At 72.9% G+C, this 41174-nt stretch carries 30 protein-coding genes; 17 read left to right on the forward strand and 13 right to left on the reverse strand.

Annotation, left to right across the window (positions count from 1 at the left end; genetic code table 11):
- Positions 1 to 100: 100 nt before the first annotated feature.
- On the reverse strand, positions 101 to 1687 hold the full coding sequence (locus tag ACWF9Z_RS31650; protein WP_453607902.1) for a PucR family transcriptional regulator: 1587 nt from the start codon (positions 1685 to 1687) through the stop codon (positions 101 to 103).
- Positions 1688 to 1819: 132 nt separating this feature from the next.
- Here ACWF9Z_RS31650 and speB point away from each other — a divergent pair, with 132 nt between their 5' ends.
- From speB to ACWF9Z_RS31680, 6 genes are all read left to right on the forward strand, one after another.
- Positions 1820 to 2788, forward strand: coding sequence for an agmatinase (speB, locus tag ACWF9Z_RS31655; protein ID WP_453607903.1), 969 nt, complete (start codon positions 1820 to 1822; stop codon positions 2786 to 2788).
- Positions 2789 to 2835: 47 nt separating this feature from the next.
- Positions 2836 to 4503 carry a thiamine pyrophosphate-binding protein gene (locus tag ACWF9Z_RS31660; protein ID WP_453607905.1) on the forward strand — a complete coding sequence of 556 codons (1668 nt, stop codon included), beginning with the start codon at positions 2836 to 2838 and terminating at the stop codon, positions 4501 to 4503.
- 62 nt (positions 4504 to 4565) lie between these two features.
- Positions 4566 to 5009, forward strand: a complete 444-nt coding sequence (locus ACWF9Z_RS31665) for a hypothetical protein (RefSeq protein ID WP_453607907.1) — start codon at positions 4566 to 4568, stop codon at positions 5007 to 5009.
- 8 nt (positions 5010 to 5017) lie between these two features.
- The gene (locus tag ACWF9Z_RS31670) at positions 5018 to 7168 is read left to right on the forward strand and encodes a hypothetical protein (RefSeq protein ID WP_453607909.1); all 2151 of its coding nucleotides are present in this window, start codon (positions 5018 to 5020) and stop codon (positions 7166 to 7168) included.
- Positions 7149 to 7835, forward strand: a complete 687-nt coding sequence (locus ACWF9Z_RS31675) for a hypothetical protein (RefSeq protein WP_453607912.1) — start codon at positions 7149 to 7151, stop codon at positions 7833 to 7835. The genes ACWF9Z_RS31670 and ACWF9Z_RS31675 overlap by 20 nt, the downstream gene beginning before the upstream one ends.
- Before the next feature lie 550 nt (positions 7836 to 8385).
- A complete protein-coding gene (locus ACWF9Z_RS31680; protein ID WP_453607914.1) occupies positions 8386 to 12195 on the forward strand; it encodes an ABC transporter ATP-binding protein in 3810 nt (1269 codons plus the stop codon).
- Positions 12196 to 12266: 71 nt separating this feature from the next.
- Here the strand turns inward: ACWF9Z_RS31680 and ACWF9Z_RS31685 are convergent, their stop codons facing one another.
- Positions 12267 to 12821, reverse strand: coding sequence for an EF-hand domain-containing protein (locus ACWF9Z_RS31685; protein WP_453607916.1), 555 nt, complete (start codon positions 12819 to 12821; stop codon positions 12267 to 12269).
- Positions 12822 to 12920: 99 nt separating this feature from the next.
- On the opposite strand from ACWF9Z_RS31685, the gene ACWF9Z_RS31690 reads away from it, so the two are divergent.
- The 3 genes from ACWF9Z_RS31690 to ACWF9Z_RS31700 all read left to right on the forward strand — a co-directional run bounded on the left by ACWF9Z_RS31690 (position 12921) and on the right by ACWF9Z_RS31700 (position 16551).
- Positions 12921 to 14510, forward strand: a complete 1590-nt coding sequence (locus ACWF9Z_RS31690) for an aldehyde dehydrogenase family protein (RefSeq protein WP_453607919.1) — start codon at positions 12921 to 12923, stop codon at positions 14508 to 14510.
- Between the two features lie 121 nt (positions 14511 to 14631).
- A complete protein-coding gene (locus tag ACWF9Z_RS31695) occupies positions 14632 to 15000 on the forward strand; it encodes a hypothetical protein (protein WP_453607922.1) in 369 nt (122 codons plus the stop codon).
- An 84-nt stretch (positions 15001 to 15084) separates the two neighbouring features.
- Entirely contained in the window at positions 15085 to 16551 is a 1467-nt protein-coding gene (locus tag ACWF9Z_RS31700) for an aminopeptidase (protein ID WP_453607925.1), read from the forward strand.
- 91 nt (positions 16552 to 16642) lie between these two features.
- Here the strand turns inward: ACWF9Z_RS31700 and ACWF9Z_RS31705 are convergent, their stop codons facing one another.
- The gene (locus tag ACWF9Z_RS31705) at positions 16643 to 18553 is read right to left on the reverse strand and encodes a glycoside hydrolase family 3 protein (protein ID WP_453607927.1); all 1911 of its coding nucleotides are present in this window, start codon (positions 18551 to 18553) and stop codon (positions 16643 to 16645) included.
- A 48-nt stretch (positions 18554 to 18601) separates the two neighbouring features.
- The gene (locus tag ACWF9Z_RS31710; RefSeq protein WP_453607930.1) at positions 18602 to 19525 is read right to left on the reverse strand and encodes a LysR family transcriptional regulator; all 924 of its coding nucleotides are present in this window, start codon (positions 19523 to 19525) and stop codon (positions 18602 to 18604) included.
- 82 nt (positions 19526 to 19607) lie between these two features.
- Here ACWF9Z_RS31710 and ACWF9Z_RS31715 point away from each other — a divergent pair, with 82 nt between their 5' ends.
- Positions 19608 to 20582 (forward strand): EamA family transporter, encoded by a 975-nt coding sequence (locus ACWF9Z_RS31715; RefSeq protein ID WP_453607932.1) that lies wholly within the window; start codon positions 19608 to 19610, stop codon positions 20580 to 20582.
- On the opposite strand, the gene ACWF9Z_RS31720 is transcribed toward ACWF9Z_RS31715, so the two are convergent.
- Both ACWF9Z_RS31720 and ACWF9Z_RS31725 read right to left on the reverse strand, forming a co-directional pair.
- Positions 20539 to 21243, reverse strand: a complete 705-nt coding sequence (locus ACWF9Z_RS31720; RefSeq protein WP_453607995.1) for a GNAT family N-acetyltransferase — start codon at positions 21241 to 21243, stop codon at positions 20539 to 20541. The genes ACWF9Z_RS31715 and ACWF9Z_RS31720 overlap by 44 nt on opposite strands.
- A complete protein-coding gene (locus tag ACWF9Z_RS31725; protein WP_453607935.1) occupies positions 21183 to 21785 on the reverse strand; it encodes a DUF937 domain-containing protein in 603 nt (200 codons plus the stop codon). The genes ACWF9Z_RS31720 and ACWF9Z_RS31725 overlap by 61 nt, the downstream gene beginning before the upstream one ends.
- Before the next feature lie 308 nt (positions 21786 to 22093).
- Here ACWF9Z_RS31725 and recD2 point away from each other — a divergent pair, with 308 nt between their 5' ends.
- Together recD2 and ACWF9Z_RS31735 are read left to right on the forward strand one after the other, a co-directional pair.
- Complete coding sequence (gene recD2 / locus ACWF9Z_RS31730; RefSeq protein WP_453607938.1) at positions 22094 to 24340, forward strand: SF1B family DNA helicase RecD2; 2247 nt, start codon at positions 22094 to 22096, stop codon at positions 24338 to 24340.
- 182 nt (positions 24341 to 24522) lie between these two features.
- Positions 24523 to 25812: a citrate synthase gene (locus tag ACWF9Z_RS31735; RefSeq protein ID WP_215034358.1), complete on the forward strand. Its 1290-nt coding sequence runs from the start codon at positions 24523 to 24525 to the stop codon at positions 25810 to 25812.
- Between the two features lie 475 nt (positions 25813 to 26287).
- On the opposite strand, the gene ACWF9Z_RS31740 is transcribed toward ACWF9Z_RS31735, so the two are convergent.
- Complete coding sequence (locus ACWF9Z_RS31740) at positions 26288 to 28579, reverse strand: heavy metal translocating P-type ATPase (RefSeq protein WP_453607941.1); 2292 nt, start codon at positions 28577 to 28579, stop codon at positions 26288 to 26290.
- An 89-nt stretch (positions 28580 to 28668) separates the two neighbouring features.
- Complete coding sequence (locus tag ACWF9Z_RS31745) at positions 28669 to 28902, reverse strand: heavy-metal-associated domain-containing protein (protein WP_453607944.1); 234 nt, start codon at positions 28900 to 28902, stop codon at positions 28669 to 28671.
- A 196-nt stretch (positions 28903 to 29098) separates the two neighbouring features.
- Between ACWF9Z_RS31745 and ACWF9Z_RS31750 the strand changes: the two genes are divergently transcribed.
- Positions 29099 to 30319 (forward strand): cation:proton antiporter, encoded by a 1221-nt coding sequence (locus ACWF9Z_RS31750; RefSeq protein ID WP_453607998.1) that lies wholly within the window; start codon positions 29099 to 29101, stop codon positions 30317 to 30319.
- A gap of 79 nt (positions 30320 to 30398) precedes the next feature.
- Here ACWF9Z_RS31750 and ACWF9Z_RS31755 read toward each other — a convergent pair whose 3' ends face one another.
- From ACWF9Z_RS31755 to ACWF9Z_RS31765, 3 genes are all read right to left on the reverse strand, one after another.
- On the reverse strand, positions 30399 to 30599 hold the full coding sequence (locus tag ACWF9Z_RS31755; protein ID WP_453607947.1) for a helix-turn-helix transcriptional regulator: 201 nt from the start codon (positions 30597 to 30599) through the stop codon (positions 30399 to 30401).
- A gap of 420 nt (positions 30600 to 31019) precedes the next feature.
- The gene (locus ACWF9Z_RS31760) at positions 31020 to 32036 is read right to left on the reverse strand and encodes a Gfo/Idh/MocA family protein (RefSeq protein WP_453607950.1); all 1017 of its coding nucleotides are present in this window, start codon (positions 32034 to 32036) and stop codon (positions 31020 to 31022) included.
- Positions 32037 to 32060: 24 nt separating this feature from the next.
- Positions 32061 to 32975: a sugar phosphate isomerase/epimerase family protein gene (locus ACWF9Z_RS31765; protein ID WP_453607953.1), complete on the reverse strand. Its 915-nt coding sequence runs from the start codon at positions 32973 to 32975 to the stop codon at positions 32061 to 32063.
- A gap of 65 nt (positions 32976 to 33040) precedes the next feature.
- On the opposite strand from ACWF9Z_RS31765, the gene iolC reads away from it, so the two are divergent.
- The 4 genes from iolC to ACWF9Z_RS31785 are packed head-to-tail and all read left to right on the forward strand — an operon-like array spanning position 33041 to position 38460.
- Positions 33041 to 34096 (forward strand): 5-dehydro-2-deoxygluconokinase, encoded by a 1056-nt coding sequence (iolC, locus tag ACWF9Z_RS31770; RefSeq protein ID WP_453607955.1) that lies wholly within the window; start codon positions 33041 to 33043, stop codon positions 34094 to 34096.
- A gap of 7 nt (positions 34097 to 34103) precedes the next feature.
- Positions 34104 to 35054, forward strand: a complete 951-nt coding sequence (gene iolB / locus ACWF9Z_RS31775) for a 5-deoxy-glucuronate isomerase (protein WP_453607999.1) — start codon at positions 34104 to 34106, stop codon at positions 35052 to 35054.
- Positions 35051 to 36949 (forward strand): 3D-(3,5/4)-trihydroxycyclohexane-1,2-dione acylhydrolase (decyclizing), encoded by a 1899-nt coding sequence (iolD, locus tag ACWF9Z_RS31780; protein WP_453607957.1) that lies wholly within the window; start codon positions 35051 to 35053, stop codon positions 36947 to 36949. The genes iolB and iolD overlap by 4 nt, the downstream gene beginning before the upstream one ends.
- 11 nt (positions 36950 to 36960) lie before the next feature.
- Positions 36961 to 38460, forward strand: a complete 1500-nt coding sequence (locus tag ACWF9Z_RS31785) for a CoA-acylating methylmalonate-semialdehyde dehydrogenase (RefSeq protein ID WP_453607959.1) — start codon at positions 36961 to 36963, stop codon at positions 38458 to 38460.
- A gap of 75 nt (positions 38461 to 38535) precedes the next feature.
- On the opposite strand, the gene ACWF9Z_RS31790 is transcribed toward ACWF9Z_RS31785, so the two are convergent.
- Positions 38536 to 39861, reverse strand: coding sequence for a hypothetical protein (locus tag ACWF9Z_RS31790; RefSeq protein ID WP_453607962.1), 1326 nt, complete (start codon positions 39859 to 39861; stop codon positions 38536 to 38538).
- 62 nt (positions 39862 to 39923) lie between these two features.
- Positions 39924 to 40958, reverse strand: coding sequence for a WxL protein peptidoglycan domain-containing protein (locus ACWF9Z_RS31795; protein WP_453607964.1), 1035 nt, complete (start codon positions 40956 to 40958; stop codon positions 39924 to 39926).
- Positions 40959 to 41174: the final 216 nt, after the last annotated feature.

The following is a 41174-nucleotide window of genomic DNA, read 5'->3' on the forward strand; positions in this document are numbered from 1 at the left end:
GTACGTCCCGTACGAGCGCTTGCGGCCGGCACGCCGAGAGCACGCACCGGACGCCGCTCCTCAAGGGGCAAACCTTGCCCGACGCGGCACTAGTAACCGCCTACGGCAGCCGGCGCAGCGCGAACCACAGGTCCATCCGGACGTCCGGGTCGTCCAGGTCGGCGCCCAGCAGCTCGGCGGCCCGGGCGACGCGCTGGCGGACGGTGTTGCGGTGGACGCCGAGCGTGGCGGCGGCGCGGTCCCAGCTGCCGTGGTGGGCCAGCCAGCCGCGCAGGGTGTCCCGGAGGGCGGGGGAGAGGGGCCCGAGCAGGGCCTCGGCATGGGCGCGGGCCTCGGCCTCGCCGACCAGGCCCGCGAGCCCGGGGTCCGTGTGCCGGGCCAGCGGGGTACGGGCCGACTCGGCGCGCTCCAGGGCCCGCGCGGCCTGCGCGTCGGCGACGGCCAGGCCCTCGGGCCCGGCCGCGGCGCTCACCCCCAGCCGCCAGCCGGGCCGCGCGCCCGGCTCCCGGTCGGTGAGCAGCCGTACGACCGGCCCGCGCGGATCCAGCAGTACGGTGCCCAGCGCGGCCGCCAGGGCCGGCGGGTCCCCGTCGCCGCGGGCGTGGACGGCGTACCAGGGCCCCGGACCCACCGCCTCGCCCGGCTCCCCGTCGAGCAGCAGCCGGGTCAGCGCGGCCGCCTGCGTACCGCCGGCCGGGCGGTCCGCGGTGAGCAGCGTCAGCAGGACCGCCGCCACCGAGGCGACGGTGTGGTCCCCGGGGGCCCGCGCGGGCGTGGCGAGGGCGAGGGCCCGGCCGTCGCCGAGGGCGTGGGCGGCGAGGAGGATCCCGCCGTGTGCGGCGGTGGCGGTGGCCGCCGCGCCGGGCGCCACGCGGCGGGCGAGCGCGGCCAGCGCGGCCAGCGCCTCGGGCGCGGGCGGCGGCCCTGCCTCCCGTGCGGGGGCGGGGGCGCGCGCGGATCCTGCCGTGGCCGTGGCCGTGGTTTCGGGTGCGGGGCCGGTTGTGGCCGTGGCCGTGGAGCTCCCCGTGTCCGGTGCCGGGCCGGTCGGGAGCAGCCCCGCCCAGCCGCCCAGGGTCGCCGCCAGCCGGCGCAGCACCGCCGCGACCGGGTCCGGGCGGGCGGCGGCGGCCGCCAGGGACTGCTGTGCCTCGGTGACCCGGCGCAGCTCGGCGGTCCGGGCCCGCGCCATCAGCCGCCAGACGCTCCGGCCGACCGCCGTGAACGGGGTTCCGGGCGGCACTTCGAGCAGGGGCAGCCCGTACCGGTCGCAGGCGTCGACGAGGGAGCGCGGCACGGTCGCGTGCACCGGGGTCACCCCGAAGCCGACGGCGGCGGTCCCGGCCCGGACGAGCCGGGCCACGTACGGCCCGGCGTCGGTCAGGCCGCCGCCCGGACCGTCGCCGAGGCCGCCGTCCGGACCGCTGCCCGGGCCGTCGCCGGAGCCGTCGTCCGGGCCGTCGGCAGCCGCCGTAGCGGCCGGGCCGCCCTGCTGCTCCGCGCCCGCGAGGCCCGCACCGGCGGTCAGCAGCAGCTCGCCGCCCAGTAGGTACGGCGACGGGTCCGCCATCTCGGAGGCGTGGACGCCGTGCACCTCGCCCACGGCGGGCCCGGCCAGCTGCCGCAGCCCCAGCTCGTGGTCGGCGAGCAGCAGGCCGAGTGCCACCGGCGGGGTGGGAGGGGCCTCCATGGATACTCCGTACACATCGAGGGGTCCGAGTAGATAAAACGTACACTTCGCGCCCCCTGGCTGTCGGCTTACGCTCGAAGCACCGCTTCGCACCGAACCGCAGGACCCAGGACCACAGAAGGGCACCCCCTCATGAGCACGCAGCCGCGCGGACCCGTCGACTCCTCCCGCATCCCGCGCTACGCGGGCCCCGCGACCTTCGCCCGGCTGCCCCGCCTGGACGAGGTCGGCGGCAAGACCGACGTCGCCGTCGTCGGCGTGCCCTTCGACTCCGGAGTCTCCTACCGCCCCGGCGCCCGCTTCGGCGGCAACGCCATCCGCGAGGCCTCGCGCCTGCTGCGCCCGTACAACCCGGCGCAGGACGCATCCCCCTTCGCGCTCGCGCAGGTGGCGGACGCCGGCGACATCGCCGTGAACCCCTTCAACATCAACGAGGCCGTCGACCAGGTCGAGGCCGCCGCCGACGACCTGCTCTCCTCCGGTTCCCGCCTGATGACCCTGGGCGGCGACCACACCATCGCGCTTCCGCTGCTCCGCTCCGTCGCCAAGAAGCACGGCCCGGTGGCCCTGCTGCACTTCGACGCGCACCTGGACACCTGGGACACGTACTTCGGCGCCGAGTACACGCACGGCACCCCGTTCCGCCGCGCCGTCGAGGAGGGCATCCTCGACACCGAGGCCCTGTCCCACGTCGGCACGCGCGGCCCGCTGTACGGCAAGCAGGACCTGGACGACGACGCCAAGATGGGCTTCGGCATCGTCACCTCCGCCGACGTCTACCGCCGGGGCGCCGACGAGGTAGCGGACCAGCTGCGCCAGCGCATCGGCGACCGTCCGCTGTACATCTCCATCGACATCGACGTGCTGGACCCGGCGCACGCTCCCGGCACGGGCACGCCGGAGGCCGGCGGCATGACCTCCCGCGAGCTGCTGGAGATCATCCGCGGGCTGTCCTCCTGCAACCTGGTTTCCGCCGACGTCGTCGAGGTCGCCCCGGCGTACGATCACGCCGAGATCACCTCGGTCGCGGCCTCGCACACCGCGTACGAGCTCACCACGATCATGAGCCGCCAGATCTCTGCCGCCCGGCAGGGTCAGTAAGCACCAGTCCTGCGGCGAGGGCGAACCCGAAGGGCGAGTAAGCGCACGTGACGCACGACCACGACCTGGTACTCCGTCCCACCGAGGCCCAGAAGGCGGCGGCGCTCGCGCCGCCGCCGGGGCGGACCGGCGGGGACCTGGTCGTGGAGACGCTGCGCTCGCTCGGCGCGACGACCCTCTTCGGGCTGCCGGGACAGCACGCGCTGGGCCTCTTCGACGCGGTCGGCCGCTCCGACCTGCGGCTGATCGGGCTGCGTACGGAGAACAACGCGGGCTTCGCGGCCGACGCCTACGGCCGGATGACGGGCGAGGCGGTGCCGCTGCTGCTCTCCACCGGGCCGGGGGCGCTGATGGCGCTCCCGGCGCTGGCCGAGGCCGCCGCGGCCTCCGCCCCCGTCCTGGCGATCTCCTCGCAGGTCCCGACGCCGGGGCTGGGCGGCGGCCGGCGCGGCCACCTGCACGAACTGCGGGACCAGGCGGCCTCCTTCCGTGACGTCGTCAAGTCGGTGCACGTCGCGCGCAGCCCGTCCCAGATCCCCTCCGTGATCGCCGGGGCCTGGGAATCGGCGCTGACGGCCCCGCACGGGCCGGTGTGGGTCGAGATCCCGGAGGACGTCCTGCGCGCGGAGACCGTCGTACCGCAGGTCACGGGCGTGGACGCGACCCCGCACGAGCTGGCCCCGCGCCCGGAGCTGACGGCGCTGGCCGCGCACTGGCTGGAGAACGCCGAGCGCCCGGTGATCATCGCGGGCGGCGGGGTCGTCCGCTCGGACGCGGCGGGCAAGCTGAAGCAGCTGGCGGAACGCCTGAACGCCCCCGTGGTCACCACCTTCGGCGGCAAGGGCGCCTTCCCCTGGACCCACCCGCTCTCGCTCCAGTCCTGGCTGGAGGACCGCCACATGACGGACTTCCTGGAGGACGCGGACGTCCTGCTGGTCGTCGGCTCGGGCCTGGGGGAACTCTCCTCGAACTACCACACGTTCTTCCCCGGGGGCCGGGTCGTCCAGATCGAGGCGGACCTCGGCAAGCTGGAGTCCAACCACCCGGGCCTCGGCATCCACGCGGACGCCCGCCTCGCCCTCCAGGCCCTGCTGGAGACGGTCGCCGAGCGCGAGGACCCGTCGGCGCCCGAGCGGGTCCGGCTGCTCCTCGCGGACATCGCGACGCGCCTGTCGTCCCAGGACTTGGCGCTGGAGCAGCAGCTCCTGACCTCGATCAGGTCGGCCCTGCCCGCGCGCTCCCCGTCCTTCTGGGACATGACGATCCTGTCCTACTGGGCCTGGTCCGCCTTCGACGCCGAGCACCCCAACACCATGCACTCGGCGCAGGGCGCCGGCGGCCTCGGCTACGCCTTCCCCGCGGCCCTCGGGGCCTGCCTCGCCGAACCGGGCACGCCGGTGCTGGCCGTCTCGGGCGACGGCGGCGCGATGTACTCGATCGCGGAGCTGGCCACCGCCCGCCAGCACGACCTGGACGTCACCTGGCTGATCGTCGACGACGGCGGCTACGGCATCCTGCGCGCGTACGGCAGCGAGACCGGCACGTCCCTGCCCGGCCCCGACTTCGTGTCCCTGGCCGCCGCCTTCGGCGTCCCGGCGACCGCCACCACCCCGGAATCCCTCCGCGAGGACCTCGCCGAGGCCCTCAAGGCCCCGGGCCCGTCGGTGGTGGTACTTCCGGCCACGCTGAAGATGTTCGCCCCGACGCACGTCTGAACGGCGTCCGGCGGCTGGCTAGGGTGGTGGTGATCAGCGGGGACGACGTGTGAGGGGGAACGGTGTCGTTCGAGGACGAGTGGAGCCGGCACAAGCAGGAGACGGGGGCCGGTGACCCGTCGCCCCAGATGCGCCTGAACCATGTTCCCGCCGAGGGCGGCGGCCCCGCCGCACCCGGCGGCGGGTACGGCCTTCTGGCCACCGCTCCGCCCGAGAAGACGAAGGCCGCCAACACCATCGAGAACGTCCTGCAGCCCGGCACGACCAAGGCCGCGGACGCGGCCGACGAGCCGACCCGCGGCGCCGTCAAGGCCTTCACCGGCTGGGAGACGGCGACCGGCCTGACCAAGGCCCACGCGCAATGGGACGACCAGGTGAAGCGCCTGATGGGACGCCTGAACTCGGAGAAGACCTCGCTGCGCGGCGCCTCGAACCTGTTCACCGGGAACGACCAGCTGACCGGCCAGGGCTTCCTGCCGGTGCAGTCCAAGGTCGCGGGACTGTAGGGGGAGACGTGCCGGACTACTCCGAGATCCTGCAGACGGACCTCTCCGCGCTCACCACGGCCGCCGATGGCTGGAAGGCCATGGCGACGCAGTTCAAGACCCTGGAGGGGGTCTACAGGGACGAGGTCCAGAGCGTCTCCGCGGGCGACGTCTGGCTGGGCACCAGCCAGCAGACCGCCGCCTCCAACTCCGCCATGACACGGCGCGAGTTCGCGTCCGCGCAGACGGAGGCCCTGGCCATGGAGTCCCTGCTCCGTGACGCGCACGCCCGATTCACGGACCTCAAGGGACGGGTGGTTTCGGCCGTATCGGACGCCCGGGCCGCCGGCATGAAGGTCTCGGACAGCGGCGTCGCGAGCTACGACTACTCCAAGGCCGACGCCGCCACCGCCAACGCGGTGCGGCACGACCCCGACCTCCCGGAGGTCGAGCGGTCCTGGACGAGCCGGATCGCGGACGCGGTCAAGGCGGTCACGGAGTTCGACGAGGACGTCAAGATCGCCCTGATGAACGCGTCGGGCGCCGACGGGACCTCGATGTTCGGCTTCAACTCCCGGCCCGTCAACGACGTCGAGGCGGTGGAGGCGCTCGCCCTCACCCAGAAGATCCGTGACGGCAAGGCCTCCCCGGAGGAGCTGGCGCACTACGACGAGCTGCTGCGGCAGAACTCCAAGGACAAGCACTTCAGCGAGGCGTACCTGAACTCGCTGGGGGCCAAGGACACCCTGCTCCTCGCGGACCAGATGAACCTGGCGTCCAACGAGCGCGGCGCGTCGGCGGCCGACAAGAAGCTCTACGAGTCGATCAACTCCAACCTCGCGGGCACGATCGCGTCGGGCACCAAGGATCCGGACAGCTACGCCTACAAGCCCTTCGTGAACGGGCTCAAGGAGCAGGGTCCCGAGCTGGTCGCCAAGGGCCTGCGGCCCACGTACGGCTACCAGACCCTGGTGACCCTCATGGGCCAGGGCGACGGCTACGGCAAGCAGTTCCTCAACGACCTCGGTGACGGCATGATCGAAGCCGAGAAGTCGAAGCCGCACATGTACGACCACGCCTACGACTCCCAGCGCCCGAACCTGGTCTCCGACCCGCTCGACGGGCTGCTGGGCATCATGGCCAAGGACCCGGACGCGGCGACGTACTTCCTGGACCCCGAGGCGCCCGGCAACAAGAACCAGCACCTGAAGTACATGCTCGACGACCGGGAGATGCCCGACCCCTGGATCTCGACCGGCGTCGGCCAGCCGATCGAGATGCACGGCGACAAGACGGCCGGCCTGGGCGCCGCCCTCCAGGCGGCGGCCACCGGCCACGTGGACGGCGAGAAGCTGGGCCCGCCCGGCACGCACACGGAAGGCCAGGCGCGGGTGATGCACGAGGCGATCCAGCTGCTCGACGGCGACATGAACGGCGACGAGTTCAAGGACGACCTCGAGGGCCTGCGCCAGCCGATGGCGAAGGCCCTGGTGGACTACGTGGCCGACACCCACGAGATCCTCGGCGGCCAGAACTCCGACCTGGGCGGCATCGGCGGCAACGACTCGATCCACGGTTCGGGTGACAAGTCCCAGATCGCGGTGGGCCAGGGCAGCCTGATCCGCGTGATGCGCGGCATCGCGGACGACGGCCCGGCGTTCGCCCTCATGGTCGAGGCCGAACGGGTCTACTCGGCGGATCAGCTCGCGACCACCGACACGTTCAAGGCCGGCTCGCCGCACGAGTCCAGCGCCCAGTGGGACAACCGCGCGCACGACGTCGGTACGGCGGCCGGAGCTCTCAACGGCATCGGCGCCGACGTCTACAAGGACAAGGAAGACGACGCGGTCGAGTGGGCGGAAGGCACGTCCGAACACACGGCTGCCGCCGTGAACGGGCTCATCGGCGAGATCCCGGTCGTGGGCACGGTCGGTGGCTCTCTGATCGACTCGCTCAAGTACGAGTGGGTCAAGGGCATGACCGACGACGCCGAGGCGGCGAGCAAGCAGGATTCCAGCAACAACTACGGAGCGGGCGTCGATGCGACCAACAACATGTTGGATGCGTGGGGACGTGATCGGAAGATCAGCGGCGATCCTGCGTTCGATCACGCCAAGAACGAGGCGGGCGAGGGCTACACCTCGGGACGGGAAGCTGCTCGTGCGCACCTCCGGCCGTGATGTGGTCAAGGCTCTCGGCCGCGCGACGGCCGTGCTCGTCTGCGGACTGACGCTTGTGTCCTGCACCTCGGACAAGCCCGAGGGCGAGGCCAGGAACGAGAAGCCGCCGTGTGGGGTCAGCCCCTCCTCACAGGAGGGTGTCCTCCTGAGGGACGTCATCGCCGCGGACGACTTCGAGGCCCTCGTCCACAACAGCACGAGCGAGGTGGTGGCGACGCTGCGAAGCGCGCTGCCGCAGACGAGACCGGAGAACCAGATCCCTCCGACGACCAGGTGCGCCCTGTGGGCGGCCGGCGAGAAGGGCGCCGCTGTGACCTTCCGGTTCGGGTGGGTCTCCCGCGCCTCGAAGGAGATGCAGTTTCCCCTGCCCGACAGCGTCCCGTTCGAGATGGACGGCGGCGCCTTTGGCCAGGCCAACGACACCAAGACGAGCCTGTACGTCGGTTGCGACATGCCCGGAGCACTCGGCGTGCCTTCGAAGTCGGTTTGGTTCCACGCGAAGGCCGAGCACAGCGTCAGCTCGACCGCGGCGGCCGTCGATCAAGCGGCCCGTGACCGGCAGACCGCCCTCACCTACCTCATGGCCCGCCGCGTCACCGATGCCCTGGGCTGTGAGAACAAGCCGCTGGAGAAGCCCCCCGTGGTGAAGGCTCTCCCGACCCCCTGACGGTCGGAGGCATGGAAGGACACGGTCAACGCCGTCCTGCAGGACTACGTGCGGCGTCACAGCCGGTTGCGGGCGTTGGACCGGCCTGGAGATGGGCGGGCGCGGAGACTTCGACGACCTCCTGGACGAGGCCGACTACCGCCGATGAGTCCTGTGACCCACCTCGCCGACACGTCTGCGGTCGTGCGGATCCTGACGCATGAGGACGTGCGCAAGGAATGGCTGGAGCACCTGGCCATGGGCGTGATCGGCCTCTGCGCGATCACGGAGCTGGAGCTCCTCTTCTCGGCCCGCTCGATGGCCGACCGCCTCGAAAAGGCGCAGGACGACGATGCTGCGGACCGGGTCGGCCTCCGGGGCCGCCCCGCCGCACCGCCCCGCCCCGGGGCCGTGCGGCGCCTGCGTCGCAGGCCGGCGGTGGTCCTCCACGGATGGTCCAGGCCGCCTCGCCCGGTTCCGGGTAAACCCGTTCGATTGTTGCGGTGGGATGAAATCCGCCGGTCGGAGCGTTGGCGCTTCCGGCAGGGCATGACGAACGGGGAGGCACCACGTGGTGGCGGCAGAGACGGGAACAGGCGAGAAACAGGGCTGGGGCAGGCGGCTGGCCGCCTACACCTGGCGGTACAAGGCGAACGTGCTGCTCGCGCTCGGTTCCTCGCTCGGCGGCATGGCCGTCATGGCGCTCGTCCCCCTCGTCACCAGGGTGATCCTCGACGACGTCATCGGGGACAAGAGCAAGCCCATGGGCCCCTGGGCCGGCCTGCTCATCGGCGCCGCGGTCCTCGTCTACGTGATGACCTACGTCCGCAGGTACTACGGCGGCCGTCTCGCCCTCGACGTGCAGCACGACCTGCGCACCGACATGTACGACTCCATAGCCCGCCTCGACGGCCGCCGCCAGGACGAGCTGTCCACCGGCCAGGTCGTCGGCCGTGCCACCAGCGACCTCCAGCTGATCCAGGGCCTGCTCTTCATGCTCCCGATGACCATCGGGAACTTCCTGCTCTTCGGGATATCCCTCGGGATCATGCTGTGGCTCTCGCCGCTGCTGACCGTCGTCGCGCTGCTCATGGCCCCCGCCCTCTGGTCCATCGCCAAACGCAGCCGCAAGAAGCTCTTCCCCGCCACCTGGTACGCCCAGAGCCAGGCCGCGGCCGTCGCCACCGTCGTCGACGGGGCCGTCACCGGCGTCCGCGTCGTCAAGGGCTTCGGGCAGGAGGACCAGGAGACCGGCAAGCTCCGCGAGGCCGGCCGCCGGCTCTTCGCCGGGCGGATGCGCAGCATCCGGCTGAACTCGCGCTACACCCCCGCCCTGCAGGCCGTACCCGCCCTCGGGCAGGTCGCCATGCTGGCCCTCGGCGGGTGGATGGCCACCAAGGGCCAGGTCACCCTCGGTACCTTCGTCGCGTTCTCCACCTACCTGGCCCAGCTCGTCGGCCCCGTCCGCATGCTCGCCATGGTCCTCACCGTCGGCCAGCAGGCCCGCGCCGGTGTCGAGCGGGTCTTCGAGCTCATCGACACCGAGCCGGTGATCCGGGAGGGCACGGAGCGGCTCCCCGACGACGCGCCCGCCACCGTGGCGTTCGAGGACGTCCGCTTCGGGTACGACCCCGAGCGCCCCGTCCTCGACGGTTTCTCGCTCGAGGTCCGGGAAGGCGAGACCGTCGCCCTCGTCGGCTCCTCCGGCAGCGGCAAGTCCACCGTCGCCCTCCTCCTGCCCCGCTTCTACGACGCCGACCACGGCGCCGTCCGTGTCGGCGGCCACGACGTGCGCGGGCTGACCTATGACTCGCTGCGCGGCGCGATCGGGCTGGTCCCCGAGGACTCCTTCCTCTTCTCCGACACCATCCGCTCCAACATCGCCTACGGGTATCCGGACGCCACCGACGAACAGGTCCTGGCCGCCGCCCGCGCCGCCCAGGCCGAAGGCTTCGTCAAGGCCCTCCCCGCCGGGTTCGACACCAAGGTCGGCGAGCAGGGCCTGACCCTCTCCGGCGGCCAGCGCCAGCGCATCGCGCTCGCCCGCGCCATCCTCACCGACCCCCGCCTGCTCCTCCTGGACGACGCCACCTCCGCCGTCGACGCCCGCGTGGAGCACGAGATCCACGAGGCGCTGCGGGCCGTCATGGCCGGCCGCACCACCCTGCTCATCGCCCACCGCCGCTCCACGCTCGCGCTCGCCGACCGGATCGCCGTACTGGAGCACGGGCGGCTCGCCGACATCGGCACGCACGAGGAGCTGGAGCTCCGGTCCGCCCTGTACCGGCGGCTGCTGACCGACCCGGACGCCCTCGGCTCCGCGTCCCCGCAGACCCCGGACGCGCCGGCCATGGCCGCGTTCGAGCGCGATCTCGAGCGCGAGCGCGACCGGGACATCGAGCGGGACATCGAGCTCGAAGCCGAGATCGACTCCGAACCCGTCAACGCCAAGCGCCGCGTGGCCGGCGGGATCACGCCCGAGCTGTGGCAGCGGCAGGAGGAGGCGGACGAGAAGACCACCGCCCCGCCCGGCATGTCCGCCACCCCGGAACTGCTCGCGCAGGTGGCCGCGCTGCCGCCGGCCGACGACACCCCCGAGGTGGACGAGTCCCGGGCCGCGTCGGCCGAGGACAGCTACAACCTGGGCCGCCTGCTCCGCGGCTTCTGGGCACCGCTCGCGATCTCCCTGGCCCTCGTGGCCGTGGACGCCGGATCCGGGCTGCTCCTGCCCATCCTGATCCGGCACGGGATCGACCAGGGCGTCGAACAGGCGGCCCTCGCCGCCGTCTGGGTGGCGGCGGCCCTCGCGCTGGCCGTGGTCGTCGCCCAGTGGGCCGCGCAGTTCGCCGAGACCCGGATGACGGGCCGCACCGGCGAGCGCGTCCTCTACTCCCTGCGCGTCAAGATCTTCGCCCAGCTCCAGCGCCTCGGCCTCGACTACTACGAGCGCGAGCTGACCGGCAAGATCATGACCCGGATGACGACCGACGTGGACGCCCTCTCCAGCTTCCTGCAGACCGGGCTCGTCACCGCCGTCGTCTCCGTCTTCACCTTCTTCGGCATCCTGATCGCCCTGCTCGTCCTCGACGTCGAGCTGGCCCTGATCGTCTTCGCCACGCTCCCCCTGCTGGTCCTCGGCACGATCGTCTTCCGCCGCAAGTCGGTCGCCGCGTACGAGCTCGCCCGCGACCGGGTCGGCGTGGTCAACGCCGACCTCCAGGAGTCCGTGGCCGGGCTGCGCATCGTCCAGGCCTTCCGCCGCCAGCGCTCGGGCGCCGTCCGCTTCGCCGAGCGTAGCGACTCCTACCGCCAGGCGCGGGTCCGCGGCCAGTGGCTGATATCCGTCTACTTCCCCTTCGTCCAGCTGCTGTCCTCCGGGGCCGCGGCCGCCGTGCTGATCGTCGGCGCGGGCCGGGTGGAGGCCCAGACGCTCACCACCGGCGCGCTGGTCGCGTACCTGCTCTACATCGACCTGTTCTTCGCGCCCGTCCAGCAGCTCTCCCAGGTGTTCGACGGCTACCAGCAGGCCACCGTCTCCCTCGGCCGGATCCAGGACCTGCTGCGCGAGCGGACCAGCACCCCCCGCCCGGCCGGGCCCCGCCCGGTCCCGGAGCTGCGCGGCGAGATCGCCTTCGAAGGGGTCCACTTCGCGTACGGCACGGCCGAGGAGCGCGGGGAGAAGGAGGAGGCGCTGGCCGGAATCAGCCTGCGGATACCCGCCGGACAGACCGTCGCCTTCGTCGGCGAGACCGGGGCCGGCAAGTCCACCCTGGTCAAGATGGTGGCCCGGTTCTACGATCCGACCTCCGGCCGGGTCACCGCCGACGGGGTGGACCTGCGCGAGCTGGACCTGACCGGGTACCGCCACCGGCTGGGGGTCGTCCCGCAGGAGCCGTACCTCTTCCCGGGGACGGTCCGCGACGCCATCGCCTACGGCCGGCCCGAGGCGAGCGACGCCGAGGTGGAGGCCGCCGCGCACGCGGTCGGCGCCCACGGCATGATCGCCACCCTCGACGGCGGCTACCTGCACGCGGTCACCGAACGCGGCCGCAACCTCTCCGCCGGCCAGCGCCAGCTGATCGCGCTGGCCCGCGCCGAGCTCGTCGACCCCGACGTGCTGCTGCTCGACGAGGCCACCGCCGCCCTCGACCTCGCGACCGAGGCCCTGGTCAACCAGGCCACCGACCGGCTCGCGGGCAGGCGCACCACCCTGGTGGTGGCGCACCGGCTGACCACCGCCGCGCGCGCCGACCGGGTCGTGGTCATGGACCGGGGCCGGGTGGCGGAGGACGGCACCCACGCCGAACTGCTGGCCCGCGGCGGCCGGTACGCGGACCTGTGGCGGGCCTTCGTGGGAGAGGACGAGCACGCGGCGGCCTGAGGGCCGGTCCTGCGTCGGGCCGGGCCCTCGGGCCCGGCCCTCCGGCCCGGCACCGGGTCCGCGGCCCGGGCTCAGAGCTCGCCGAACAGCAGGTTCCCCGGAGCGTCCTCGTCGGTGCCGGTGTAGTACGCGCGCACCGCGTCGAGGAGTTCGTCCACCGTCAGGGTGCCGTCCCCGTCCGCGTCGATCCGCCGGAACAGGGCCTCGGTGTCCGCGGTGGTCAGCCCGGTGTCGAAGGCCCCCTGCGCCTTGTGGAACTCCTCCGGGCTGATGCGCCCGTCGCCGTCGGTGTCGACGATCGTGAGGATCGCCCGCACCATCGGCCGGAACGAACGGTCGTAGGCGGGCCCGCCCTGCGCGTACAGCCGGGTCATGCCCGTCTTGTACTCCTCCGGCGTGACCTTGCCGTCCCGGTCCACGTCCAGCTCGGTGAACAGGTCCTGCCAGAAGTCGGTCAGCCCGCCCATCACCAGCGTCGCCTTCGGCGAGGTGGCCGGCTCCGCGAGGGCCGAGAGCAGGCGGGACCCCAGCGCGATGATGTCGTGCGCGTCGATCACGCCGCTCCGGTCGGCGTCCAGGTGGGCGAAGGCGCGCTCCAGCTTGCGGTCGAGCAGGTCGTTCGTCATTTCCGTTGCCTTTCGTGACTACGGTGAGCGGTCGGGAGATCACCTACCGTAGTGTCGTTCTTGATCGTGAATTCCCGTTGTCCCGCTAGGAAGTTGTGGATGCACTCTTACGAGGTATGGGTGGCCGGCGAGGCCGAGCCCGGCACCCGTTGGGTCTACTGGCCGCGGGTGGGTCAACTGCTGCGCGAGCCGTTCGAGGTGCTCGGTCTCAAGGCCCGGCTGGAGCGCGGCGAGGACCTCCCGCACGACGACCGTCTGTTCGCCGGCCGCGTCGCCCTGTCCAGCCCCGAGCAGGGCCTGCGCGCCCTGGCCGCCGCCCGCGCCGCCCAGCCCGCCTGGGCGAGGGTCCCGTTGGCCGACCGGCTGGAGCTGCTGCACGCGGTCCACCGCGCCGTCGTCGAGCGGCGCGACGAGCTGACCGCGCTCCTGGTCGCCGAGGGCCACCCCGTGCGGCTGGCCGGCTGGGAGCTGGACTCGGTGGCCTGCGCGTTCCACCCCGACTCCGTCGCCGACTTCGCGGCGCGGCTGCGGGAGCCCGAGCGGACCTCGGTGGGCCGCCGGGTCCGCATGGTGCGCAAGCCCGACGGGGTGGTGTGCCTGAGCCCGCCGCGCAACGCCCCCACCTCCAACTCCTTCTACGGGGCGCTGGCCCTGGCCGCGGGCAACAGCCTGGTCGTCAACGCGCCGCCGACCGCCCCGCTGGGCGTCGGCTTCGTCTACCGGGAGATCGTGGCCCCGGTCCTGGAGCGCCTCGGCGCCCCGCCCGGCACCCTGAGCGTGCTCTCGACGCACGCCCGCGCCGTACTGCGCCAGTGGATGGACAGCCCCGACTGCGACGACCTCGTCTTCTTCGGGGGCTCCGAGCAGGGCCTCAAGCTGGAGCGGGAGTGCGTGGCCGCGGGGAAGAAGCCCGTACTCGAACTGTCCGGCAACGACGGCGTGCTGGTGTGGCACGACGCCGAGACCGATCTCGCCGCCCGGGCCCTGTGCGAGCGGTACTACGGCTCCGGGCAGATCTGCATGACCCCGAAGTTCGCCATCGTCCACCCGCAGGCCGCGGACCGGCTGCTGAAGGAGCTGGTGGAGCGGGTGCGGGAGATCCGCCCCGGTCCGCCGGAGGATCCCCGGACGGTGCTGAGCCCGGTGGTCAAGCGGGCGGAGTTCACCGCGTTCCTCGACGAGGTGCTGGCGGCCGGCGGGGAACTGCTGTGCGGCGGCGAGTTCGTGGACGTGGACGACGTACCGGCGACGGCCGGTCCGTTCATCCGCCCGGCGGTGGTCCGGGTGGACGGTCTGGCCACGGCGGGCCGGCTGCGCGCCTTCCGCGAGGAGACCTTCTTCCCGCTGCTCTGCGTGGTCGTGCCCGAGGCTCCGGCCGGTCTCGACGAGTCCATCGCCTTCCTCAACGCCAACCGCTACGGCCTGCGCAACTCCCTGTGGACGCGCGACGAGCGGGTCGTCGAGCGGTTCTGCGACGACGTGGTCAACGGCGGCATGCTGAAGGTCAACGACTCCCACATCGGCTGCCTGCCGGTGCTCCCGTACAACGGCGGCACGGGCGCCACGGGCGGGGTCTTCGGCGAGGCGAACCAGCCGGCCGTGCGGACCACCCACCTCCAGTCGATCGCCGTCGCCACCCTGGTCCGGCCCCGGGAGTCGGTCTTCGACCACGCGGCGGGCGCGAGATGAGCCCGGCGGTGAGCCCGGCGGTGAGCCCGGCGGGCTGAATCCTTGTCCGCCGCAACCTTTCGGAGGAATCGGGCGTCGTACGTGCGTACGTACGGGGGCACGTACGACCGATGGAGGCAGGGTGTTCGAGTCGTGGAGCCGGCGCGGCCGGTGGGCCGTCCGTCCGGGTGCGCTGCTCGCGGCGGCGCCGGCGCAGGCGGCGACCGGCGGGTGCGCGGGGGACCTGGTGCGGACGCTGCCGTTCCCGACGGGCGAGGTACGCGTGTACAAGACCCGTGACCGGGCCTGCGCGCTGGCGGTCGCCCGCGCACCGGGCGCGCGCCGCCCGATGTCGGTGAGCATCCAGCCGCGCGGTGGCCACCCGGTCCGCACCGCGGGCCGATTCACCCGGTACGCCGGGCCCGTCAGCGTCCACACGATCCACCGCTGCGTGTACGTGAAGGGGAGCGTGGGGGCCGGATCTGTCGATTCCGGCTGGATCCTGTGCTGACGGTGCGTCCCAACAGGGTCTGGTCAGCCGTGCGTTGACCCGGCTAGGTTCACGGCGACCGAAGTGAACTCAAGGGGAGGGTGAATGCGCAAGACGCTCGGATGGCTGCTGTCGCTCGTGGTGCTCATCGGCACCATGGGCGCGGCCGGCTTCACGGCACAAGCGGCCACCGCCGCGGAGCCGGCCGCCGCCACGGATGCCACCGCCGCCACCGCTGCCACGGCCGCGGACATCAAGGACCAGATCCTCGCCATCCCGGGGATGACCCTGATCGAGGAGAAGCCGTACCCCGGCTACCGCTTCTTCGTACTGAACTACGAGCAGCCGGTCGACCACCGCGCGCCGTGGAAGGGCACCTTCAAGCAGCGCCTGACCCTGCTGCACAAGGACGTCTCGCGGCCCACGGTGTTCTTCACCTCCGGCTACAACGTCAACACCGCCCCGCGCCGCAGTGAGCCGACGACCATCGTCGACGGCAACCAGGTGTCGCTGGAGTATCGATTCTTCACCCCCTCCCGGCCCGATCCGGCCAACTGGGCGAACCTCGACATCTGGCAGGCCGCCAGCGACCAGCACCGGATCTTCACCGCCCTGAAGAAGGTCTACACGAAGAACTGGCTGGCCACGGGCGGCAGCAAGGGCGGCATGACCGCCACGTACTACGAGCGCTTCTACCCGCGTGACATGGACGGTGTCGTCGCCTACGTCGCGCCCAACGACGTGGTCAACAAGGAGGACTCGGCCTACGACCGGTTCTTCGCCAAGGTCGGCACCAAGGAGTGCCGCGACAAGCTGAACGCGGTGCAGCGCGAGGCGCTCGTACGCCGCGTCCCGCTCGAGGCCAAGTACGCGACGGCCGCCGCCGAGGCCGGCTGGACCTTCACCACCGTCGGCGACCTCGACAAGGCCTACGAGGCCGTCGTGCTCGACTACGTGTGGGCCTTCTGGCAGTACAGCCTGCTCGCCGACTGCGCCTCCATCCCGGTCGCCGCGACCGCGACCGACCAGGAGATCTGGGACACGGTCGACGCGATCTCCGGCTTCTCGGCCTACGCCGACCAGGGGCTGGAGACGTACACGCCGTACTACTACCAGGCGGGCACGCAGCTCGGTTCGCCCGACATCAAGCAGGCCCACCTGGGCGGCCTGAGCCGCTACGGCTACCAGCCGCCGCGCAATTTCGTGCCCCGCGACATCCCGATGACCTTCCAGCCGGCGGCGATGCGGGACGTGGACGACTGGGTCAAGAAGAACGCGAACCAGATGCTCTTCGTCTACGGACAGAACGACCCGTGGGGTGCGGAACCGTTCCACCTCGGGTACGGGGTCCACGACAGCTACGTGATGATCGCGCCGGGCGCCAACCACGGCGCCAGCGTCTCCAAGCTCATGGAGAGCGAGAAGACCCTGGCCACCGCGAAGATCCTGCAGTGGGCAGGGGTGGCCCCGGCCGCCGCGCTCACCGGTCCGGCGGCGGCCGCGCCGCTGGCCGCGCCGGACGCGCAGCTCGACCAGCGGGACCTGGAGCGCGAGCCGATGCTGCGGCCGTAGGGGCGCGGAGCGCCCAGGCAGCTCTCTGGTAGCGGCTCTCCGGTAGCTCCTGAGGAGGCCCGGGGCCACGGGAGGCGTACGCCGTGCGGTACTACGGCGCGTACGCCAGCCCGTGGCCCAGCGGGTAGCGGCCCGGCACCGGGACCGGGAGCCGCCCGGTGGGCCGTACGGCCCCGGTGACCACCCGGGCCGCCGCCCGCATCTCCACGTCCGTCCAGGTGTACGTCGCCAGTTCGGCCGCGCACCGCGGCAGCCGGGCCGGGTCGTACGGGTTGCGGATCGCCACCAGGACCACCGGCACCCCGGTGGCCAGCAGTTCCTCGACCAGGTCGCGCTGCGGGCTCTCGCCCTCCGGGACGTTGTACGTGCACACGAGCACGGCGGCGTGGCCGGGGGCGGCCGCCGCCGCGCGGGCCGGCGGCAGCGCCGTGGCCCGGCAGCCCAGCGCCGACAGCTCCCGCGCCAGTACCGCCGTGGGGGGTCCCGTCGTACCGGTGGGGGAGACCGGGTCGGTCCCGGTGACCAGGAGCAGCGGCCGGGACGACGGGTCCACCGGCAGCAGATTCACCGGATTGGCCAGCAGGGTCGTCGTACGGGCCGCGATCTCGTCGGCGGCGGCGAGGTGGGCCGGGATCCCGACGGCCGCGTCCACCGCCCCGGCGACCGTGCTGGGGGTGCCGGCCGGGGTGCCCGCCGTGCCCGCCGTGCCCGCCGCGTCGAACAGGCCCCTGCGGGCCTTCAGTTCCAGGATCCGCAGCACCGACTCCTCGATCCGGGCGCGCGTCAGCTCGCCCGAGTCCACGGCCGCCAGCACGCTGCGGTGCGCGAGCCCCAGGTCCGGCGGGTTCAGCAGCTGGTCGCAGCCGGCCTTCAGGGCCAGGACCGGGATCCGGTCGTCCCCGTACTTCTGGCGCACCCCGGCCATGTCGAGGGCGTCGGTGACGACCACCCCCCGGAAGCCCAGCCGTTCGCGCAGGATGCCCGTGACGATGGGCCGGGAGAGGGTCGCCGGATCCCCCGAGGGGTCGAGCGCCGGGAAGACGATGTGCGCCGTCATCACGACGTCCACGCCCGCCCGCACGGCCGCCCGGAACGGAGGCTCGTCCAGCTCCTCCCACTGCGCGCGGGTGTGCCGCATCAGCGGCAGCCCGACGTGGCTGTCCGTCCCGGTGTCCCCGTGTCCCGGGAAGTGCTTCGCGGTGGCGGCCACCCCCGCGCCCTGGTACCCGCGGACCTGGGCGGCGACCAGGGCCGCCACGGCGTGCGGGTCGGCGCCGAAGGACCGTACGCCGATGACCGGGTTGGCGGGGTCCACGTTCACGTCGGCCACCGGCGCGTAGTCGTGGCGGATGCCCATCGCCGCCAGCTCGGTGCCCGCGATCCGCGCGGCCCGGCGGGCCTCCGCGGTGGACCCGCCGGCCCCCAGCGCCGCGGCCCCCAGGGCCATCGCCCCCGGGAGGAGCGTCGCGGGCTTCCCGACGCGGGCGACGGCGCCGTGCTCCTGGTCGATGGACAGGAGCAGGGGGACGCCCGCGCCGGAGGCCGCGGCCGCCCGCTGGAGGCCCGCCGACAGCTCGGCGATCTGGTGCGGGGTACGGGTGTTGTGCGCCCAGCCGAAGTAGACGATCCCGCCGAGGTGGTAGCGGGAGACCAGCTCGGCGGCGGTGCGCACGCCGAACAGCGCCAGGTTCCGCTCGGCGTCGGCAGCGTCGGGATCCGTCGCCGAATGCCCGTACGCCCGCGAGACGAAGAGCTGTCCGACCAGTTCGGCCAGGCTCATCCGGGCCGCGACGTCGCGCAGCCCGGCCCGGTCCGCAGGGGCCGCGCCCCCGTCGCCGGGCCGCGGGCCGCCCGGCCGGTGGTCGTCGGGCGCAGGGCCTCGCGGGGCCGGTCCGCCGGGGGAGCGGGAGGCCACCAGGGCGGCGGAGGTGGCCCCCGCGGCGGCGACGGCGGCCATGGCGGCCGCGGCGAGCAGGGACCGGCGGGAGGCGTGGTACGGCACGCGCCGGACGCTACTGCCGGGCTACGCCTTCAGGGCGACGGACACTCGTCAGGTCCCCCGGACGGGGGCCGCCCGGGGCGCGGCCCAGTGCTCCTGCACGGTCCGCACGGCCTCGGTGATCGCGGGGCGGCGGGCCGCCCCGGTCCGCCACAGGGCGTACAGCCGCCGTACGGGGGCCGGTTCGAGCGGCACGGCCACCGCTCCCGGCGGCAGGGTCCCCGTGCCCAGACGCGGTACGACGGCCACCCCGAGACCGGCCGCGACCAGCGCGACGATCGTGTGGTTCTCCTCGGCGACGTGCACGATGTCGGGCTCGGAGCCGACCGCGCGCAGGGTGCGCACCAGCCAGTCGTGGCAGACCCGGCCGGGCGGCTGGCACACCCACCGCAGGCCGCCCAGATCGGCCCGGCGGATGACGGCGCGGGTCGTGAACGGATGCCCGGCGGGGACCACGAGATCGCAGGGGTCGTCCCCGATCACCGCCTGCTCCACCCCCTCGGGGGTGGGCAGCGGGGCGATGTCCCAGTCGTGCGCGACCGCCAGATCGGTGACGCCCCGGGCCACCAGGTCCACCGAGAGGTGGGGATCCACCTCCGTCAGCCGTACCTCCAGGGCGGGGTGCCGGGCGGCCAGGTCGGCCAGTACCCCCGGCAGGAGCCCGCGCGCGGCCGAGGCGAAGGCGGAGACGGTCAGCAGCCCGCTCGGCTGTCCGCGCCGCTCCTCCAGGGTGGTCTCGGCGCGCTCCACGATGGCCAGCAGCTGCTGCGCGGTCTCCGCCAGATGGCGGGCCTCCTCGGTGAGCGCGACGCCGCGCCCGCGCCGTTCCAGCAGCGTGGTGCGGGTCTCCCGCTCCAGCTTGGCGATCTGCTGCGAGACGGCGGAGGGGGTGTATCCGAGGGCGGCCGCCGCGCCCGCGACCGAACCGTGGACGGAGACGGCGTGCAGGGCGCGGAGCCGGGCGAGGTCGAGCATGCCCCAAGCGTAAGCGCTGCTTCATCCAACCCGGAAGGGATCCGCGCTGGTGCTAAATGGTCCTCCGGTCGATGCTCGAGGCATGCGTCCCGTACACACCGCACTCGCCGTATTCGTCGCCGCCGTCTGGGGATTCAACTTCGTCGTCATCGAGATCGGCCTCGGCCACTTCCCGCCGCTGCTCCTGTCCGCCCTGCGCTTCCTCGTCGCCGCCGTGCCGGCGATCTTCTTCGTGGGGCCGCCCAAGGTCGCCTGGAAGTGGATCGCCGGCGTCGGGATCGCCCTCGGCGTCGCCAAGTTCGGGCTGCTCTTCACGGGAATGGCGCACGGGATGCCGGCCGGGCTCTCCTCGCTCGTCCTGCAGATCCAGGCCGTCTTCACCGCCGTGATCGCCGCCGTCGTGCTGCGCGAACGCCCCGGCCGGGTACGGATCGCGGGCATGGGCGTCGCGCTCGCCGGGATCGCCGTGGCCGCGGTGGACGGGGGCACCTCCGGACCGGTGCTCGGCTTCGTCCTGGTCGTCGCGGCCGCCGCCTGCTGGGGCGTCTCCAACGTCCTGACCCGCAAGGCCGCGCCGCCCGACGCGCTCAACTTCATGGTCTGGGTGTGCGCGGTCCCGGTGCTGCCGCTGTTCGCGCTCTCGCTGCTGATCGAGGGCCCCGAGCGGGACCTCGCCGCGCTGGGCGCCCTCGACTGGTCGGGGGCCGCGGTGATCGGGTACGTCGCCTGGGTGTCCACCGTCTTCGGCTTCGGGGCCTGGGGATACCTGCTGCGCCGCTACCCGGCCTCCTCCGTCGCGCCGTTCTCCCTGCTCGTGCCGGTCTTCGGGATGTCCTCGGCCGCGCTGGTCCTCGGGGAGGGCGTCTCGGGGCTGCGCTGGGTGGCCGCGGCCCTGCTCGTCGGCGGGGTATCGCTGACCTCGCTGGCCCCGGGGCGCGCGGCGTCCCGTACGGCGGGTCCGGACCCGGACCCGGACCCGGTCCCGGTCCCGGTCCCGGTCGCCGTCCCGCTCGCTACAGGTTCTCCCGTAGGGGCAGCCGCCAGTCCTGCCCCGTGAGGGTGACCCCGTACGACCGGTGCGGGTGCTCGGAGACCAGGGTGAAGCCGGCGTGCTGGTACAGGGAACGGGCCGAGGTCAGCACGTCGTTGGTCCACAGGACCAGCTCGCGGTAGCCGGCCGAGCGGGCGAAGGCGATGACCGCGGCGACGAGCCGCGCGCCGATTCCGTGGCCGCGGCCCGCCGGGTCCACCAGGAGCAGCCGCAGCCGGGCCGTGCCGGGGGCGCCGTCCTCGCGCACGCACATCACCGAGCCGACCGGGAGGCCGTCCAGCTCCGCGATCCAGACCCGCTCCAGGTGGGGGTCGTGGTCCAGGGCGAAGTCGGCGACGATCCGGGCCACCAGGCCCTCGAACTCGGCGTTCCAGCCGTATTCGGCGCTGTAGAGGGCGCCGTGCCGCTGCACGATCCAGCCCAGCTCGCCGGGCTCCGGTTCCCGCAGCCTCACGCGTCCGGGGGCGGTGTCACCTCGGGGCTCCATGGCGACCGAGGATAGCGGGGCGGCGGGGCGGGGGGACCGCCGGTCCTCCCGGCCCCGCGTTCCGCCGCACGGGTGAATCGCGCCGCGCGAGGGACGCGCCGGAGCGCTGCCGCCTCGCGCTACTTCTTGGCGCCGCCGAGGATCTGGCCCAGCAGGTCGCCGAGGCCGCCGCCGGCCGATGGACCGCCCGGGGCCGCGCCGGCCGCGCCCGCACCGCCCGCCGCGCCCGGTACGGCGCCGGGGGAGGGGATCGGGGAGTCCGCGCCGGCGGCCGGCCCCGCGGTGCCCGCGCCCCCGGCCTTCCCGGCCGCGCGCTTGGCGAAGACGGCCAGCACCACGGGGATCAGCATGTCGATCACACGGCTGATGGTGGGCGCCGGGATGCCGGTCTTCTTCGAGACGGCGTTGGCCACGGGCCTGCTCACCTTGGCCAGCACCCCGGCCATCATTCCGCCGCTGAGCATGCCGCCCAGGCCGCCGCCGAGGGTGGCCACGCCCTGTGGCGGGGCCTCGGTCACCTCGGCGAGCGCCTGGCGGACCTCGTGGCCGTCGTCGTCATCGGTCGCGGCCTTCGCCTGGAGGTCGCCGGTCATCGCGCCGACGGTGGTCGCGACGGTCTCGCGGGCTCCGTTCGCGTCGGTGCCGAGGAGACCGGCGATCTCGGTCAGCCGTTCGTCGCCGAGCTCGTGGATCACGTCGTCCTGGAAGGAAGGTTCGCTCATGCCCGAAACGCTACTTCTGCGGTGATTCACCGGCACGTCGGGTCGCGCCCGGATCACCCTTCGGTAATGGAGAAGCAAAGGTGTGAATCGCCGTGCAACCACGGGAGGGGGTGGCGGGTCATAGGGTGCGTCGGCGCTTCCGGGGAGGGATCTGGGGGGATCGGGAAGTCCGACGGGGGAGGGGTAACCGTGAGGGGGTCCGGCCGGAAGGCCGGACCCCCTTTCGTTCTTCCGGAACGTCGCACAGGGCACGGCGGGGTTGTCCACAGGACCGGCGGGCTGTCGGCGCCGGGCGGTAGTTTCGTGGCATGACTACCAACGTGACGGTGCAACTGGCAGTGGTCGAGGGGGTGCTCGAGCGCATCACCTACGCCAATGAGGAAAGCGGATACACGGTCGCCCGGGTGGATACCGGCCGCGGCGCCGGCGACCTGCTCACGGTGGTCGGATCGCTCCTCGGGGCCCAGCCGGGTGAATCGCTGCGCATGGAGGGCCGTTGGGGCTCCCACCCCCAGTACGGCAAGCAGTTCACCGTCGAGAACTACTCCACGCTCCTGCCCGCGACCATCCAGGGCATCCGGCGCTACCTCGGCTCCGGCCTGATCAAGGGCATCGGCCCCAAGATCGCCGACCGGATCGTGGAGCACTTCGGGACCGACACCCTCGACGTCATCGAGGAGCAGCCGAAGAGGCTGATCGAGGTGCCCGGCCTCGGCCCCAAGCGGACCAAGATGATCGGCGCCGCCTGGGAGGAGCAGAAGGCCATCAAGGAGGTCATGGTCTTCCTCCAGGGAGTCGGCGTCTCCACCTCCATCGCGGTGCGCATCTACAAGAAGTACGCCGACGCCTCCATCTCCGTGGTGAAGAACCAGCCCTACCGGCTCGCCGCCGACGTCTGGGGCATCGGCTTCCTCACCGCCGACCGCATCGCGCAGTCCGTCGGTATCCCGCACGACAGCCCCGAACGGGTCAAGGCCGGCCTGCAGTACGCGCTGTCCCAGTCCACCGACCAGGGGCACTGCTTCCTGCCCGAGGACCGGCTCATCGCCGACGGGGTCAAGCTGCTCCAGGTGGACACCGGGCTGGTCATCGACTGCCTGGGCGAGCTCGCCGCCGATCCGGAGGGGGTCGTACGGGAGTCCGTGCCGGATCCCCAGGGCGGGCCGGATCCGCTGACCGCCGTGTACCTGGTGCCCTTCCACCGCGCCGAGCTGTCCCTGGTCGGGCAGGTGCGCCGGCTCCTGAACGCCGAGGAAGACCGGATGCCGGCCTTCCGGGACGTGGACTGGGAGAAGGCCCTGGGCTGGCTCGCGGGCCGGACCGGAGCCAAGCTGGCCCCCGGGCAGCGGGACGCGGTCCGCCTCGCCCTCACCCGCCGGGTCGCGGTCCTCACCGGCGGTCCGGGCTGCGGCAAGTCCTTCACCGTCCGCTCGATCGTGGAACTGGCCCGCGCCAAGAAGGCCAAGGTCGTGCTCGCCGCCCCCACCGGCCGGGCGGCGAAGCGGCTGGCCGAGCTCACCGGGGCCGAGGCCTCCACGGTCCACCGGCTGCTGGAGCTGAAACCGGGCGGGGACGCCGCGTACGACCGGGAGCGGCCGCTCGACGCCGACCTGGTCGTCGTGGACGAGGCCTCGATGCTCGACCTGCTGCTGGCGAACAAGCTGGTCAAGGCCGTGGCGCCGGGTGCCCACCTGCTGCTCGTCGGGGACGTGGACCAGCTGCCCTCGGTCGGGGCCGGCGAGGTGCTGCGCGACCTGCTCGCCGAGGGCGGTCCGGTCCCCGCCGTCCGGCTGACCACGATCTTCCGGCAGGCCCAGCAGTCCGGCGTGGTCACCAACGCCCACCGGATCAACACCGGCCTGCCACCGGTCACGGACGGTCTGCCCGACTTCTTCCTCTTTCCCGAGGAGGACACCGAGGAGGCGGGGAAGCTCGCCGTCGACGTCGCCGCACGGCGCATTCCAGCCAGATTCGGGCTCGACCCGCGCCGTGACGTCCAGGTCCTCGCGCCCATGCACCGGGGCCCGGCCGGCGCCGGACATCTCAACGGACTGCTCCAGCAGGCCGTCACCCCCGCCCGGCCCGACCTGCCGGAGAAGCGGTTCGGCGGCCGGGTCTTCCGCGTGGGTGACAAGGTCACCCAGATCCGCAACAACTACGAAAAGGGCGCCAACGGCGTCTTCAACGGCACCGTCGGCGTCGTCACCGGCCTCGACCTCGACGAACAGCGCCTGACGGTGCGCACGGACGAAGACGAGGAAGTCGCCTACGAGTTCGCCGAGCTCGACGAGCTGGCCCACGCGTACGCCGTCACCATCCACCGCTCCCAGGGGAGTGAGTACCCGGCGGTCGTGATCCCCGTCACCACCGGGGCTTGGATGATGCTCCAGCGAAATCTGCTCTACACGGCGGTAACCAGGGCGAAGAAACTGGTCGTCCTCGTCGGGTCCCGCAAGGCCCTCGCGCAGGCGGTGCGTACCGTTTCCGCAGGCAGGAGGTACACGGCCGTGGCTCCTCGGCTCTCGGGACGCATACCGGTGGGAAACATCACCTAAATGATCGATCATTTGGGCTATCCGCCGCCGGTGGGACGAGGCAGGATGAGCAGCTTGAAGGCACTCAGTGCCGTCAAAAACACCAAACCCCGACCCCGAGTGCACTCACCTGTGCCAAATGGGGGAAGGTAGAGGCAGTCAGGGCACCTCGAAGAAGAGGCACTACGTCGGTGAGGGATGACGTGAGCGACAACTCTGTAGTACTGCGGTACGCGGACGGTGAATACACCTACCCGGTGGTCGAGAGCACCGTCGGTGACCAGGGCTTCGACATCGCGAAGCTGAGGGCTCAGACCGGGCTGGTCACCCTGGACAGCGGCTACGGAAACACCGCCGCCTATAAGTCCGCCATTACTTACCTCGACGGTGAGCAGGGCATCCTGCGCTACCGCGGATACCCGATCGAGCAGCTTGCCGAGCGCTCGACCTTCATCGAGGTCGCCTACCTGCTGATCAACGGGGAGCTGCCGACCGTCGACCAGCTCGCGACGTTCAGCAACGAGATCACCCAGCACACGCTGCTGCACGAGGACGTCAAGCGGTTCTACGACGGCTTCCCGCGCGACGCCCACCCGATGGCGATGCTGTCCTCCGTGGTCAGCGCGCTGTCGACGTTCTACCAGGACAGCCACAACCCCTTCGACGAGAAGCAGCGCAACCTCTCGACGATCCGGCTGCTCGCCAAGCTTCCGACGATCGCGGCGTACGCGTACAAGAAGTCGGTCGGCCACCCGGTGGTCTACCCGCGCAACGACCTCGGCTACGTCGAGAACTTCCTGCGCATGACCTTCTCCGTGCCGGCCCAGGAGTACGACCTGGACCCGGTCGTGGTCGCGGCCCTCGACAAGCTGCTGATCCTGCACGCGGACCACGAGCAGAACTGCTCGACCTCCACCGTCCGGCTGGTCGGCTCCTCGCAGGCGAACATGTTCGCCTCGATCTCCGCCGGCATCTCGGCCCTGTGGGGTCCGCTGCACGGTGGCGCCAACCAGTCCGTTCTGGAGATGCTCGAGGGCATCAAGAACGACGGCGGCGACGTCGACGCCTTCATCCGCAAGGTGAAGAACAAGGAAGACGGCGTCCGCCTCATGGGCTTCGGACACCGCGTCTACAAGAGCTTCGACCCCCGGGCGAAGATCATCAAGGCGGCGGCGCACGATGTCCTCTCGGCGCTCGGCAAGGACGACGAGCTCCTCGACATCGCCCTGAAGCTGGAAGAGCACGCGCTGGCCGACGACTACTTCGTCGAGCGCAACCTCTACCCGAACGTCGACTTCTACACCGGCCTGATCTACCGGGCCATGGGCTTCCCGACCGAGATGTTCACCGTGCTCTTCGCGATCGGCCGCCTTCCCGGCTGGATCGCCCAGTGGCACGAGATGATCAAGGAGCCCGGCTCCCGCATCGGCCGCCCGCGCCAGATCTACACCGGCGAGGTCCTGCGCGACTTCGTCCCGGTCGAGGCCCGCTGAAGCAGGCCCGCACCTCCGGGATCCGCTGACCCGAGACTCGGAGCGCAGTACCCGCACGACCGCGGTACCCGCACGACCGCAGTGCCGAAGCACGCGTAGGACCGCACTGCCTGTGGATACAGGAAAAGCGCCCCGCCATCGATCCCCCCACGGGTCGAAGGTCGGGGCGCTTTCCATACCCCGGAACGGATTCCCCCCACGGGACCCGGACCGGGTGTTCGCGTGGAGCGCGCGGGCGCGCTCCGGTTGGGTGTGCCGGGACCCGTACGGGTCGGGAGGGCCGCTCAAGGCTTCCCTGGGGCACGCGTCCCGGCCGGCCAATGCCACGGAAGTCCCCCAAGACCCCCGCGAACGCCCCCAAGACGTTCCTGGCATCGCCCCATTAGACCCACGGGCCTGCCCGATGGTTACGTTGCGGTCGCTGTGATCTGCGTCTCGCGTGAAGGAACTGTGTGCGAGACGCGAAGGCCGGTCACTAGCGGAAGGAGCGCAGCCGCAGGCTGTTGGTCACCACGAAGACCGAGGAGAAGGCCATCGCGGCGCCCGCGATCATGGGGTTGAGCAGGCCCGCGGCCGCGAGCGGCAGCGCCGCCACGTTGTAGCCGAAGGCCCAGAACAGGTTGCCCTTGATGGTGGCCAGGGTCCGGCGGGAGAGCCGGATCGCGTCCGCCGCCACCCGCAAGTCGCCCCGTACGAGGGTGAGATCGCTCGCCTCGATCGCCGCGTCGGTGCCGGTGCCCATGGCCAGGCCCAGGTCGGCCTGGGCGAGCGCGGCCGCGTCGTTGACCCCGTCGCCGACCATGGCGACCGTCCGGCCCTCGGCCTGCAGCCGCCGTACGACATCCACCTTGTCCTGCGGGAGGACCTCGGCGATGACCTCGTCGATGCCCACCTCGCGGGCCACGGTCTCGGCGACGGCCCAGTTGTCGCCGGTCAGCAGGACGGGGGTGAGCCCCAGGGCCCGCAGGCGCGAGACGGCCTCGGCGCTGGTCTCCTTGACGGCGTCGGCCACGGTCAGCACGCCGCGGGCCTCCCCGTCCCAGGCCACCAGGACGGCGGTGGCGCCCGCGGCCTCGGCGGTGGCCTTGGCCTCGGCGAGGGCGGCGGGCAGGACGATCGACCAGTCGGCCAGCAGCTTCTCCCGGCCCACCAGGACGGCGTGTCCGTCGACCACGCCCTGCACGCCCAGTCCGGCGACGTTCTCGAAGCCTTCCGGGACGGGCAGCCGTCCGGCCCGTTCGGCGGCGCCCGTGGCGATGGCGCGGGCGATCGGGTGCTCGGAGGCGTGCTCCAGGGAACCGGCCAGGCGCAGCAGTTCGCCCTCCTCCACACCTTCGGCGGGGTGCACGCCGGACAGGGTCATCCGGCCGGTGGTGACGGTGCCGGTCTTGTCCAGGACGACGGTGTCGACGCGGCGGGTGGACTCCAGGACCTCGGGCCCCTTGATCAGGATCCCGAGCTGGGCGCCCCGCCCGGTCCCGACCATCAGCGCGGTCGGGGTGGCCAGGCCCAGGGCGCAGGGGCAGGCGATGATCAGGACGGCCACGGCGGCGGTGAAGGCGGCCGTCGGGTCGTCGGTGATCAGCAGCCAGGTCACCCAGGTGGCCAGGGCCAGGACGAGCACGATCGGTACGAAGACCCCGGAGATCCGGTCGGCGAGGCGCTGCACCTCGGCCTTGCCGTTCTGCGCGTCCTCGACGAGCTTGGCCATCCGGGCGAGCTGGGTGTCGGAGCCGACGCGGGTGGCCTCGACGACCAGGCGGCCCGACGCGTTGACGGTGGCGCCGGTGACGGAGTCGCCGACGGCCACCTCGACCGGGACGGACTCTCCGGTCAGCATGGAGGCGTCCACGGCGGAGCTGCCTTCGACGACGGTGCCGTCGGTGGCGATCTTCTCGCCGGGCCGGACGACGAACCGGTCGCCCACGGCGAGCGCGCTGACGGGGATCCGCACCTCGGTGCCCCCGCGCAGGACGGCCACGTCTTTGGCGCCGAGCCGCATCAGGGCCTTCAGGGCCGCGCCGGCCTTCCGCTTCGAGCGGGCCTCGAGGTACCGGCCGAGCAGGATGAAGCTGACGACTCCGGCGGCCACCTCGAGGTAGATCGCCGAGGAGCCGTCCGTGCGGGAGCTGGTGAACCCGAAGCCGTGCCGCATCCCGGGCATCCCGGCGTGCCCGAAGAACAGGGCCCACAGGGACCAGACGAACGCGGCCAGGGTGCCGACCGAGACCAGGGTGTCCATGGTGGCGGCGCCGTGCCGGGCGTTGGTCCAGGCCGCCCGGTGGAAGGGAAGGGCGCCCCAGACGACGACGGGGGCGGCGAGGGTGAGCGAGAGCCACTGCCAGTTGTCGAACTGCAGGGCCGGGACCATCGCGAGCAGGACGACGGGCAGGGCGAGCGCGGCGGAGACCAGGAGGCGCTGGCGCAGCGCGGCCAGCTCGGGGTCGCGTCCCTCTTTCGGCCCTGCTCCGGAACCGGGTTCCGGTGCGGGCTCGGGTTCCGGAGGCGGGGGCTCCTCGGCGGTGTAGCCGGTCTTGACCACGGTCGCGATGAGGTCGGCGACCTGGACGCCCGCCTCGTAGGAGACCTTGGCCTTCTCGGTGGCGTAGTTCACCGAGGCGCTGACCCCGTCCATCCGGTTCAGCTTCTTCTCGATGCGGGCCGCGCAGGATGCGCAGGTCATCCCGCCGATGGTCAGCTCGACCTCGGCGGGGGCGGCGCCCGCTGCCGTCGCTATGGGTCCGTCGTGCACGGTACTGCTGCTCATGATCCGGCTCCAGGGGGATGGCCGGGCCGTACGGAACCAGTATGAGCTGGCCGGTACGGCCCGGCGGGGTACTGCCGAAGAGGAAGTGCTCAGACCTGGCCGGCGAGCTCGTAGCCGGCCTCGTCCACGGCGGCGCGCACGTCGGCCTCCGCGAGCGGGGCGGCCGAGACCACGGTGACCTCGCCGGTGGTGGCGACGGCCTTGACCGAGCTGACGCCCGCCAGGGCGGAGAGCTCGGTGGTCACCGCGCCCTCGCAGTGCCCGCAGGTCATGCCGGTCACCCGGTAGACGGTGGTGGTCTGGGTGTCCGTGTCGGCGCTCATGTCGTTCTCCTCTTCAAGGGCGTATCCGGGCCGCGGGAGCCGGTGGATCCCTCCACTGTTCTCCCGACACTCCGAGACTATACCCCTAGGGGGTATCGATGCGAGCATCCCCGGGATCTTTTACCGTGACCGCCGACTTCCTCCGTCGCGCCGTGTGCGGTGGACAAGTGGTACGAACCCTAGGTAAATGGCGCGTATGGCGCACGCGGGGATCACCCTCATCCTGATCATGACGATCGCCGTGCTCGCCCCCCTGCTCGCGTACGGGGTCTCGCGCTGGCTGCCCGTACCGCTGGTGATCTTCGAGATCGCGCTGGGCGTCCTGGTCGGGCCGGACGTCCTCGGCTGGGCGCACACCGGCGAGGTCATCGACGTACTGAGCGAGCTCGGTCTCGCGATGCTGATGTTCCTGGCCGGTTACGAGATCCAGTTCGACCGGGTCAGGGGCGACACCCTCACACGGTCGGTCTGGGCCTGGGTGATCGCCCTCGCGCTGGGCCTGGGAATCGGGGTGCTGCTCGCGGACGGCGGCGGATTCGACCAGGGCGTCTACATCGGCACCGCGCTCACCAGCACCGCCCTGGGCACGATCCTGCCGGTCCTGCGGGACGCGGGGGACCTCCAGAGCCGGTTCGGCACCGTGGTGATGGCGATGGGCGCGGTCGGCGAGTTCGGGCCGATCATCGCGATGGCGCTGCTGCTCAGCGGGCGCGCGCCGGGCCGGTCGGCGGCGCTGCTGATCGCCTTCGCGGTGCTCACCGCCGGGGCCGTGTTCTGGGCGCTGCGGCCCAAGCCGCCCTGGTTCTCCCGGGTCATCGCCCGCACCCTGCACAGCAGCGGGCAGTTCGCGGTGCGGCTGGTGCTTCTGGTGCTCGTGTCGTTCCTGGCGCTGGCCGAGGTCCTCGGCCTCGACGTGCTGCTCGGCGCCTTCGCCGCAGGGATGATCATCCGGCTGGTCCTGCACGGGACCGCGCCGGAGAGCAGCGAGACCGTGCTGTCCAAGGTGGAGGGCGTGGGCTTCGGATTCCTGGTGCCGCTGTTCTTCGTGGTCACCGGGATCGAGTTCGACCTCGACGCGCTGCTCGCCGGCGGGCGGGTGCTGCTGTTGCTGCCGGTCTTCCTCGTGCTGTTCCTCTTCGTGCGCGGGCTGCCCATCTGGCTGCTGGCGCCCCGGGACCTGGCCCGGCGGGACCGGTCGGCGCTGGTGCTGTTCGGGTCCACGGCGCTGCCGCTGGTGGTGGCGATCACCACCCTGGGCGTGCAGGACGGCACGGTGGGGTCGGGAGAGGCGGCGGCGCTGGTGGGGGCGGGGATGGTCTCCGTGCTGGTCTTTCCGCTGGTGGGGCTGCGGCTGCGGGCCGGTTCGGGCGGGACGGGGGCCGCGGTGCGGATCAGCGAGGGGGACGAGGCGTGGTGAGCGCCGGTCCGGGTGGCGCGGTGGGGCCCCGTCGCGGACGGGGCCCCGGAGGGTCCCGTCCGGGGTCCGGCGGCGCCGGTCAGTCCTCGCGGCGACCGCGGTTGCCGGGGCGCCGGGCCACCCAGGCGCGGATGGTGTCGGCGTACCAGTAGGGCTTCCCGCCCTCCACGCGGTCGGGCGGGGGCAGCAGTCCGTGCTTGCGGTAGGAGCGCACGGTGTCCGGCTGGACCCGGATGTGGGCGGCGATCTCCTTGTACGACCACAGCTGCCGGTCGCTCATCGCTGACACCTCCTTGTCCACGCCGCGGGGCCGGCCGGGAGGCCGTCGGGGGAGCCGGCGCGTGGACGCTGACGATCACTCGGGTTGTGCCCGGAGAACGACGCACGGTGAAGGCGGGGGAGGGTCTGTCGACCGGCTGTGACGGAAAACCCGCGTCATGGGGACATGTGTGACACAAGGGTGACGCCTGTGACACACGCGGCACATAGGGACGTACGGCGCATGCCGCACGTGTGGCCCATGTGCCGCATGAGGCAAAGGGGTTGGCCTGGGCGGATGTGAGCAGGATTGATGATCAAGGGGGTTGAGGGGCGCGGGTGAGCGGCGGGGGCGAACGGGAGCGCCGGGAAGGCGGGTTGAGCAGGAGGGTTGAGCGGACGGGTTGAGCGGGCGGGTTGAGCGACGGGCCGGCGGCCCGGTTCAGCGGTCGTAGAGGGCCGGGCGCTCCGCCTGTTCCACCGGGGTCCGTACGCCGCCGCGTGCCGCGGCCAGGCCGGCTTCGGAGACGGCGGCCGCCGCGTAGCCGTCCCACGCGTCGGGTCCGTCCACCCGGCCCCGGCCGGCCGCGGTGACCCACCCGCGCAGCTGGCGGTCGTAGGCGTCGGCGAACCGCACCGTGAAGTCCTGGTCGATCTCGCCGCCCCAGCGGCCCGCCGACTGGACGACCATCGCGTGGCCCTCGCTGATCCGGGCGCTGCCCGCCTCGCCGACCGCCTCGCACTGCACCTGGTATCCGAAACCGCAGTTGACGAAGATCTCCACGTCCACGACGGCGCCGCCGGAGGTCTCCAGGAGGACCAGCCGGGGATCGCGCAGCCCCTCGGGGGCGGCGGAGGTGGGGGTGGGGGAGAGCACGGTCACCGCGGTGATCTCCTGGCCCAGCAGCCAGCGGGCCGCGTCCACCTCGTGCACGACCGAATCGCTGATCAGCATGTCGCTGGTGAAGAAGGACGGCGAGGAGGCGTTGCGGTGCCGGCAGTGCAGGAAGAGCGGCCGTCCGATGCCGCCGGCGTCGAGCAGCTCCTTGAGCCGCACGTACTCGGCGTCGTAGCGCCGCATGAAGCCGACCTGGACGAGCCGGCGGCCCAGCCGGGCTTCCGCCTCCATGATCCGCAGCGCGCCCGCCGGATCCGGCGTCAGCGGCTTCTCGCAGAGCACCGGCAACCGCCGTTCCAGCGCGAGCAGGATCGCCTCCTCGTGGGCGGGACCCGGCGAGGCGATCAGTACGGCGTCCACCCCGGGTGCGGCTATCGCGGCCGCCGGGTCGGTGTGGGCGCTCACTCCCTCGAGGGCGGCCGCGACCTCCTTGGCCCGGTCCCCGTCCGTGTCGGCCACGGCCACCACCCGGGCTCCGCCGACGGTCCGCCCGAAGCGGCGGACGTGGTCGGAGCCCATCTTCCCGGTGCCGATGACGGCGATGCCGAGCGTGCTGGTCATGTCGGTCTCCTCCAGGGGGGTTCGTCAGCGGGTACCGCAGGAGCGCAGGTAGGCGCGGGTGCGGCGGGCGATCGGGAGCGGCTGGTCGGGCGGGCACGGATACATGTCCTGCTCCACGATGGCGAACAGGTCCACGCCGAGGCGCTGCGCGGCCGCCAGCACCGGCTCCAGCGCGGGCACCCCGGAGGGCGGCTCGCACATCACCCCGCGGGCCACGGCCGGCCCGAAGGGCACCTGCTCCGCGACGACTTCGGCGAGGACCCGCGGGTCCACCTGCTTGAGGTGGAGGTAACCGATCCGCTCGGCGAAGGTCTCGATGGCCTGGACGCTGTCGCCGCCGCAGTACGCGTAGTGGCCCGTGTCGAGGCAGAGCGAGACCAGCGCGGGATCGGTGGCGTCGAGGAACCGGGCCACGTTCGCCGGGGTGTCGATGTGCGTGTCCGCGTGCGGATGGACCACGATCCGCAGGCCGAACTCGTCCTGGACCCGCCGCCCCAGCCGCTCGGTCTGCGTGGTCAGTTCGCGCCAGCCGGCGGGCGTCAGAGTGCGGTCCTCCAGCACCTCGCCCGTCTTGTCGTCGCGCCAGAAGGACGGGATCACGACGAGGTGCGCGGCGCCCACGGCCCGGGTGAGCTCCGCGATCCGCGACACGTGCTCCCAGGTGTCCTCCCACACGGCGGGTCCGTGATGGAGTCCGGTGAAGACGGTTCCGGCGGAGACCTGCAGACCGCGCCCGGCGATCTCGGCGGCGAGCCGGACGGGATCGGTGGGCAGGTATCCGTAGGGCCCGAGTTCGATCCACTCGTACCCGGCGTCGGCGACCTCGTCGAGGAACCGCTCCCACGGAGTCTGCCGGGGGTCGTCCGGGAACCAGACCCCCCAGGAGTCCGGAGCCGAACCGATGCGGATACGGGTCAACGCGGGCGATGAGGACGTCATGCGGCCACCTTAAAGTGCGACGCTCTGGGGGACGGGGAGCACTCGGTCGGGAGGATGGTGTGGTGATGAGTACGGGGCCGTTGGCGTTCGACCTGATCACGATGGGACGGATCGGAGTGGATCTCTACCCCCTGGACACGGGCGTACCGCTCGGCGAGGCGGACACCTTCGGGAAGTTCCTGGGCGGATCCCCGGCCAACGTCGCGGTCGCGGCGGCCCGGCTGGGGCGGAGGACGGCGTTGATCACCCGGACCGGCGCGGATCCCTTCGGCGGATACCTCCGGTCCGAGCTGCGCCGTTTCGGCGTGGACGACCGCTGGGCCGGGGAGGTGGCGGCCTATCCGACGCCCGTCACCTTCTGCGAGATCTTCCCGCCGGACCACTTCCCCCTGTACTTCTACCGCTATCCGAAGGCCCCGGACCTGGAGATCGGCGCGGGCGAGGTGGACCTCGACGCCGTGCGGGCCGCCCGGGTGTTCTGGATGACGGGTACGGGGCTCAGCGCCGAGCCGAGCCGGACGGCGACGCTGGGCGCGCTGGAGGCCCGGGCCAAGGCCGGGACCACGGTCTTCGACCTGGACTGGCGGCCGATGCTGTGGCCTTCCGAGGGCGGGGCGGGGGCCGGAGCCGGGGCCGGAGCCGGTGACGGAGACGGGGCCGGTGACGCCGGCGGGACCGGGGGCCGCGGCGGCGGGGAGTCCGGCCCCGGCCCGTGGTACCGGCGGGCCCTCGCGCTCGCGACGGTGGCCGTCGGGAACGCCGAGGAGTGCGCGATCGCCACCGGCGAGAGCGAGCCGTACGCGGCGGCGCGGGCGCTGCTCGCCGCCGGAGTGGAGCTGGCGGTGGTGAAACGGGGGCCGCTGGGCGTGCTCGCGGTCCACCGCGACGGCACGGTGGTGGAGGCCGCGCCCGTGCCGGTGACCGTGGTCAACGGGCTCGGCGCCGGCGACGCGTTCGGCGGGGCCCTGTGCCACGGGCTGCTCGCCGGATGGGAGTTGGAGCGGGTGATCCGCTACGCGAACGCGGCCGGGGCGATCGTGGCCTCGCGGCTGGCCTGTTCGACGGCGATGCCCTTCGCCCGCGAGGTGGAGGAGGTGCTGGACCGTGCCGCTGGTGTCTGAGGCGGAGATGGCCCTCACCCGGCTGCGGGTGGTGGACCTCGCGCCGGGGGAGTCGTACGCGCACGCGTGCGGGGACGCGGAGTGGATCGTGCTCCCGCTGTCCGGGGGCTGCGTGGTCCGCTGCGCGGACCCGCCCCATCCCACCCCGCCCCATCCCACCCCGCCCCATCCCACCCCGCCCCATCCCACCCCGCCCCATCCCACCCCGCCCCATCCCACCCCGCTCCATCCCACCCCGCCCCGCCTTCCCGAACCGGGGCCGCTCCCCGGACCTCTGCCTCGCGTCTTCGAACTGCGCGGCCGGACCGCCGTGTTCGACGGCGTCACCGACTTCGCGTACCTCCCCCGCGACGGCAGCGCCGAGATCACCTCCGTCGCCGGCGGCCGGTTCGCGCTCGCCGGGGCGCGGTGCGAGCGCAGGCTCCCGGCGCGGTACGGGCCCGCCCGGGAGGTCCCGGTGGAACTCCGGGGCGCCGGGTCGTGCTCGCGGCAGGTCAACAACTTCGCCGCCGCCGACGCCTTCGCCTGCGACCGGCTCATCGCCGTCGAGGTCCTCACCCCCGGCGGCAACTGGTCCTCGTACCCGCCCCACAAGCACGACGAGCACCGGCCCGGCGAGGAATCCCGGCTCGAGGAGATCTACTACTACGAGATCCAAGGCCACGGGCCGACGCCCGGACTCGGCTATCAGCGTGTCAGCCCGTCCCCGGCCGGGAAGACCGACATCCTCACCGAGGTGAGGACCGGGGACGCCGTGCTCATCCCCGACGGCTGGCACGGTCCGTCCATCGCCGCGCCCGGACACGACATGTACTACCTGAACGTCATGGCGGGGCCCGACGAGACCAGGGAGTGGCTCATCTGCGATCACCCCGATCACGCCTGGATCCGCTCCACCTGGTCCGGCCGGGACGTCGATCCCCGGCTGCCCTTCTACCGCGCGGAGGACTCCGCATGACGCCCTCGACCGCGGCCCGGACCCCGACGCGGCTCACGGTCGCCCAGGCCCTCGTCCGGTTCCTCAGCCGGCAGTACACCGAGCGCGACGGGCGGCGGCACCGGCTGATCGCCGCCACCTGGGGGATCTTCGGGCACGGGAACGTCGCCGGGATCGGACAGGCGCTGCTGGAGACCGGCCGGGAGGCGATGCCCTTCCTGCAGGGCCGCAACGAACAGGCCATGGTGCACGCCGCCGTCGGGTACGCCCGGCAGAGCGGGCGGTTGTCCGCGCACGCCGTCACGACCTCCATCGGGCCGGGGGCCACCAACCTCGTCACCGGGGCCGCGCTCGCCACCGTCAACCGGATCCCCGTGCTCCTGCTGCCCGGGGACACCTTCGCCACCCGCCCCGCCGACCCCGTGCTCCAGCAGCTCGAAGTCCCGTACGCGGGCGACGTCTCCGTCAACGACACCCTGCGCCCGGTATCGCGCTACTTCGACCGCGTCACCCGCCCCGAGGCCCTGATCCCCGCGGCCCTGCAGGCCATGCGGGTCCTCACCGACCCCGTCCAGACGGGGGCCGTCACGCTCGCGCTGCCCCAGGACGTCCAGGCCGAGGCGTACGACTGGCCGGAGGAGTTCTTCGCCGAGCGCGTGTGGGGCGTCCGCCGGCCCCGCCCCGACGTCACGGAGCTCGCGCGCGCCGCCGAGGCCGTACGGGGCTCCGCCCGGCCGCTGGTCGTCGCCGGCGGCGGGATCCGGCACAGCGGGGCGCAGGAGGCGCTGGCGCGGTTCGCGCGGGACACCGGGATCCCGGTCGCGTCCACCCATGCGGGCAAGGGGTCGCTGGCCTGGGACCATCCCGCCGAGGTGGGCGGGATCGGGCACACCGGCACGGCCACCGCCGACGCGCTGGCCCGCGAGGCCGATCTGGTGATCGCCGCCGGGACCAGGCTGACGGATTTCACCACCGCCTCCGCGACCCTGTTCCGTCACCCGGACGTGCGGTTCCTCGGACTCAACCTCGACCCGTACGACGCCCACAAACTCGCGGCCCGGCCCCTGGTCTGCGACGCCCGTGCGGGCCTGGACGACCTCCGGGACGCGGTGGCCGGGTACCGCGTGGACCCCGGGTACGAGGCGGCGTACAAAGAAAGGAAGAAAGGATGGGAACGGCTGGTCGACCGGGCCTACGCGGCTCCGGACGAGGACGCCGTCCCGACGCAGGCACAGGTGCTCGGCCTGCTCGACGGCCTCGTGGACGGCACCGACGTGCTGATCAACGCGGCCGGCTCGCTCCCCGGGGACCTGCACAAGCTCTGGCGGGCCGGGTCCCCGGACCAGTACCACGTGGAGTACGGCTACTCCTGCATGGGCTACGAGATCCCGGCCGCGATCGGCGTCGGGCTGGCCGCGCCCGGCCGCCCCGTGTGGGCGCTGGTCGGCGACGGGACGTACCTGATGAACCCGACCGAGCTCGTGACCGCCGTGCAGGAGCGGATCCCGGTCAAGGTGGTGATCCTCGACAACCACGGCTACGCCTCGATCGGCGGCCTGTCGGGGGCGGTGGGCGGCGAGGGGTTCGGGACCGCGTACCGCTTCCGGGCGCCCGACGGCTCGTACACCGGGGACCCCCTTCCGGTGGACCTGGCGGCCAACGCGGCCTCGCTCGGAATGGCCGTGATCCGCGCCCGCACCGTGGGTGACCTGCGGAAAGCCCTCGCCGAGGCGCGGATGGCGGACCGCCCCACATGTGTCTACGCACAGACCCGAACACCCGACACTGTGTCGGGCCCACCCCCGGCACAGGCGTGGTGGGATGTTCCTGTGGCCGAGACCGCGACCCGTGCGTCGGCGGCCCAGGCCCGCGAAGAGTACGACCGGCAAGCCGCGCAGCGACGTCGTCATCTGTGAAGGAGCAAGGCATGAAGACCGTCAACCACTGGATCGGTGGCAAGACCGTCGAGGGCGCGTCGGGCAACTACGGCCCGGTCACTGACCCCGCCACCGGCGAGGTCACCACGCAGGTCGCCCTCGCGTCCGCCGCCGAGGTCGACTCGGCCGTACAGGTCGCCAAGGAGGCGTTCCTGTCCTGGGGCCAGTCCTCGCTGGCCGCCCGCACCAAGGTGCTGTTCGCCTACCGCGCCCTGCTGGACGCCAACCGCGACGCGATCGCGGAGCTGATCACCGCCGAGCACGGCAAGGTCCACTCGGACGCGCTGGGCGAGGTCGCGCGCGGCCTGGAGATCGTCGAGCTGGCCTGCGGGATCACCGTCCAGCTCAAGGGCGAGCTGTCGACGTCGGTCTCCAGCAGCGTGGACGTCTCCTCGATCCGCCAGCCGATCGGCGTGGTCGCGGGCATCACCCCGTTCAACTTCCCGGCGATGGTGCCGATGTGGATGTTCCCGCTGGCCGTCGCCTGCGGTAACACCTTCATCCTCAAGCCCAGCGAGAAGGACCCGTCGGCCTCCACGCTGCTGGCGCAGCTGGCGAGCCAGGCCGGTCTGCCGGCGGGCGTCCTGAACGTCGTGCACGGCGACAAGGTCGCCGTCGACGCGCTCCTCGCGCACCCCGACATCGCGGCCGTGTCGTTCGTCGGCTCGACCCCGATCGCCCGCCACATCCACACCACCGCCTCCGCCAACGGCAAGCGCGTACAGGCCCTGGGCGGCGCCAAGAACCACATGCTGGTGCTGCCGGACGCCGACCTGGACGCGGCCGCCGACGCGGCGGTCTCGGCCGCCTACGGCTCGGCCGGCGAGCGCTGCATGGCCATCTCGGCCGTCGTCGCGGTGGGCTCCATCGCCGACACGCTCGTCGAGAAGATCCGCGAGCGCGCCGAGAAGATCAAGATCGGCCCCGGCAACGACCCGACCTCCGAGATGGGCCCGCTGATCACCGCCGCCCACCGCGACAAGGTCGCCTCCTACGTGAAGGGCGCCGCCGCCCAGGGCGCGGACGTGGTCCTGGACGGTACCGGCTACACGGTGGAGGGCAACGAGAACGGCCACTGGATCGGCCTGTCGCTGCTCGACAACGTCAAGACCGACTCCGACGCCTACCGCGACGAGATCTTCGGCCCGGTGCTGTGCGTGCTGCGCACCGAGACCTACGACGAGGGCCTGGCGCTCATCAACGCCTCGCCGTTCGGCAACGGCACCGCGATCTTCACCCGCGACGGCGGCGCCGCCCGCCGCTTCCAGCTGGAGGTCGAGGCGGGCATGGTCGGCGTCAACGTGCCGATCCCGGTGCCGGTCGGCTACCACTCCTTCGGCGGCTGGAAGGACTCCCTCTTCGGGGACCACCACATCTACGGCAACGACGGCATCCACTTCTACACCCGGGGCAAGGTCGTCACGACCCGCTGGCCCGACCCGTCGGACGCCCCGGCCGGCGTGGACCTCGGCTTCCCGCGCAACCACTGACGCACTCCCCGTCGGACCGCTCGCCCCCCGCAACCCTCACCGCGGGGGGCGAGCCCCGTTCCGCCCGCTGAGGGGTCAGAACAGCGGCCAGACGACCGCCTCGGCGGTCGCCGACCAGACCACGTCGCCGTGGCCGTGGTCCGGGACGACGGTGAAGCCGACCCGTTGGTTGCCGCCCGCGCGGATCAGGCGGGGGCCGCGCGCGTGGTCGCCGCGGCCGAGCTCCGCGTTGATCCAGACCACTTCGGCGTCGATCCGCTCCCAGTCGATCGCGTACGTCTTCCCGTCGCCCGCCCAGACCGCGGCCAGGTCCCGCAGGAGGGCGGTCGGGATCAGCCCGCTGCCGAGGGCGGCGGTGGCCGCGTGCCAGGTGGCGAGCGAGGTGCGCGTCAGGGCGAAGGCGTCCTCGGCCGGGGTCGCTCCGAAGGCGTACGAGCCCGCGCTGTGGCCCCCGGTGTAGATCCAGTTCGCGGGGCCGGGCAGCAGGGAGGTGCGGACCAGCGCGAAGTGGGCGAGTCCGGCCTGGGTGAAGCGCAGCCCGGGGTCGGGGGGCCAGGGGACCGGGGAGGGGGCCGCCGGGTCGGTGACGGCGCGGTCGATCAGGGCCGCCAGGCCCGGGTCCGCGGCGTACTCGCCCCGCGCGAGCCGGGCCTCGTACGCCTCCCGGGTCCGGGCCGCGCGCGCGGCCCGGTCGCCGGAGTAGGGCCCGGTCGTGTCCAGCACCACCACCCGGGTCAGGCGCGGCGAGGCGTCGTGCGCGGCCGCGTCCAGGGCGAGGGCGCCCCCGGCGGAGTGGCCGACGTACTGGTAGGGCAGCCCGAGGAGGCCGTCCAGCGCCTCCACGACGGCGCGGAGGTCCCGGCGGTGCGCGGCGAGGCCCCAGTCGGGGCCGATGTCGGCCGCCGCCGCGGCGTCCTCGCGCGGGGTGACGCCGACGACGAGCAGGCCCTCGCGGCGCAGGCGGTGGGCGAGGCTCTCCGGGGCGGAGGCGGGGGGACCGGCGGGGGTGTCGGCGGTGGCCGGGCCGTCGGTGGCGTCGGTGGCGTCCGGGCCGTCCGGGCCGTCCGGGGTGCTGGTGGCGGCCGGTGCGGTGCCCGCGGTGAAGAAGTTCGCGCGGAAGTTCAGTCCGCCGCCCGGCAGGAGGTACGCGATCCCGTGCGGCGCCCGCCGGGTGTCCGCGACCACGTCCACCGTGACCGGGGCCGGGCCGCCGTCGTCGAGCGGGAGCGTCAGCCGGATCCAGCCATCGCCCGGGACGTAGACCGCCGTCCCGGTGCCCAGCGTCCGCTCGATGAGGGTGAGCAGCCCGACCCCGTGGGCGGCGGGGCCCTCCGGCAGGCCCGTCCGGTCTTCCCCGTGCGCCGCCCGGCCGGGCCCCTCTTCGCCGCGCTGTCGTGCCATCGGTGGTGCCTCCCCGTACCGGGCGACGGCCGGACGCCGTCACCTGGGGACACCCTTGCCGGTCAGCGGACCTCAGCCAAGTCCCGCGCCGCGTGCGGCTGTTCGGCCCCGTCCCGGCGGCGCCGGCGCAGCACCCAGACGGTGATCCCGGCGCCCGCCAGCACCAGGAGGGTGCCGAACGCGGGCCACGGCACGGCGAGGAAGTCCGCACTGGACGAGGAGACGAGGTCGGGGTAGGCGGAGGCGCCGGCGGTGACGTCCACGGTGACCCAGTCCGACTGCGGCGCGTCGGCCCAGTCCTCGGTCAGCTCGATCCGCTGGCCCGGAAGCAGCACGAGCTTCAGCTCGCGGGCCGGACGGTCCAGCACCCGGCGGCCGAACAGGCCCTCGGCGGTGACCGTCACCTTCGGCTCCACCACCACGTTGCCGCGGTTGACCAGGGAGTACGAGATCTTCGCGTGGGCGTCCTTCACCCAGGGCAGCAGCGGCGCCGTCCGGCTGACCTTCACGTCCTCGACGCTCAGCCCCGGGGTCACCGGCCCCGGCACCCGGAAGTAGAGCCGGGAGCCGACCTGGCGCTTCACCCCGACCTGGACCTTGCCCTCCTGCTGGATGCCCTCCACCTCGGTGTTGAGGGCGACGATCCCGCCCACGTGGTCGCCGGGCGTCGCGTCCGCCGGGACCTTCACGGAGAACGGGACGTCCTTGCGGCCCTTGGGCGGCACGGTCACGGTGGTGTTCGTCTCGGGCGGCAGCACGACCCAGGTGCCCACGTCCTTGGGCTTCGTCTCGACCGGAAGCAGTGCGAAGGCGCCGCCCACCGGGGTGTTCACGGCGTCGGTCGCGAATATCCGGAACGTCAGCTCCTTGTCGGAGGAGTTCACGATCGTCGCGCTGTCGTTGACGGTGGTGCCGGCCTCGCCCTGGTGGAAGAAGTACGCGCGGTCGGTCATCGCCGCACCGGCGGGCGGCGTCGGGAAGACGCCCCAGGTGCCGTTGTCCGCGGCCGTCGCGGTGGCCGCGGGCAGCAGGCCCGTACCCAGCAGGAGGAGGCTGACGAGCAGACCGTGGAGGGAGGAGCGGGTGCGGGTGCGCATGGGCGGTTCTCCAGTCGGCGGCGGACGGGGTGGGGTGACGGGTGGGGACAACGGGGGTGGGGCAACGGGTGGGGACCGAGACGGCGGGGTGACGGAAAGCGCCGAAGGGTGGGGGGGGGGGGGGGGGGCCCCCGCCCCCCCCCCGGGCGGGGGGGGGGGGCCGCGCCCGCACCGGCGGGAGAACCGCCGGCGCAGGCGAGAGCGGCCGCGAAGAGC

The sequence above is a fragment of the Streptomyces sp. NPDC054961 genome (assembly GCF_053609145.1).

Excerpts from the sequence above, each read along its gene's own strand:
- ACWF9Z_RS31650 (WP_453607902.1), bottom strand. The coding sequence starts at position 1,687 with ATGGAGGCCCCTCCCACCCCGCCGGTGGCACTCGGCCTGCTGCTCGCC.
- speB (WP_453607903.1), top strand. The coding sequence starts at position 1,820 with ATGAGCACGCAGCCGCGCGGACCCGTCGACTCCTCCCGCATCCCGCGC.
- ACWF9Z_RS31685 (WP_453607916.1), bottom strand. The coding sequence starts at position 12,821 with ATGACGAACGACCTGCTCGACCGCAAGCTGGAGCGCGCCTTCGCCCAC.
- ACWF9Z_RS31690 (WP_453607919.1), top strand. The coding sequence starts at position 12,921 with ATGCACTCTTACGAGGTATGGGTGGCCGGCGAGGCCGAGCCCGGCACC.
- ACWF9Z_RS31700 (WP_453607925.1), top strand. The coding sequence starts at position 15,085 with ATGCGCAAGACGCTCGGATGGCTGCTGTCGCTCGTGGTGCTCATCGGC.
- ACWF9Z_RS31710 (WP_453607930.1), bottom strand. The coding sequence starts at position 19,525 with ATGCTCGACCTCGCCCGGCTCCGCGCCCTGCACGCCGTCTCCGTCCAC.
- ACWF9Z_RS31715 (WP_453607932.1), top strand. The coding sequence starts at position 19,608 with ATGCGTCCCGTACACACCGCACTCGCCGTATTCGTCGCCGCCGTCTGG.
- ACWF9Z_RS31725 (WP_453607935.1), bottom strand. The coding sequence starts at position 21,785 with ATGAGCGAACCTTCCTTCCAGGACGACGTGATCCACGAGCTCGGCGAC.
- recD2 (WP_453607938.1), top strand. The coding sequence starts at position 22,094 with ATGACTACCAACGTGACGGTGCAACTGGCAGTGGTCGAGGGGGTGCTC.
- ACWF9Z_RS31740 (WP_453607941.1), bottom strand. The coding sequence starts at position 28,579 with ATGAGCAGCAGTACCGTGCACGACGGACCCATAGCGACGGCAGCGGGC.
- ACWF9Z_RS31745 (WP_453607944.1), bottom strand. The coding sequence starts at position 28,902 with ATGAGCGCCGACACGGACACCCAGACCACCACCGTCTACCGGGTGACC.
- ACWF9Z_RS31750 (WP_453607998.1), top strand. The coding sequence starts at position 29,099 with ATGGCGCACGCGGGGATCACCCTCATCCTGATCATGACGATCGCCGTG.
- ACWF9Z_RS31755 (WP_453607947.1), bottom strand. The coding sequence starts at position 30,599 with ATGAGCGACCGGCAGCTGTGGTCGTACAAGGAGATCGCCGCCCACATC.
- ACWF9Z_RS31760 (WP_453607950.1), bottom strand. The coding sequence starts at position 32,036 with ATGACCAGCACGCTCGGCATCGCCGTCATCGGCACCGGGAAGATGGGC.
- ACWF9Z_RS31765 (WP_453607953.1), bottom strand. The coding sequence starts at position 32,975 with ATGACGTCCTCATCGCCCGCGTTGACCCGTATCCGCATCGGTTCGGCT.
- iolC (WP_453607955.1), top strand. The coding sequence starts at position 33,041 with ATGAGTACGGGGCCGTTGGCGTTCGACCTGATCACGATGGGACGGATC.
- iolB (WP_453607999.1), top strand. The coding sequence starts at position 34,104 with ATGGCCCTCACCCGGCTGCGGGTGGTGGACCTCGCGCCGGGGGAGTCG.
- iolD (WP_453607957.1), top strand. The coding sequence starts at position 35,051 with ATGACGCCCTCGACCGCGGCCCGGACCCCGACGCGGCTCACGGTCGCC.
- ACWF9Z_RS31785 (WP_453607959.1), top strand. The coding sequence starts at position 36,961 with ATGAAGACCGTCAACCACTGGATCGGTGGCAAGACCGTCGAGGGCGCG.
- ACWF9Z_RS31790 (WP_453607962.1), bottom strand. The coding sequence starts at position 39,861 with ATGGCACGACAGCGCGGCGAAGAGGGGCCCGGCCGGGCGGCGCACGGG.
- ACWF9Z_RS31795 (WP_453607964.1), bottom strand. The coding sequence starts at position 40,958 with ATGCGCACCCGCACCCGCTCCTCCCTCCACGGTCTGCTCGTCAGCCTC.